Genomic DNA, 57,671 nt, shown 5'->3' on the forward strand with positions numbered 1-57,671 from the left:
ACTCAGTGCTTGGCGACGCTCACAGCGAGCTTCTCCCCCGCCTCGACCGACACGGACAACGCCAGAGTCTCGGAAGCAATCATGTCCTTCCAGGTCTCGACATCGCTCACATGCTCAGCCGGAACCGTCAGCGACAGGTCGATGCGGTCCGCAATGTGCAGACCGGCGTTCTTACGCTCATCCTGGACGGCGCGCACGACGTCGCGGGCATAGCCCTCGGCCTCGAGCTCAGGAGTCAGCTCCGTATCGAGAACCACAAAGGTCCCCGACGGCAGAACATCTGCAACCTGCCCCTCGGCCGCGTCCACGGAGGTGGATACGGAGAACATGTCGCCCGTGAGCACCAGCGGGGCCCCATCCAGCTCGACGGAGACGAAACGGCACTCGCCGTCCACAACCTCCCACTCACCGGACTTTTGAGCCTTGAACAGCTGGCTGGTCAGCTTACGAACCGAGGGATCGAAAGCACGCGGGTTGAGCGCGAGCTCGGTGCGAACGCTCAGGCCCGAGTCCTGCGGAGAAGCGAAAACGACGGACTTGACGTTAACCTCGGAAGCGATGAGATCCGCGAAGGGTTCCAATTCCTTGTGGTGCTCTGAAACGACCTGCAGGGACGCAAGAGGCTGACGCACGCGAAGCTGGTGAGTCTTACGCAGGGCGTGAGCAGCGGAGACGACGGAACGAACCTCGTCCATGGCTTCGACAAGCGCAGAGTCAGCCACGGCCTCGGAAATCACGGGGAAGTCCACCAAGTGCACGGACTCCCCACCCGTCAGACCGCGCCAGATCTCCTCGGAAAGCAGCGGCAGCAAGGGGGCTGCCAACTCCATGAGGGTCACCAAAGCGGTGTAGAGGGCATCGAATGCTCCGCTGTCCTCATCCCAGAAACGCTGACGCTGAGTACGCACGTACCAGTTCGTTAGAACATCCAGGTAGTCACGGATCGCATCACAGGCACCAGCAACGTCATAGGCGTCCAATGCGCCGCGAGTATCCTCAGCCAAGGAGCGCGTGTGAGCGAGCAGGTAGCGATCCATCTGGGGCAGCGCATCGACAACTGCGTGATCCGATAGGTCAAGGCGCTTGGCCTCGTAACCCGCTCCCCCGTTGCACGCACCGGCGTACAGGGTAAAGAAGTAGTAGGTATTCCAAATCGGCAGGAGCACCTGGCGAACCGTGTCACGGATCGACTCTTCCTTGACCATGAGGTTTCCGCCGCGCACGACCGGGCTGGACATGAGGAACCAACGCATGGCGTCGGAACCGTACTTGTCGAAGACCTCAGCCACATCCGGGTAGTTGCGCAGGGACTTGCTCATCTTCAGACCGTCGTCACCCAGCACGATGCCGTGGGAGACACACGAGCGGAAGGCCGGGCGATCAAAGAGCGCGGTCGCAAGGACGTGCAGCGTGTAGAACCAGCCGCGCGTCTGACCGATGTACTCGACGATGAAGTCGCCCGGGTAGTGGCTCTCAAACCACTCCTGGTTCTCGAAGGGGTAGTGAACCTGGGCGAAGGGCATGGATCCCGACTCAAACCAGCAGTCGAAGACGTCGGAAATACGGCGCATCGTCGACTTGCCCGTCGGATCATCCGGGTTCGGGCGGGTGAGCTGATCAATGAAGGGACGGTGGAAGTCCGTGACCTTCACGCCGAAATCGGCTTCCAGCTCTGCAATCGAGCCGTAAACATCGGTACGCGGGTAGGCCGGATCGTCCGATACCCACACGGGAATCGGCGCACCCCAGAAGCGGTTACGCGAAATCGACCAGTCGCGAGCGCCCTCCAGCCATTTGCCGAAGATACCGTCCTTGATGTGAGCGGGAGTCCACGTGATCTCTTGGTTGAGTTCAACCATGCGGTCACGGATCTCGGTCACGCGCACGAACCACGAGGACACGGCCTTGTACATGAGCGGCTTGCGGCAGCGCCAGCAGTGCGGGTAGGAGTGCACGTAGGACTTTTCACGAACCAGCACGGCGCGAATTTCGGGCGCGCGACGGGCGATCGGTCCCCCCTGCTCGCGCAGATCAGCAACCACGTAACGGTTTGCGTCAAAAATCTGCATACCCTCGTAATCGGGGACCTCCGAGGTGAAAACACCACCCTCGTCGATGGGCAGAACCACGCCGATACCGTATTCCATGCAGGTCCACATATCGTCTTCACCGAATGCGGGAGCCTGGTGGACGAGGCCGGTACCATCCGTGGTCGTCACATAGTCAGCGGCGATGATCGACCAGCCGTTGGGGCCGGGGGCACCACCCTCAGCGCGGCGCTCAGGGGTATCAAAGAAATCGTAGATCGGGTGGTAGTGAAGACCCACCAGCTCATGTCCCTTGTAGGTGGCGACGACCTGCGGATCCTCACCAAGCTCCTTGGCGTAAGCGCTGATCAGGTCCGAGGCGATCAGGACACGCTCGCCAGCAAGAACGCCCTCATGATCTGGCGCAACCTGAACCAAGGCGTAGTCGATCTGCGGCCCCACAGCGATCGCCGAGTTCGAAGGAAGAGTCCACGGCGTGGTTGTCCAGATCAGTGCCAGTTCGGGACGCTCAGAATCCTCGCGCAGCTTCTTTTCCAAGCGCAGACCGACCGTCACGGTGTTATCAGTACGATCCTGATACACATCGTCGTCCATCTTGAGCTCGTGGTTGCTCAAAGGAGTGCGGTCATGCCAACAATACGGCAGAACGCGGTAGCCCTGGTAGGCAAGGCCCTTGTCATAAAGCTGCTTGAATGCCCACAAGACCGATTCCGTGTAAGACATATCCAAGGTCTTGTAGTCGTTATCGAAATCGACCCAACGGGCCTGACGAGTAACGTACTCTTCCCATTCCTTGGTGTAGCGAAGCACAGAGGAGCGGCAGGCAGCATTGAAGGCCTCGATGCCAATTCCGCCGGGACGCGTGATCTCCGTGACGTCCTCGATTCCCAGCTGACGCTGTGCTTCAAGCTCTGCGGGCAGACCGTGGGTATCCCAGCCGAAACGGCGCTCAACATGGTGTCCGAGCATCGTCTGGTAACGACCGACAACGTCCTTGATGTAGCCGGTCAGAAGGTGACCGTAGTGCGGAAGGCCGTTTGCAAAAGGCGGACCGTCGTAGAACACGAATTCGTTCTGACCGCCTTTGCCGGCGGGACGGCGGGCAATGGATTTACGGAAGGTGTCATCAGCGGCCCAGAAAGCCAGGGTCTGTCCTTCCATCTGAGGGAAGGACGGGCTTGGATCCACTTGCTCATCTCGATGGCGAGGGTAGAAGCCGTGCTTCGTCATGTTTCGTCCTTGTGTCGCAGGTCCACAGGGACGAGGATCAGCGTTGCCGATTCCCGCGGTACCACCCCGCTTGCTACGCGTTGCGTAGCCGCTCATTAACAGCTGTGACGGGCTTACCCGTTCGGTTCTACTAGAGCTTTCGCCCGTTCTTCCGAATGCTCCCCGGTGATTCCTACAGACGTAGCCGGATCAACACCTGTCCCAGTCTACGCAAAGCGCGCTCCCAAGGCACTTCCATCTCGCTACAAGCACAAAAATGAGATCAGCATCGCGATAGAGTTAAGGGTGCACACTGCCACCCAACAAGGAAGAAGGCACATGGACATTTCCCGTCCCTCGACTGCCGCCGCAGCACTCATGTGCCTTGCTTTGGTGTGCGCCTACCGCTTTCAAGAGGCATTGACTGCTGCGGGTATCCCAATTTCCCGGATGATTGCAATCTTTTCGGGGATTACCCTCCAGTCTCTACCTTTCTTGGCAATCAGTTCCCTCATCGCTGCTGCGATTGAGGTGTTTGTGTCCCCTCGCCAGCTTGCACGTTTCTTCCCACGAGGCCGCGTTGCGGGTTGCGTCCTTGCTTTTGTCTACTCCGCGCTTCTTCCCGTTTGCGATTGCTCAACCGTTCCTCTTGTACGTACCCTGCTGCGCAGAGGTATTCCCCCGCGAACTGTTTTCATCATTCTTTTTGCGGCGCCTTCCATCAACCCACTTGTCTTATTTTCAACGTGGTATGCCTTTGGCCCATCGTTGAAAGTGGTATCGCTCCGCGTGGTGGCAGCCATTATCTGCACCATGGCAATTGCTCTTTTGCTCAGCATCCGTATGCCGTCTCTGACGGCGGTTCTGCGCCAGAGCGAGTCGGATGACTCCTGCGAGTGTTCACATGAATGCGGTGCTCACGCGGCGCACGCTACGCGAGGACGCTTTTCTTCGTTTTCTTCCGCGTCTGCCTCGGCCTTCCTGCGCGTCACTCCCTATATGTTGGTCGGAGCCGCACTCTCCAGCATCATCCAGGGCCTTCTTCCTGCTGGGTTTATGACGGGACATACTTCCTCATATGTGTCCATTGCCGTCGCAATGGTGATGGCTTTTGTTCTCTCTCAGTGTTCATCATCTGATGCGATCGTGGCGAGGAGCATGACAAGTTTGCTTCCCCCCGGCGCGCTCATGACCTTCATGCTCATGGGCCCCATGCTTGATGTGAAGAACGTCTTCATGTTGTCTGCCGTTTTCTCGGCGCGCTTTACTCTTCGCATCTGCGCAACCATCACCGCGGTCGTTGCGCTGGCAGGTCTTGTCTTGACCTGGTGGGGCTTGGGAGGTGCATTGTGAGGGCACGTGCTTTGGTCTTTGCGCTCGCTGCAGTGAGCTTAGGGTTCCTCTTCCTTTCGAGGCGTTGGGTCTATTTCTTCCCGCCTCGTTTCCTTCCGCTCATCATTTTCCTGTGCGTCATCTTCACCGTGTGGGCCGCCGTTGATCTTCTTGTACGCAACAGGGAAGAGCACTCTCACCGCACACGCGCGAATGCGGTATATCTTCTCATTCCGGTAGTCGCATGGTCCCTACCTTTTTCTCTGTCCCCCTCGAGTTTCCTTGGGCTATCGAGCTCAGCGACCGTTATCTCACCGACTCCCACCCCTTCATCCTCAGATTCTTCATCCTCAGATTCTTCTTCCTCAGCACACTTCCACATCGACTATGTCATCGACACAAACAATTACTACGACAGCGTCATCGATATGGTGACTCACCCCGATCAGTGGGACGGCAAAACAATCGAGGTGACCGGCTTCGTTTTACCCAAAGACAAGGCCTCCTCAGAGGCAGGGATGCCGCCATTCGGTCCGGATGACAGCTTCGGCTTATCCCGAATGACCATGTGGTGCTGTGCAGCCGACGCATACGCATTGGGTTTTGCGGTAAATAACACAAGCTCATTCACCCCACAGGCTGATCAATGGGTTCGCATCCAAGGAACCTTGGAAGTTCGCGATTCAAAAGCTCTCTATCTGAAGGCAACAAATATTACGCCGATTAATCCGCCCGACACCCCCTTCGTCTATGAAAAGAAGTAGGGGTGCCCAGACGCCCTGACGGCGTTGAGCACCCCTACCGGGAGTTCCTCATTAATTAGACGAGGAATCAGATTGAGAGTCGGAGTTTTGAGAGGAATTCTCTGCAGCCTTCCTCTTTGCAGTTGAGTCCTCAGATCCCTTCTTGGAGGATCCGCTCTGTGCTCCCGAACCACCCTGGCCTTGCTGACCACCGGGACCACCCTGACCACCGGGCATACCCTGCTGGCCGCCCTGTCCCTGCTGTCCACCAGGCATACCTTGTCCGCCAGGGCCTCCCTGACCTCCAGGCATACCCTGCTGGCCGCCCTGTCCCTGCTGACCGCCAGGCATACCTTGTCCACCGGGGCCACCCTGGCCTTGCTGTCCTCCCGAAACGCCCTGACCCGACTGTCCGGGCACCGCCTGCGATTGCTGTGCGGGAGCGGGAGAGGCAACCGAGCTCGTTGCCCAACCTGCGCCAAAACCTGTAACCAAGAGAGCTGCTGCGGCTCCGGCGGCGGCTGCCTTCTTCTTCCAGGAAGGCTTTGCTGCGGCCTCGTGAGAGACAACCTCATCAGCGGGAAGCCATGCGCCTTCATAGGTTCCGTCTTCCTTCTGGTAGGCAACGTTCACATACGTTGTCTTGTCAGCATGCGCATCTCGAGCTTGCGAGTCTTGAACCTGAGCATCGATCACTCGAGTCTCGTCCAGGTGGTCCTTGTTCGTATCTTCTGCAGTCATTGTTTTCCTTTCGAATGGGGCGCCTGCCCGTGCTTCTTGGTCTTTAAGGTATGAACCACCTCTATGTCTGTTTTATGTCGTACCTGAGGTTTTCCTGTGAGGAAAGAAATATTTTCTATGGCACAGCTAACAGAAACTAATTTTGTCCACGTCAACGCCCAAAATTCACTCGGCGATAGCGTGTCAGTACCTCAAAGATGAGGCATCACGGATCAATCCGATGAGTTCATTCCTCTCCCCTTTTAGGACGGACTTCATGTCAACCTCACGTACGGCAATTCCGCTGACCGAAGCCCAACGTCGGGCGCGGAAATACGCCACTTTCCTTGCACTCATTGCAACCTTGGGCCCTTTCTTCTACGGATTTGAAGGAATGGTCCTCAACGCCGCAATTAAAGCGGTCGGCACCACTTTCCACCTCGGCCCATTCCTCCAGGGAGTTGCCGGCGCAGCGGGCGTTATCGGCGGCCTCATCGGCGCACTTGGAGCAGGGCGCATTTCCGACAAGATCGGCCGCAAGACAACCCTGATGTGGGTTGGTCCCTTCTTTCTCTTCGAAGCGCTCCTTGGGCCCCTCTCACCGTTCCTGGGCAGCTTCGGATACCCCTTCCTTCTCCTCACCCGCATTGTCGGCGGCATTGGTTTTGGCGCAGCAACCACCGTTGCCCCCGGATACGTTGCGGAAATTGCACCCGCTGACATCCGAGGCCGACTGATCGGCTTCCGTCAGTTGGCCATCATCCTCGGTCTTTTCTTCGCTGGCCTCATCAACATGGGCGTCGTGCGCATGACCGGTGGCGCGGCAAAGCCTGCGTTCTGGGGACTGCAGACCTGGCAAGTTCTTTTCGCATGCCTCATCATCCCCGCTCTTCTCTTCGTGATCTTTACGGCTCGAATCCCCGAGTCGCCTCGTCACCTGGTGTCGGTCGGAAAGACCGCAGAAGCTGAGGCTATCCTTGCGAAGGTCAGTGGCGAAGACGATCCTGCAGCACGTATCAAGGCAATCGCCGCTTCAATGGAAGAAACCGGCGGACGCAAGCTCAGCATTGGAGAAATCCTCTCCTCGAAGTGGCGCGGACTGGTCCTAGTTGGCATGATGATCGCCGCATTCCAGCAGCTCACAGGCATCAACGGCGTCTTCTTCTACTCGAACTCGCTCTTCGCAGCAGTAGGATTCAACGAATCAATGGCGCTACAGCAGACCCTGCTTATCACGGGCTTCAAGATCGTCGGCGTCGTGTCCGGCATTCTTCTTGTCGACCATGTGGGGCGTAAGAGGATGCTCATCTACGGAGGCACCCTGATCTTTGTCTCCCTAGGCGTCGTTGCAACCGTCTTCACCCTGGCACCCGTTGTCGATGGGAAGCCCAACGTTGCAGACAACCCGGTCTTGGCATTCCTCGCCGTCGCAGCTCTGTGCACCTTCCTGCTGGGCTTCACTTCCTCGTGGGGACCGATCTTCTCAATCGTCATGGGCGAAATGTTCCCCAATTCGATTCGCGGTGGCGCAATGTCCATGGCCTCGGGAGCAGACTTCTTCGTCAACTTCCTTGTCGTTTTGCTCTTCCCCTTCCTCATCTCGTGGTCGCCGGCAGGCACCTACTGGATCTACTGCGCGTTTGGTGTCCTGGCAGTCATCTTCACCGCAAAGTATCTGAAGGAAACCACGGGTACCGAACTCGAAGACATGGACAAACTCGCTGCTTCGGAGAAGTGAAAGGACCATCATGTCTGACACATACGAACGCTCCAGCGACATCCCGGACAATGTCCGCAATGTCCTGGTGATCATGACCGACCAACATCGCACGGATACGATCGGCTGCCTCGGCAACCCTCACGCCCAAACTCCCGTCATTGACGAGATGGGACGCAACGGTTTCGCCTTCACCAACTGCTTTACTCCCACTGCGATCTGCACACCTGCACGCGCCTCACTTCTAACGGGAAAGCGCCCCGGAAAGCACCTGGTGCTGGCCAACCCCGAATGGAACATCGCCTACCAGACGATGATTCCCCTGGGGACCTGGACCTACACTCAAGCACTTCGCGATGCGGGCTACAACGTAGGCATCGTCGGAAAGTACCACTGCGGGGCGAACCTCCCCGACAAGTTCGGTGCAGATGACGATACCTACTGGGGCGCCGAAAACCCTGTTGCCAACGAGAAATACGTCGCGTGGCTCAACGAGCACGGGCTTCCGCCAGTTCGCGCACATGACTTTTGGCGAGGAAAGCTCCCCGGTGGCCGCGATGGACACATCATTGCGGCGCGCCTCGACCAACCTGAAGAGGCAACCTTCGAGCGTTTCTTGGCCGATCGCGCCATCGAGAAGCTTCGCGAATATGCAGCCGATTGGAAGGAAAACGGACAGCCTTTCAGCTTGGACGTCCACTTCTTTGGCCCGCATCTTCCCTACTTCCTCCCCGATGAATGGTTCGACTTGATCGATCCAAACGATGTCACCTTGCCCGAAAACTTCGGTGACTCGCTCATCGGTAAGCCGCAGATCCAGCAGAACTACGCGACCTACTGGTCAACGTCCTCCTTCGACAACGATCAGTGGAAGAAGCTCATCGCGGTCTACTGGGGATACGTGGCCATGATCGACTTCGAAATTGGTCGAATCATGGATGTGGCGCGTGAACTGGGAATTCTCGATGACACCGCGGTCTTCTTCTGCGCAGACCACGGAGAATTCACCGGCTCCCACCGCCTCAACGACAAGGGACCGATGATGTACGACGATATCTACAACGTCCCCTTCATCGCACACATCCCCGGTGTTTCTGCGGTCGGCCAGTCCGATGCCTTCGTGTCTTTGATCGATCTTCCCGCAACCGTCCTCGACATTGCTGGACTCGACCCAGCATTGGTTGAAGACGGACGCTCGATCGTTGACCTGACGCGAGGCGAAGACGTGCCTGGGTGGCGTGAAGATATTGTCTGCGAATTCCACGGACATCACTTCCCGCTGCAACAGCGAATGCTGCGCACAAAGGAATTCAAACTTGTCATCTCACCGGAGTCAATCAATGAGCTCTACGATTTGAGAGTTGATCCCGCAGAGATGAACAATGTATACACGGTGCCCGTCTACGACGACATTCGCCGTGAACTCGCAACGAACCTATACCTCCAACTCCGCGAGCGCGGAGACCACTCCTTCGCAAAGTGGATGGCGGCCATGACGGACTTCGATATTCCGCTGGTCAACACTGCTCGAAGCGATCTCGACGAGGTCATGGGTAAGTAACACACTATCGGTGTGGGCCTTCCGGGGCGTGCGGGAGGCCCACACCACACTGCATCAAAGGAGAGGACATGGACTACGATCTTCACGCCGCCGCGCCCTCTCTAGAAGACCAGATCACCAGTTATCTTGGCGAAAATCCCCCCGCGTCACGTGCAGAACTTTGCCAGGCCCTTGGGGTTTCAAGAACAACGCTGGGGCGTGCGATCACAAAGCTCATCGATGCTCACGCTGTTCTTCCCCTCAAAGAAGATGAAAAGACTGGAGCAGGCCGACCTTCAACTCTGTTCACATCGGCGCGTTTGTGCGCCTACTCGGTCGGCATTGTGATCAGCCGAGCGTCTTTCGCCGGGGTTTTACTCAATCGAGGCGGCGATGTCCTCATTGCACAATCAGTACCCGCCTCACGCCCCATCAATTATCTTGAAGCACTCGATGCCATGGGAGCGATGCTCCTCGAGCGCGCACAAGCGCGCGGTATCATCACCGACTATGTACGCACCATAGGGATCGGTCTCCCCATCCCCATGGGTTCGAATATTTCCCACTCGCCCCGTTCTCCCTACCCCAGCCGCGAAAGCGTGATCGATGTGATTTCACGCCGCTGGAAAGGGAATATCCTGATTGACACAACTGCCCGCATGTCTGCCCTGAGCGAGGCACTATGGGGAGCGGGTCAGGGATACCCATCAATCCTTTACGTTCGACTTTCCAACGGCATTGGTGCCAGCCTGGTGATTTCCTATCGTCTATCCGGCGGAGAACTCGGGTTCACAGGGGAACTGGGACATATGCGTGTTCCTGACGTTCACACCCCATGCGCATGCGGAAAAGAGGGATGCCTGGAAACACTTGCATCCATCCCCGCGCTCTGCGCTCAGTGTGATGTCTCTTCTTTGAGCGAATTGGCAGCGAAAGTCAGCAATCAAGATTCCAGGACTCTATCAATTCTCGAGCACGCGATGGATGCAGTAGGTGCCTGTTGCGCAAATGCTGCTCTTCTCATCAACCCCCGTGCGATCATTGTGGCCGGGGAACTTCCCGAGGCGATCCCTCAGGTCTCCAATATGATTGCCCACGGCCTCGAGAGCGAATTAATTCCCGCAATGAAGTGGCACATCGATGTCATCCGCGCCGAGCTTGGCCCGCTTGCTGCTGCCCAGGCCGCGGCCTACGCATCCCAAACCACGGCCTCGTCGATTAAGAAGGAAAGCGACGGAACCCGATGACGCACTCCCCCGCCCACGCTCTCCCCTTCTCGGTTGTTGCCAAACCAACGGGAGCCGCCTGCAACCTTGACTGTCAGTACTGTTTCTTCCTGTCGAAAGAACTGCTTTACGACCAAAAACGCCAGTCGATGAGCGAAGAAACCCTAGAGACCTACGTCAAGAACTTCCTGGCGGCAAGCCCCGATGGGGATGTAACGATGCTCTGGCAGGGCGGCGAACCAACCTTGCGAGGGCTCCCCTTCTTTGAACGCCTCATTGAACTATGTGAGAAGTATCGACGCCCCACGCAAGTGGTCCACCAGGCTATCCAAACCAACGGCACCTTGATCACCGAGCAGTGGGCGCGCTTCTTCAAAGACAATGATGTGCTGGTCGGCATCTCCATCGATGGCCCGAAAGAACTCCATGACGCCTATCGCCTGAACCGCGGCGGGCATGGAACTCACTCGATGGTGATTCGCGGGTGGGAACACCTGCGTAACGCCGATGTTGACACCAATATTTTGTGCACGGTCCACGCTGCTAACGAAGACCACGGCCTTGAGGTCTATCGCTATTTCCGTGATGAACTCGGGGCGCAGTACATGCAATTTATCCCCATCGTCGAGCGCGTTCCCCGCGAACATCTGCGCCAGGCCGAACTTGGGTGGAGAAGTGGAAGCTCGGCACTCCTCTATCGCCAAGACGGAGACTGCGTGACCTCACGTTCCACTTCACCGGAGGGGTACGGAAACTTCCTGTGCTCAATTTTTGATGAGTGGGTCTGCTCAGACGTCGGCTCAGTCTTTGTGCAAGATTTTGATTCTTCCATCGCTGCGCTCTTTGGTTCAGCAAGCGTATGTGTCCATGCGCCATCATGTGGGGCGAATATGGCAATGGAGTTTAACGGAGATGTCTACGCCTGCGATCACTGGGTTGAGCCCGAGTGGCTTGTGGGAAACATTGCGCAAAGCGATTTCCCGACCCTTGCAACTTCGGAAAAGATGCGTGCTTTTGATACGAAGAAGCAAGATCTGGATGATGAATGTTGGAGCTGCCCTTTCCTGCGTGTGTGCTGGGGTGGATGCCCAAAGGACCGTTTCATTGCGACCGATTCGGGGCCTTCGCACAATTACCTCTGCCAGGGATACCGGCATTTCTATTCCCACGCTCTCCCCTACTTCAAAGCGATGGCCTTCCTGATTTCTCGCGGCGCAAGCGCTGATCAAATCATGGATCCAGCCGTTGCTCATTCACTGGGACTCACGCCCCCGATCAAGGAGGATCACGGTGCTCATTGAGGCGGCAATTGTCGGCATCGGCATTGGCATTGTTGTTGGAGCGCTGGGAGCTGGTGGCGGAATTCTTTCTGTTCCCGTCTTGGTGTATCTCTTGGGGCAAAATCCGCATCAGGCTGCGACATTGTCGCTCATCATCGTCGGCGCGACTGCATGCGTTTCGCTGGTCACCCGCGCGCCCAGCGGCCACGTTGATTGGAAGCATGGAAGCCTTTTTGCCTTCGCGGGGATTGTTGGCACCTGGGGCGGTTCTGCCCTTAATCCTTTGGTTTCAGCGCGCACGCTCATGCTGGAGTTTTGTATTCTTCTAGCGTTTGTCGCAGTATTCATGGTGCACAAACAGTTGCGTGCCCGCACTGATACTTCCCCTTCGTCGATTGACGAGGCCGCACTTGAGTATTCCCCACGCTCGCTTGCGTCGACACTCAAGAAGGCAGCCTTAGTGGTTCTTTTAGCGAGCGTGACCGGTTTTCTCACCGGTTTCTTTGGCGTCGGTGGGGGTTTCGCTATCGTTCCCGCGCTTCATCTTGTTCTGCGCTACCCAATGAAAAAAGCATCAGCAACATCCCTGTTGATCATGCTCATTACAGCCCTGTTTGGCTTGGCTTCGCGTGCACTGGGGGGAACCTTGGATATCAGTGCCGAGGCCGGGGTCATGGTTGCATGCTTTGCTGCGGCCTCGATGTGCGGAGGCGTTGTTGGAGCACGCCTTACTCGAAGGGTAAGCTCGAGCGCACTAACCTGGGCATTCATTGTTCTCTTGATCGGAGTTGCAAGCGTGAGCGCTTATGCCACGCTACGCGCATAACTGAGCAAATTTAGGCAGAACGATCATCGCGACTTGCGGCGTTTGTCCTAGGCCTCGGGCGCACTTCTAGCCACAAGAGTATTCGTCGCCTGAGCAAGCGGGCGAACGATCATCGAATCAATATTCACGTGACGTGGCCTCTCCAGGGTCCACACGATCGCCTCGGCGATGTCCTCGGCAATAAGCGGCTGGGCCACCCCCTCATACACGCGGTCGGCGGCTTCTTGGGAGCCCAGTCGGTTAAGCGAAAACTCTTCAGTCCGCACCATACCCGGGGCAATTTCGATCACGCGTACGGGTTCACCCACCAGTTCCTGGCGCAGGGTATTGGCAATAACGCGTTCAGCGTGCTTAGCTGCAACGTAGCCACCGCCTCCCGGATAGGTATCGTGGGCGGCGGTCGAGGTCAGGAAGACAAGGTCCCCTCCCCGCTCGCGCATAGCCGGCGCAAAAGCACGCGTACAGTGAAGTGCGGTCAGTGCGTTGCGCTCAAACATTGCGCTCCACCTTGCAGGATCTGCATCGACGACCCGATCGACTCCGATAGCTCCGCCGGCGTTATTCACCAGAGCATCAACGGGGCCGCCCTCCAAGACGCGCGCAGCCATCTCTTCTACCTGCGCGCGATCGGTAAGATCGGCTGCCCAATATTCGCAACCAATTTCATCGGCAAGAGTCTCCAGGCGCTCGCGGCGTCGGGCTACGGCAACGACCTGCCATCCATGTTCAGCCAGAAGACGGGCGGTTGCTTCCCCGATTCCACTGGAAGCTCCTGTGACAACGACACGACGAGAGGTACTCATGGGGTAAACAGTAATATCCTCCGGCGGCGCATCGTCTGCGCACCGCCCGGGGATACTCTTTAATTCTCAGCCTTCGGGAAGACCGTAGGCCTTGTGAAGCAGCCAAATTGGGTGAACAACATTCGCACCCGTTGCAGTACGGATCTGCCAACGGCAGGTTTCGGTATCGCACGCTGCAAGCTCGACATTGACCTGCTTGACGAAGTCAAAGACGGGCTTTCCAACCGCCTGAGCGATCGCGTACTTTTCTTTCTTCATTCCGTAGGTTCCCGCGATGCCACAGCAGGGCTGCTGGGATTCCTTCACCGTCACACCGGGGATCAGGCTCATAAGCTCGACGGCAGGCATACCCAGTCCTTGGGACTTGAGCTGGCAGGGTGCGTGGTACGGAATGGTGACATCGATGCGCTGCATATCCATGTCAAGCTCCCCGCGATCGTAAAGATCAATAAGGAACTCGCAGATATCCCAGGTACGCGAGGCAACATCGCGAAGCTCAGGGGTATCCATTCCCAAAATATCGTGAGCTTCGTGACGGAGCATGCCGCCACAGGAACCTGAAGAGGAAATGATCGGCGCATCGCGGTTAGCCTTGCGCAAATCGTTCGTCAGGCGAGAGACATACTTTCGTGACTCGTCGTAAAGGCCATTGGACTGAAGAGCCAAACCACAGCAGCCGTGGTGCGGGACCAGAACTTCGTAGCCCAAGTGCTCCAAAACCAAGACGGAGTGGATAGAGGTTTCGACCTCAAAGTATTGGCCGGCGCATCCGTGGAAGAAGATGACCTGCCCCTTTGTGCCTGACTCAGGAAGCGGGGTGTGCTTCTTAAACCAGCTTTCAAAAGTACGCCCATATGCGCGAGGCATGGGAGCGTTGCGGTCAACACCAATGACCTTTTCCATCGCGACACGAATCGGCTTCACGTCCAGTGCCCAGTTTGCAATGGGGGCAAAAGGAGTCATGACGGAGCCGATCAGGCCTGTACGACCAATGAGCTGGTCACGAAGCGGGATTCCCTGCTTCTTCTTCATGTCGCTACGCGCATGGTGGATCATCTCAGTGACCTTCACTCCCTGCGGGCATACCAGCGAGCAGGTACCGCATGAGGAGCAGTAGTCAATCGAGTGGTCGACAATGTGGCCATCTTTGCGATAGCGCTCAGATTGCGGTCCAGAGTACTTGGGGCCAGCGAAAAGATCTGTCACGCGCATGACCGGGCATTGCGTTTCGCAGATCGTGCACTTCACGCAGGCATCCAGGGTCGATCGAAGGCCAAATTCGCCTCCGTTAATCCCCAGAACGTCACTTTCTTCGACGCTGGGTGCCATTTCCAGGCTCATTGAAGTTCCTCCACAATCGAATCCGCTGCGCGCAGCGCGCTTGCCAGTGCAATTCCGTCACCGGACTTTTCCTTCCAACGGGTTGCACCGCTCAGGTTGCCGCCGGCCGCATACACATTGGTGTACACGGGGCCTGCGCCCGGGGTGCACACACGCATGTGCTCATCAACATCAAAGCCAACCTTGAAAAGAGGCTGTTCGCTTCCCCAAAAATCACCATTCAACAAGGTGGTATCAACACCGGTCAACGGAAGGCTCATCACGGTATCGCTGACGTTACCGTAAGAATCAATCTCCAGAGCGCCGGACTCAAAACCACCGGCTGCAAGGATCAGAGTCTTTGTTTCAATGGTGCGTGGGTGTCCCGCGGTTGAAATGGTCACGCTGCGCAGTCGGTCACCATCGGCCTCGTAAGAAACTAACGATGATCCCAGCATGACGCGGCAGTTTGCCTTCGCAATCTCGGTGAGCTCCTGATTGAGGCGCATTCCGGGAACCGAGGGCGGCTGCAGAATGATCTCAAAGACAGGGTGACCGAGCATCTCCTGGATGTCTTTCCAAGCGGTCGGATCATTGAGACCTAGTACGGCAGGAAGACCAACCGTTTCACCGGGGCGAACAATCTGCTTGAGCAGTTCAACCAAGCGAACACGGTTTTCTTTCAGATCGAGCGCTCGGGCGAAGTTGGTTCCCGTCGTATCGCGTTCTTCACCGCGGACATCCAAATCGACGTACGCAGATCGCGCCGAAATCGGATTACCGTTTGCGTCCTTTTGCAAGCGCAGATTCTCTGCTGCCAGCGCCGGGTAGAAGTCCTTGAGTCGGTTGAAACCGACGATCAGGAATTCCTGGCCGACTGGAATTCCGGCCTCCATCGAAGGCTGATACAACGCAGTAGGACGCAGAGCGCCCAGTGCAGTTGGGATGCGAACGTTGTGCTCAAGCGATCCGACAAGGCGTTCAGGGCCGAGAAGTTCACGGATCCATTCGAAGGATTGTGCGACCGAATCCACACCAAGTCGTCCGTAGGGGTGCTCCGGACGTTCATTGGCCAGGTTCTCAATGGCCTCGAGGGGATGCTGAACGAACTCCGGGGCATATCCAAGGGCGTCAATTGTTCCCTGTCCCAATTGAAGTCCGCCGATTCCCTTAGTGACAAGAGTGACCTTCGCTCCGCGTTGTGCCAGTCGGATGCTGGCAGCAAGACCGGCAAGGCCCGCTCCGATAACGACTGCGTCACGCATGAGTATGACCTTCCTTCTCTTCCCCAGCGGTGGGGTTTTCTTCCTCGCCTTCAAGGGCATCCCAGTATTCACATTCGCGCGGAACCGCATCGGGAGCGGTCGGCAAATGTTCGATGTCAAGGGTTCCTTCGTGGATCCAGTTGTCCAAGGCCGCCTGGCGCGCCTGCTTTCCGAAGAGGATCGGCCACAAACCAATCCAGCGGTTCTTCAGGAACAAACGAAGCAACTCGTTGGCGCGAGGAGCATCAATATCGCCGCGTTCATGCGCAATTCCTGCGCTGCGCTGCGAGCAGAAGCCACCTTGGCAGGGTCCCATTCCCAAGCGAATCTGACGACGGACGTCATCAAGCTGGCCGCCGGGAAGTGCATCCATGGTGCGTTCAAGCATTTCGCGGGTGACCAATTCACACTCACAGATAATCTCTTCGCTAGAAGGTGACTTTCCGCGGTGTTCGATTTCGTCGAGGCGGTGGCCGATGTAGTAGTTCGACTTTCCTTCTGCCTCGGGAACAGCTTCTTCCGCTGTGCGACAGGGGCGATCCTCGCCCATCTGCTGACACATGATGTCAACGATGCGTTCTGCCATGAGGCGGTAGGTCGTGAGCTTACCGCCGGCAATCGTCAGGATGCCATCAACGCCGTCGCGGCTCAGGTGGTCGACAACATGCATTCCACGTGCCATGTGGCGGGTATCCGACTCGGAGACACGGCTGTCCTTAATCAGCGGCCGCGCACCTGCCCATGCGTGAAGAGCACGCGATTGGCGGAAGCCAGGAATCAATGCTTCACCAGCATCAAGCATTTGCTGAACTTGGTCGGCAAGAATCGGAAGTTTATCCGGATCTTCAGCCTTAAGATCCGTCGTACCAATAATGCACACCGGGTGAACCGGAACCAAGATGTCGCCATCTGCGGGCCAGATACAACGGTTAATGACCGTCTGAGAGAGGCGGTGATTCATTGCAATCATGATGCCGGCACCGGGAACAACCTCAACGCCATGGCAGTCAGCAAGAGCAGCGATCTGTCCCGCCCAGGGACCGCCGCAGTTCAAAACGAAGGAGCAATCGATACGAATGTCTTCACCGCTTCGTTCATCGCGAGCAAAAACCGCTTCAATGCGATCCTCCGATCGCTGAATTCCGGTTGCCCGCGTGTAGGTGAGGATCTGAGCACCGTAGGCAATAGCGGAGCGAGCTGCACCCCATGTCATACGCCAACCATCAACGGTTCCATCTTCAACAGCGAAGGCCCTCTTGAGGTGGGGGTCCAGTCGAGGTTCACGGCGCAGGGCCTCGGCGGGGGAAATCTCTTCGGCGGGAACGTGAGCCGCTCGCGCGCGCTCAAGAAAGAGGTCGGCGTATTCCTCGTCATCTGCGGATGTCGTGACGAAAAGGCCGCCTGTCCTTTCAACGGCATCGGCATTAATACGCGAGACAATTGCGTTCTCTTCAGCGCATTCAGTCGCAGATTCCGGGTCGGATGCGATGTAGCGTCCACCGGAGTGGAGTAGGCCATGGTAACGGCCTGAGGTTCCTTGAGCCATATCGGCTCGATCAAGAAGTATTGCGCGGAATCCGCGCATTGCAACATCGCGGACAACGCCGGCGCCGGTTGAGCCGCCGCCAATGACTACGACATCGGTCTCCATCGTCCTCATAGCGTTCGCTGTTCCTTAGTTCTGGTTGAGCTTATGTACCACTTAAATCATTACTCTTTTCGAGTCTTTGCACATCCGCCCACACCGTTTTGCACATACGTGCAGACGGGGGTGCTTGCCATGTAATCATTCGCAGGAAACTTAGGTATCCCTAAACATTAGGGGGTGCAATCACGCGCCCGAGCAACGTACAGTGTCCCTATGACTGAGACCCTAAGCTACCGTCCTCAAGACGATTTCTACCGCTTCATCAACGGCCATTGGCTTGCCACCCACAAGATTCCTGCAGATCGCCCGATGGACGGTATCTTCAACCAGCTCCACGATCAATCCGAACTGTGGGAAAAAGAGATTGCTGAGGATGCGAGCTCCGGTAAGATTCCAGGACACAACGCTGAATTAATCGCCCATCTCTACGCCACCTTCATGGACGAAGAAGCTGTCGAGACCGCAGGCTACTCCCCTATTGCGGGAAAGCTTGAGCGCCTGCGCAGCGTAAGCACTCACCTCGAACTCGCACGCTTGATGGGGACTTTCCGCTACGAAGGCATTGGGGGCCTCTTCGGGAGCTATGTCGGCACCGATGCCCACAACTCCAGCAGGCACCAATTGGATATTTACCAAAGCGGCATTTCACTTCCCGACGAGGCCTACTACCGCGAGGAGCAGCATCGCCCGATCCTCGAGGCCTGGGAGGCCTACGTTGCCACCCTCTTCACCCTTGTCGGAATTGATCAGGAGCAGGCAGCTGGACATGCACACGCGGTGAAAGAACTGGAAACGCAGATTGCATCCTTCCATCGCGACGCAGTCTCAAACCGCGACCCGCTTTTGGCTGATCACCCCATGACGTGGAAGGAACTGTGCAGCTCTTATCCCTCATTCCCCTGGGAAGAATGGGCCACATCCGCGCATCTTCCCATCGATAAGGTCGATACTCTCAACGTCTCCCAGCCAGAATTCCTTGAACATGCAACCGCGCTCTGGTCTCAAACGGATCTTGAAACACTGAAGCTGTGGATGGAACATTCACTCATCGATGAATACGCGATGCTGTTGTCGAGCGAGTTTATTGAGGCATCTTTCAACTTCCACGGTCGAGCTCTTTCAGGAACCGAGGAACTTCGCCCCCGCTGGAAGCGTGGACTTTCCCTGGTATCTTCACTCCTTGGCGAGGCCATGGGTGAAGTTTGGGTGTCGCGCCACTTCCCTCCCGAAAACAAGGCCATCATGGACGAGCTTGTTCATTCTCTTCTTGAGGCCTATCACCAGGCCCTGTCCACATGCGACTGGATGGGCGAAGAAACGCGAGCAGCAGCTCTCAAGAAGCTCTCAACTTTCACCCCGAAGATTGGCTACCCCGACCGTTGGATCGATTATTCTCCACTGAGCGTGGAGTCGCTTTCCCTTGTTGATACTGTCGAGGCCGCGACGAGGTTCCACGTTCAACGCCGCTGGGATAAGTTGGGAGGCCCCGTCGATCGCACTGAATGGCACATGACGCCTCAAACGGTCAATGCCTACTACGACCCAACGATGAACGAAATTGTTTTCCCCGCGGCCATTCTTCAAGCGCCCTTCTTTGATCCAAAGGCCGACGATGCATCGAATTTCGGTGCAATCGGTGCGATTATCGGTCATGAGATTGGACATGGATTCGATGACCAAGGTTCGCGTTTCGATGCAGAGGGAAATCTGGAGAACTGGTGGAGCGAGGAGGACCGTGCTCGTTTCGAAGAACGCACAAAGCGCCTGATCGAACAATACGATGCTCTGACCCCACGTGATCTTGAGGGCGAGGAGCCTGCGCTCCACGTCAATGGAGCATTAACCCTGGGTGAAAACATTGGGGATCTCGCCGGTCTTTCTATTGCTTGGCAGGCCTACGTCTCTCGTTTGAATAAAAAGGGACAAACACCAGAAACTGCCCCTGTGATCGACGGATTAACTGCGGCGCAGCGTTTCTTCACTTCCTGGGCACGCGGCTGGAGGACCGCTATCCGACGCGAATTCGCCAAACAGCTCCTGAGTATTGACCCGCACTCCCCCGCAGAATTCCGTTGCAATCAAGTTGTCGCAAACATGGATTCCTTTGCTGAGGCTTACGATCTGGGACCCGATGACGCCTTGTGGATTGCCCCCGACGAACGCGTTCATATTTGGTAGCCAGGACAACTGAGTTTTCATTTCGTCACAACAATGCAACAGATGGCGCGGCAAGGTTCGCACCATTGGCGTAAACATGCAAAAATAAACACGTTTACGCGCAGCATGCGCGTGTGAATCATCAACACAATTGGAAGGTACGCAATGCCTGGCCTGAACCTGACGCGCGAAGAAGCACAGCAGCGCGCAGCAGTGATCTCAGTTGATCACTACGACGTCGAACTCGACCTCACTCGCGGAGACAGGGACTTCCTTTCTCGCACCACCGTTACCTTCAGTGCTACTGAGGGCGAGGCGACCTTCGCTGATCTAGTTTCGAATAACGTTCATTCGATCGTCCTCAACGGCGAAACTTTGGACCCGGTGATTCACCAGGACAACCGTATTGCCCTTCCGCCCCTCGCGGCCAACAACACCTTGACTGTTGAGGCTGACTGCCAGTACATGCACACCGGCGAAGGCCTTCACCGCTTCGTGGACCCCGCGGATTCACAGGCCTACTGCTACTCGCAGTTCGAGGTTCCCGATGCTCGCCGTGTTTTTACAACTTTCGAGCAGCCCGACCTCAAGGCAACCTTTACTTTCACGGTCACCGTTCCTGCAGGCTGGAAGGTCTTCTCGAACTCGGCTACCCCCGAGCCTGAGGTTCACGAGGATCGCTGGACGTATCGTTTCGAAGAAACCGAGCGCATCTCAACCTATATCACTGCGATTATCGCTGGCCCCTACCAGGGCGTTACCGATTCCCTAGTCTCCAGTGATGGCCGCACAATTCCCCTCGGCGTGTGGTGCCGTGCATCCCTTATCGACTTCTTGGATTCTGATCGCATCCTCGAAATCACCCGCCAGGGATTCTCTTTCTTCGAGGCCGCTTACGGAATTCCGTACCCCTTCAAGACTTACGACCAGATCTTCGTCCCCGAATACAACGCGGGTGCGATGGAGAACGCCGGCTGTGTCACTTTCCGTGACCAGTACATTTTCCGTACCCGCCCCACGACCGCTGACTTGGAAGCTCGTGCCAATACGATCCTCCACGAGCTGGCACACATGTGGTTTGGCGATCTGGTCACCATGAAGTGGTGGAACGATCTGTGGCTCAATGAGTCTTTCGCTGAATTTATGAGCCACTTGGCTCTGGCTGAGGCAACCGAATACACAGAAGGTTGGACCGGCTTCATGCTCCGTAAGGACTGGGGCATGAACCAGGATCAGCTTCCTACCACTCACCCCATTACCGCTGAGATCCGCGATCTTGCCGATGTTGAGGTGAATTTCGACGGCATTACCTATGCAAAGGGGGCATCGGTTCTCCGCCAGCTGGTCAGCTATGTCGGCCGCGAGCACTTCTTCGCAGGCCTGCATGAATACCTGACGAAACACTCCTACCAGAACGCCACCTTGGCAGATCTTCTTGACGAACTTGAAAAGGCCTCGGGTCGCGACCTCAAGCAGTGGTCGCAAGTCTGGCTGGAAGAAGCAGGCATCACTCTGCTTCGCCCCGAAATTGAGGTTGACGATAACGGGACGATCACCAAGCTTGCTGTGCTTCAGGAGTCTTTCTCTGAGGGCTCTTCTCTGCGTCCTCACCGCTTGATTGTTTCCGGTTACAGCGCAAACGAAGAGGGAACAATCTCTCGCGTGTTCAGCCAGGAACTTGATGTTGATGGCGCCTCGACCATTGTCGAGGAAGCTCAGGGGATCGCACGCCCTGATCTCATCCTCATTAACGACCAAGATCTGGCCTACGCAAAGGTTCGCTTGGATCCGCAGTCTCTTGACTTCGCAATCCGCAATATCTCACGCTTCGAGGATTCCTTGACTCGCGGCGTCATCATGGCCTCGGCTTGGGACATGACCCGCGATGGTGAGATGCCCGCACACGACTACCTCACGCTGTTGCTCACCGCTCTACCTGTTGAGCGCAATGCGACCATGCTGCGTCTCTACCTGCGTCACCTTGACCAGGCACTGGAGACCTACGTCGCGCCCTCGAAGCGTGCTGCTCTGCAAGAGCGCGTTGCTTCAGCTTTGCTCATCCTTGCGCGCACCGCTGCTGCTCACTCCGACGAACAACAGCTTTTTGTGCGCGAGCTTGCACACTGCGCTGTTCTCCCCGAGCACTTCGAGGCCATTCAGGGACTCTACGATGGAACCCAGACCCTGATGGGCTTGGATCTGGACGTTGACCTGCGCTGGGCTCTCCTCATTGCTCTGGTACGCGGAGGCGTTGCTGGCGAGGCCGAGATCGCAGCCCTTGAGACCGAGGACGACACGATGACGGGTCACCAGAAGGCCGCCGCTGCGCGAGCCGCCGTGCCCGATCAGGGCATCAAGCAGCAGACATGGGATGCTGTTCTTCGCGATCTGTCCATTCCCAATGACACCCGTTGGGCAATGGTTTCGGGTTTCTGGGCCCAGGCGCGAACGAACCCCGACATGTATGTCCCGGTGGTTGCCGACTACTTCGATTCTCTTGAGCAGATCTGGAGGGATCACACCTTCCACATCGCTGAAGATATTGTGACCTTGATGTTCCCCAAGGCCATTGCGGGATACGCCCAGGGTATCGATCCGATCGCCAAGGGAAACGAGTGGATCTCCAAGCACCCGGCGGCATCAGCTGCATTGGTTCGCCTGCTCCGCGAGCAGATTTCGACCACTGAACGCATGCTGAATGCTCAGGCTGCAGACCTGAACTGATATAAGCGATATAAGTGGGGGTTGGTTCACGCAGAACCAACCCCCACTTTGTTTTATACGAATTTAGACTTCAAGCTCATCGTCGACCATTCCCGTTCCGGCACCAACAAAGGTCGCTACGCCCATGAGTAAACCGGTTACGGACATGGCAATCAATGGAATGGTTTGATTCCCAAGCGACTGAAGCAAAAGACCAAAAGCAATCGGTCCAACTGCAGCAATGACGTAGCCGATAGGCTGAACCAAGGCTGAGAGATCCGCAGTCACTGCGGCATCGCGAGAGCGTGCGGGAATGAGCGCCAAAATCAGTGGGAAGGTAAAACCACCAATTGCTAAGAGTGATACCCAGATCAGTGCGTAGCTCCCGGGAAACGCTGCAAGTCCAAGCCAACCGCAGAAGGCAAGAAGACCCAAGAATGCAGCGAGCCACGGAATATGCGTTCCAACGGTATCAATCATGAAGGGAATCACCAGTCCGCCAACAACCGCCCATAAATTCACCAGTGCCGCCATGAGAGAAGCAAAGGATGCAGAGTACCCGGAATTCATAAGAATTTGAGGAAGGAAGGCAAACTGTACATAGGCATTGAGTGATTGCAGCCCAAATCCAAGAACCAGTGCAATAGCTGTTCGCGAGCGGTAGATTGGCAATCTCGAGGTCGAAACTCGCACGGAATCTTCCTGATTTTGAGGTTTATCATCCGAGGGCGATTCACGCACTACCCGCGCCGCTACGCCATCAGGGCGATCCTTGCCTGCACGCACTGTAATCCTGATCCACACAAGACCTGCCACGAAGGCAAAGACAACCCAAGCCGCCAGAGAATACTGCCAATACCGACCATCCCTGCCAGCAAGAGGAACAGCAAGAGCTGAGCCAAAGGCACCGCCGATCAAAAGGAGCGTCCCATAGGCAGTAACAAGCAGGGTCCCCCTCCCGGCCTCGTGGTACTTAATCCACGCGGGAACCAAGACATTAGCCAGCGCGGGACCAACGAGAGCAACAACACTGAGGACACAGAAGAGAGTAAAGTTCCCAGCCCAGGGACGAAGAAGCAAACCAAGCCCGCTGATGAATGTCCCAAGCGTGAGGATCATACTCATTCCCCATCGCCTCGACATGGGGACAGCCATCAGGCCAACACCCGCAAATACCAAACAGGGAAGAGCAGAAAGAACTCCCAGTGCACCCGCACCCGCGTGATAGGCCTGCGAAATATTTCCAAGCAACGGTCCAATTGATGTTGCCCCGGAACGCATGGTCATACTCATGACGACGATGCCAAGGAAGGCAAGAGACGTCGAGACTGCGGCTCTGGAATACGATTTTCGCTGATCCGTCATCATCGCTGTGTGTTCTTCATTTCATTATCCCCAGTATTTACAAAATTTTCCCAAATTGTGACCATACATTGAACTTAATTTTCATAAGGAGATTAGACTTGCAATCACTAGTCTGACCGATAGATGGTTGCATGAGCGACCACACCGTCAGCACACGGAAAGGATTCACGTGTCTACGCCTACTAGGAGCACTCGCTCGTCACTGAAGGAATTAACCTTCCGCGGCATTATTATTGGTGGAATTATCACCCTGTTGTTTACCGCGGCAAACGTTTACCTCGGATTGAAAGTCGGATTAACCTTCGCAACCTCGATCCCTGCAGCCGTCATCTCGATGGCAATTCTACGGTTTTTTGCCGATCACACCATCCAAGAAAACAACATTGTCCAAACGATTGCATCTGCTGCAGGAACTCTTTCCGCAGTGATCTTCATCCTCCCCGGCTTGGTCATCGTCGGCTGGTGGAGCGGCTTCCCCTATTGGACGACAATGGCGGTCTGCGCAGTCGGTGGCCTTCTAGGCGTTATGTACTCGATCCCGCTGCGTCGCGCGCTGGTGACCGGATCTGATCTTCCCTACCCCGAAGGCGTCGCAGGAGCCGAAATCCTCAAAGTCGGCGATGCCCACGAAAAGTCAGACGATAACACTCTTGGCCTACACGCAATTATCTGGGGCGCGATTTGCTCAGCAGCAATGTCTTTGCTGTCCTACATGAAGGTTGCAAGCTCGTCGCTTTCCGCAACGTTTAAGCTCGGAGCTGGAGCAACCTCGATCGGAACTTCCCTGTCGCTTGCCCTGATCGGTGTTGGCCACCTTGTTGGATTGACTGTTGGCATCGCGATGCTCATCGGCATGTTCGTTTCCTACTTCATCCTGATTCCCTACTTCAGCGCCGGCCAGCTTGATGGATCGGCATTGTCTGATGTCGTCGGTACTGTCTTTTCCAGCCAAGTGCGTTACATCGGCGCAGGCGTCATGGCTGTTGCCGCAATCTGGACCCTCGTCAAGATCATTTCCCCAATCATCAAGGGAATCCGCGACGCAATGCGCTCCTCACACACCCGTCACGATGGTGGTGAGGTTCCTCAGACCGAACGAGACATCCCGATCACGATTGTCGCACTGGTGATTGTGCTGTCAATGATCCCCGTGGGCGGCCTGCTCTGGCTGTTTACAAACGGCACGGAAATCGCACACAACACAGCAATGCTCATCGCTGTTTCGGTGATCTTCACCCTTCTTGCAGGCCTCCTGGTCGCAGCGGTCTGTGGTTACATGGCAGGCCTCATCGGTTCATCCAATAGCCCCGTATCCGGCGTGGGCATTTTGGTCGTCGTCCTCACCGCGCTGGCGATTGTTGCGGTTCACGGTCACGGCTCCTCTCCTGCAGAGACAACAGCTCTGATTGCCTACACGCTCTTTACCGCAGCAATTGTCTTCTGTATTGCGACGATCTCGAATGATAACCTGCAGGACCTCAAGACCGGTCAGCTGGTAAACGCAACTCCGTGGAAGCAGCAGGTGGCTTTGATCATCGGCGTTGTTTTTGGCGCGCTTATCATTCCTCCGGTTTTGAACCTTATGCAAAATGCCTTCGGTTTCCAGGGAGCTCCCAACGCCGGCGCTGACGCGCTTGCTGCTCCTCAGGCCTCGTTGATTTCCGCCCTCGCAAAGGGCGTCATCGGTGGAACTCAGAATTGGAGCCTTCTGGGTCTGGGAGCCATCATCGGCATTGTTATCGTCATCATTGACGAGGTTTTGAACCTCACGACGAAGCGTCGTTTTGCTCTGCCGCCTTTGGCAGTGGGCATGGGCATGTATCTACCCGCCTCGCTGACGATTCTGATTCCCGTCGGTGGCATCATCGGCTTCTTCTACGATCGTTGGTCTGCAACTCGCAAGGATCCCGAGCGTGCTCGCCGTATGGGTACACTCCTAGCAACCGGCTTGATCGTCGGCGAGAGCCTCTTTGGCGTGATCTACGCGGGCATTGTTGGCGCGACAGGAAGTGAAGAACCTCTTGCTGTCGTGGGCGATTCCTTCGCAACGCCCGCAACCTTCATCGGTGCGATCTTCTTCGTCGGAAGCATTGCCCTCCTCTACCGCTGGATTCGTGGAGTGGTTGCGCGCACGGATAGTGAGCCTACCCTTCCCGAGGCGGGAGCTGAGGAAGCGATCGACGTGCACTAAGCATCGCTAGCCTAGCGCGGGAGGGGAGCCGGATTTGATCCGACTCCCCTCCTTCTCTATTCGAAGTACTCCCTGAGATCACTTCTTAGCATTTCCCGCGCACGTTAAGTTCTTTTCTTATACAAAAATCCGCTGGATGATCACACATCCAGCGGTCTTTTTGTGGAGCTAAGGGGATTCGAACCCCTGACCTCTTCCATGCCATGGAAGCGCGCTACCAACTGCGCCATAGCCCCGTAGGTTCCGGCGATCTCTCACTCGGACCTGTTAAGAATAGCGGACGATACCCGCCAAGGCAAAATTAAGGAGCTGTGCGAGGAAACACACCTGCGCTCCCCTACGCGCCAAAGACCTCCGGGCGAGCCCCAACATTGTGTGAAGCCAGACGCCAACGGGCGGCACCCGAGGCACCAGAACCACCGCCACCGGCAAGGACGAGTTCTGACCAGTGAACATTGTCAACGCCGCGGATGCAATCAAAATGACGCGGATCCAAGCCAATCGTGGACATCACACCGCGCGCGATAGCAGCGCCATGCGAAACGGCAACCAAAGTACCACCTTCGGGAACCTCTGCGGCATGCTCAAGCACGGCCTCGCGAACGCGATCGCCCACTACACCTCCGGGCTCAACACCAGCTCCCGCACTTTCGCCCGTCTGACGCCACTCAAGCAACCACTCGGGGTATTGCTCGGCAATCTGATCGAAATCCAGACCTTCAAAAACGCCGTAGGAACGCTCGAGAAGGCGCTTATCGACCGCGATCTCCCCTACTTCAACGCCTAAGGTCTTCAGCTCCTCAGCCAATGCCTGAGCGGTATTCAAGGCACGTTCCAAAGGTGAGGAGACAAGACGAACAGCCGTTGCTGAAACATAATCGGCGTTCAGACCGCCAATTCGACCTCCACCGGCAAGCCGGCGAGCCAGAACCTTACCGCCTTCGACGGCCTGCTCACGACCCACCGAGTTCAAAGGAATATCAATAATCCCCTGGAAACGATGCTGGACGTTGTAGTCGGTCTGTCCATGACGAAGAAAAACAATCCGCCGCGCGCCAGCGATCTGGGAATACCCAGCCACGGCCTCGGCAGAAACGGAAGAAGTATCGACACTCATTCGCTCATCTCCTCAATAACCTGCGAAGGAGTCATAAACGGACGCACACCCGCACCGGGCGCTACATCAGGAAGTTCAAGGCGGGTAATTGTCTGATCTGACCACAAACGCTCAAGAGCGTAAAACTCGCGGTCTTCCTGGCTCATCACATGAATAACAACATCGCCGTAGTCGGCCAGCACCCACGTGCCTTCGCTGCGGCCCTCGATGCGCTGAGGAACGATGTGGTAATCGCGCCCGATCTCATCCATGATTTCCTCAGCGATTGCGCGCACCTGACGCGACGAAGGGGCAGAGACCAGAAGGAAAGACTCCGCGATCCCCAGACGCTGTGAAACGTCAATCAACACTGGATCTTGCGCGAGTTTATTGGCCGCGCCCCGCAGGGCACTGCTAATCAGGTCTTTGCTTTGAACGTCCACATTTTTCCTTTCGCCGTTTTCAGTCTGCCATTTTCTGGGCCATGCGGCTACCGAAGAACACGATGGTCCAGCAACTGAACCACTGCGTGAGGCTACTGATACAGCCTGTATTTGTTGATGTATTGGACAACCCCATCGGGCACCAGGTACCACACCGGCTTTCCGCGTTCGACACGCTTGCGGCAGTCGGTTGAAGAAATTGCCATTGCGGGTACCTCCAGTAAGGACACCGACGAAGCCGGAAGTTTCTTCGCATCAAGCACGTGTCCCGGGCGTGTCACCCCAATGAAGTGCGCAATTTCGAAGAGAAGATCAGCGTCTTTCCACTGGACAATCTGTGTCAGCGCATCCGCACCAGTGATGAAGTAGAAATCCGCATCCGGATAGATTTTTCGCAAATCGTGAAGAGTATCGATCGTATAGGTTGTCCCGCCTCGGTCAATATCGACTCGCGAAACTGAGAATCGGGGGTTCGAGGCCGTCGCGATTACCGTCATCAAATACCGGTGTTCCGCAGGAGTCACTTTGCGACCCGCTTTGAAGGGCTGCATAGCCGTGGGAACGAAAATCACCTGGTCAAGCTGGAAGACATCCATGACTTCAGATGCCGCCACCAAGTGACCGTGGTGGATCGGATCAAAGGTTCCACCCATAATACCGATCGAGCGACGTAGTTTTCCCGAGGCCGGGTCCAAAGTTTGCATGCTTCCCTTCCCTACTTTCGAACTGCTCCGTCACCTTCAATAACCCACTGGCTGGTTGTCAGCTCAGCCAATCCCATTGGACCACGGGCATGCAATTTCTGCGTGGATATACCGATTTCCGCACCCAATCCAAGTTGTCCACCATCAGTGAAGCGTGTCGAGGCGTTGACGGCAATAGCTGCGCTATCAATATTTGAGCGGAAATAGTTCGCCGCACTGATTGAAACCGTACAAATCGCTTCTGTGTGGCCTGAGGAATAGCGACGAATATGTTCAACCGCTTCCTCAATGGAGTCGACGACCTTCACTGCCAGATCCATTGACAAATATTCGGTACGCCAGTCATCCTCTGTCGCCTCGCTGATCAAGCTCTGATCAACGCTACTCACATGTGCGGCACATTCACGCGCTGCAGCATCGGCATGAATGCGTACTCCAAGACGAGTAAGCTCCGCCAAAGCTTGAGGGAGGAAGCTGTGGACCATATCGCGGTGGACAAGAAGGGTTTCAGCAGCGTTACAAACCCCAACCCTTTGAGTTTTCGCGTTGACAATGATTCGTAACGCCGCGTCAATGTCTGCTCCCGAATCAACATAGACATGGCAGTTTCCCGTTCCCGTCTCGATAACAGGAACGGTCGATTCTTCCACCACTGCACGGATCAGGCCTTCGCCGCCGCGCGGAATCAAAACATCAATGCCTCCGCGTGCGCGCATCATGGCACGTGCGCCGTCTCTCCCCCAGGGATCAACTGTTTGGACAAGATCAGCTGAAAAACCAAGGGAATCAATGGCCGCACGAATAACCTCAACAAGAGTCTCGTTGGTATTCTGCGCTGCACTTCCACCACGAAGGATCACTGCATTTCCGGCCTTCAAGCACAGGATCGAGGCGTCGACTGTGACATTCGGACGAGCCTCATAAATCATCCCAATGACACCCATGGGAACTCGAAGCTGAGTAACACGAAGACCATCGTCTGTACGGCCGCCGCGGATCACGGTACCAACAGGGTCCTCAAGAGCAATAACGTCGAGAACCGCGCTGGAAATCGCGCGAATACGGGATTCATCAAGTCGGAGGCGGTCAACAAGCCCAGCAGCCATACCGCGTTCTTTGGCGCGCTGGCAGTCCTGCGCATTTGCATGAAGGATCTGCTCACAGTGGTCGACGAGTGCGCGAGAAATCGCCAGAAGAATACCGTTGCGCTGCGCGGTAGTCGAAGTTGCCAGCGCTCGCTGCGCCCGCTTCGCGCGGTCAGTCAACTCAAAAATATCCAGATCATTACTCATGTTCTACTCCCGAACCAGAAGTGCAAGATCATCGCGGTGAACCGCTGGGCGCATGTGCTTATTCGTTTCTGAGCCCTCGTGTGAATCAATGATGTGTGCGAGTGTATCTGAGTCATAGCGCGAAATTCCGCGCGCGATCAGTCCATTATCGTCTGCAATGTCGACAACATCGCCCGCTGAAAAAACACCCAGGACCTCTTTAATCCCCGCGGGAAGAAGGGATTTCTTACCATGGGTGATTGCCCTTCGCGCACCGGCATCGATCAGGAATTGGCCATTAGAGGTGGCGACATGGGCAATCCAAAGCGTGCGAGAAGCTGGGCGATGACGCGTGGGTTCAAACCACGTACCAACTGCTTCGCCACTCAGGGCCTCGCTCAAACGGTCAGCACTGGTAAGAACAACCCCGATGCCGGCGTGTTGCGCCATGCTAGCAGCATGTAGCTTCGTTGCCATGCCTCCAGTGCCCACCGACGAGCCCGCTCCCCTGACGTCAACGTTGCTGAGCTCATCGGTCGCGTTAACTTCAGAAATTAAACGAGCATCGGGCTGCGAAGGAGGAGCTGTGTAGAGCCCATCGACATCGGTGAGCAGAATCAAGATATCCGCACCTACCATTTGCGCGACATAAGAGGCCAGTCGGTCATTATCACCGAAACGCACCTCACGGGTTGTAACTGCATCATTTTCATTAATGATCGGCACAACACCGTAGGCAAGAAGTTTATCCAGCGCAGACATCGCGTTCGTGTAGTGTTCACGCTGCATCACATCCGCGGCGGTCAGCAGCACCTGCGCAACGTGTAGATGGTGAGCCTGGAAAGCTGAGGACCAGCGAGCCATCAGGTATCCCTGTCCCATCGCCGCAGCAGCCTGCACACTTGCGAGGTCCTTCGGGCGTGCGCTCAGTCCAAGGGGCTCCAAACCGGCAGCGACAGCTCCCGAAGAAACAATGAGAATCTCGCATCCTCGCCTTGCCTTCGCTGAAACCAGCCTGGCAACGGAATCAATGCGATTCAGGTCAAGCCCTCCATCCTCACGCGTGAGCGATGAGGAGCCGATTTTCACAACGATGCGACGCGCCTGTTGCACCGCACTACCCCTTGGGGACATTTAGCGTTCATCCTCCGGATCGGTCCAGACACCACTGGACCTTTCGGTCCAAAGTTCTTCACGAGCCGCTGACTTCGCATCCATCATGTCGCGATAGCGTTCGCGACGTTCACTTGTTGTACGCCGCTCGTTTCGGTCCAGACGAAGGTCAGTTCCTCGCTGTCCAAGCAGCTCAGGACCGGTAGTCAAGGTAGGCTCCCAATCAAAAATGACGCCGTCGTGAAGAGTTCCAATAACGACGGTATCGCCAGCGTGAGCTCCCGCCTTCATCAGTTCTTCTTCCACGCCGGCACCGGCAAGGCGATCGGCAAGGTAACCCACGGCCTCGTCGTTGGAGAAGTCGGTCTGGAGCACCCAGCGCTCGGGTTTGCGCCCACGCACCTGGTAGACGGTCTCCCCTGCGTGTTCGACAACGCGGACAGTAATCTCGTCCTTGCTTCCCACCGGTCGAGGCCGAAGAACCGTACGTGCCGCTTCGAGCGCGGGCAGTTGTGCTCGGTGTTCATCGACAAGACGCGCAAGCGCAAATGAAAATTCCTTCAGGCCTTCGTGGCTTACTGCTGAGACCTCAAAAATTGGCCAACCGAAGACCTCAAGCTCAGGCTTGGTAATCTCCGCCAAGTCCTTGCCGTCAGGAATATCGATCTTGTTCAGCGCGATCACACGAGGACGCTGCATCAGGGGAACATAGCCCTCAATCTCGCCTAGATCACCTTCATATGCAGCTAGCTCTGCCTCAATCGTCCGCAGGTCGGAAACCGGATCTCGATCAACCTCAAAAGTCGCAGTATCCAAGACGTGCACAATAACTGCGCAACGCTCGATATGGCGCAGAAAATCTAGACCGAGTCCCCTACCTGCAGAAGCACCGGGAATGAGACCGGGAACATCGGCAACAGTAAAGCGTGCTTCTCCAGCTTGGACAACACCCAAGTTTGGAACGAGGGTCGTGAAGGGATAGTCAGCAATCTTTGGACGCGCTGCAGACATCGCAGCGATTAAGGATGACTTTCCAGCCGAGGGATACCCAACAAGCGCAACATCTGCAACAGACTTCAACTCCAGAACAACATTGTGTTCTTCACCGGGTTCACCCAGAAGAGCAAAACCGGGCGCCTTACGCTTCTTCGAGGCCAGGGCAGCATTTCCCAGACCACCGCGACCACCTTCGGCTACGACAAATTGAGCACCAACCCCCGTAAGGTCAGCAAGGAGCTCACCGCGAGTCGACTTCACAACGGTGCCATCGGGGACAGGAAGAATTGTATCCGCACCATTTTTTCCCTGGCGGAAGTCACCCATGCCCTGGGTTCCATTTTCTGCGCGCTGGTGCGGGTTCCGGTGATAGGTCAGCAGAGTCGTGACCTGGGGGTCGACTTCAAGGATGACAGAGCCACCATTGCCGCCGTTTCCACCGTCGGGTCCTCCCAGCGGCTTAAACTTTTCGCGTTTCACCGAGGCAACGCCATGGCCGCCGTTGCCTCCCTGGGCGAAAATCGTTACTCGATCGACAAAGCTTGCCACTGTGGTCTCCAGTCTTGGCCAGTGCGCGCCAGCGCGAATCAGGATAGTGAAAAGGGGCATCCGGCCTTGTGCCGGACGCCCCCAATCAGCGGTCGGTCTCAGGCAGAGACCGGTTCAACGATGTTGACAACCCTACGGTCACGACGGGTTGCGAACTCAACCGCACCCGCGCGCAGCGCGAAGAGGGTGTCGTCCTTGCCACGACCAACGCCCTCACCGGGGTGGAAGTGGGTGCCGCGCTGACGAACGATAATTTCGCCGGCGTTTACCAGCTGGCCGCCGTAGCGCTTGACGCCCAGTCGCTGGGCGTTCGAGTCGCGGCCGTTGCGGGAGGAGCCAAGGCCCTTCTTATGTGCCATCTCGACGTCTACTTTCTATATCGAACGGTTCAGGCGATCTCAGTGATCTTGACAACCGAGAGCTTCTGGCGATGACCCTGACGCTTACGGTAACCGGTCTTGTTCTTGTACTTGATAATGGAGATCTTCGGGCCCTTCGCAGAGTCAACAACCTCTGCCTTGACCGTGACCTTCTCCAGTGCGCTGGGCTCGACGGTGATTGCATCGCCATCGACCAGCATCAAAGGCTGGAGTTCGATGCTGGCACCAATTTCTTCTGCCAGCTTGTCGACGACGACGACGTCACCGACGGACACCTTTTCCTGCCGGCCGCCGGCCTTGACGATCGCGTAGACCACGTTGAAGCTCATCTCTTCTCGAAACTTGGACGGGCTAGGCTTCCACGTTCGAACAACGTTCCTCATCAAGAAACACTAAGCCCGTTGGCGCTCGTTGCGCCGACGATCAAATTTAGCTGAAAACCCCGCCTGAAGCAAACCGCTAGAGGGATTTTTTTCGTTTTTTGGGTGTGTGCTTGGGCACTGTCACCCTTCAACCGGGGGTGCTGCGGGTTCACTCACGGCAACCCTGCGCCGACGAGAGCGCTTTACAGGAGTTGTTTCTTCGCTCCGCGCAGGAACGTTGATAACAATCTCTTGCGTCGTATGGGTTGCAGCAACAGGTGCAGCTGGCTCCGGAAGATCAATATGGACCCGAGTGGGTTCACTCGCCTCACTCACCGCGCGACGTCGACGTGAACGCGCAGGACGCGACGGCTTAGCAGCCTTCTCGGGGCTCGAGGCTTCGTCACGAGCCGCTGCAGATTGCAGCTGGGTTTGTGCGGGCGCAACCGTGGGAGCATCCTGAGGCTCGGGAGCAGCTTCTCCCCGACTGACAGCAGGTCCGTCTTCCTGGGGACGCGTTATCCCGCGTGAACGACGCTGGCGCTTCGCCTCTGCTGAGGCTTCGCGCACAGTCTTTCGCTGCTGCGACACATCCTGCTGTGCAGATTCGGACTTCTCATCCGAAACTTGCGCTTCACCGTCTTGATGAGCGGATTGAGCTGAGTCCTCACGGTTGCTCGCAGCTGCAATTGCAGTCATCGCCTCACGAGCGCGCTCGTGCTCAGGGCTATCTTCAACGCGCGCACGATTTTGAGACTTCTTCGAGCGCTTCGGGGCTTCCTCAGCCGCACCCTGAATCTCTACCGGGTGGTGATGGACAATGAATCCGCGACCCTCGCAAGCTTCACAGGTGGTAGAGAAGGCCTCAACCAGCCCCTCACCTACACGCTTACGGGTCATCTGAACCAGACCCAGTGAGGTGATTTCAGTGACTTGATGACGTGTGCGATCTCGACCCAAGCACTCAACTAGACGACGAAGAACAAGATCGCGGTTCGACTCCAAAACCATGTCGACGAAGTCGATAATGACAATTCCGCCGATATCGCGCAGACGAAGCTGACGGACAATCTCTTCGGCGGCCTCGAGATTATTTCGAGTGACCGTCTCTTCCAAAGTTCCGCCCGCACCGATGAACTTACCGGTGTTCACATCGATCACGGTCATGGCTTCAGTGCGATCGATAATGAGCGTGCCACCACTAGGCAACCAGACCTTGCGGTCCATTCCCTTGGCAAGCTGCTCATCCACGCGGTAGGCGTGGAAAACATCTTCTGTTCCAACCCACTTGGTCACGCGATCAGAAAGCTCAGGAGAGAGCTCGTCAACGTATGCCTTGACCGTTTCATAGGTCTCGCTTCCTTCAATGATGAGCTCTGCAAAGTCTTCATTGAAGATGTCGCGGACAACACGAACCGCAAGTTCAGGCTCACCGCGCAGCAAAACCGGGGCGTTCTTCGTTGTAGCAAGCTTGGATTCAATATCGTCCCACTGCTTACTCAGACGGCGAACATCATCGCGAATTTGCTCTTCCGTTGCCCCTTCAGCAGCGGTACGTACAATTACGCCGGCAGAATCAGGGACAACCTGCTTGAGGATCTTCTTCAAGCGGATACGCTCACGCTCAGGAAGCTTTCGCGAAATGCCCATCATGGAGCCACCGGGGATCAGAACAAGGTAGCGTCCAGCCAAAGTAATCTGGCTGGTCAGGCGCGCACCCTTGTGGCCGATCGGATCCTTTGTGACCTGAACGAGGACCGGGTCACCGGATTTCAAGGCAGATTCGATGCGGCGAGGCTTTCCTTCAAGACCGACAGCGTCCCAATTCACTTCACCGGCATAGAGCACAGCATTGCGCCCCTTACCAATGTCAACGAAGGCAGCTTCCATCGAGGGCAGAACGTTTTGAACGCGCCCCATATAAATATTGCCAACCGCCGTCTTTTGAGTACGGCGCGCAACATAGTGCTCGACCAGAAGATCGTCTTCGATGATTGCAATCTGATCCAGACCATCCTGGCCACGAATCACCATCTTACGATTCACAGACTCGCGTCGAGCCAGGAATTCAGATTCGGTAATGCGGTGGTGACGACGTCCCTCACGGCGCCCTTCCTTGCGGCGCTGCTTTTTGGCCTCAAGGCGGGTTGAGCCTTTGAGTGCTTGAACTTCGTCAGTTCCCTCTTGAGCTTCAGAGGCGCGAACGCGACGACGGCGACGGCGACGAGTCGTCTCTTCACCATTTTCAGAGTTATCCGAGCTGTCGGCAGCCTCACTAGCAGGTGCTACCTGCTCCTTCTCGGCCTTCTCGGCGACCTCGGACGCTTCTTCATCCTGGTCCTTACGCCGAGAGCGCCGACGCTTTGGCTGGGCCGCCTCTGAGGAGGCATCGTCGTCTGCTGTCTTCTTTCGCGAACGCGCACGCTTCTTCGTCGTTGTTTCTTCGGTCGTTTCCTCCGCCTTCACTTCGCGGGTACGCGAGCGACGACGAGGCTTTTCTTCCGTCTCACTCTGCGAAGCATTTGCGGGGGCAGAAAAAGTCGGTTCCTGGAATGTCGGAGCCTGGAAAAGCAGAGTTGCTGCTGGAGTTTCAGGCATGGCCTCTTCTTTCACAATGTCAGTATGTTGACCGAGCTCGCACTACTAGGTCTGTATTACACGCAATGAAGCGGAAGTCTTATCGAAGTTGCAACTGGCAACCACAGGCGTCCATCTGTTGCTAGCAGGCCGCCCTGTGATGAGCAGAGAGTGCGCTCCACCCATTTCGTATTTCCCATTCTCTCATAGGGATTGCGGGCATGCCCGGGCACCTTCGCGGCGGTTCTTCCAATGTTCACCGCGTCACTATAGAATCACTTTAAATATAACGACACGGCCGCGGTTTTATTCAGAAAAGCGGCATTAAACACGGCGGGGAACTATATTTATTGACACAACGTCGTCAAAGTTTTGCCACAGCTGTGACGAACTTATGACACACCCTGAACACAATTTCCCTGAGACAGGACTATGACCATGACCTTTGCTCCAGCAGCACTTGATGCGCTGACACTGGGACGATGGCAATTCGGCATCCTGACCGTTTACCACTTCGTCTTGGTTCCTCTCACCATCGGTCTGTCGCTCTTGGTCGCGATTATGCAAACCGTGTGGCACAAGACCGGTAAAGAGGAGTGGCTCCAGGCAACTCGATTCTTTGGCAAGTTGCTCTTGATCAACTTCGCCCTTGGCGTTGCCACCGGTATCGTGCAGGAATTCCAATTCGGCATGAACTGGTCGGAGTACTCGCGTTACGTCGGCGATATCTTCGGCGCTCCGCTCGCAATCGAAGCCCTTCTGGCCTTCTTCCTTGAATCAACCTTCCTTGGCCTGTGGATCTTTGGATGGGGCCGCCTTTCCAAGGGATGGCACCTTGCCTGCATCTGGCTCGTTTCCTTTGGCACGATGTTCTCGGCACTGTGGATCCTGAGCGCGAACTCTTGGATGCAGCACCCCGTCGGCGCACGTTTCAACCCCGAAACGGGCCGTGCAGAGCTCGACGGAGTAGCTGGCTTCCTCGAGGTCGTCACCAACCCGGTCCTCGTGTGGGAGTACTCCCACGTCATCACCTCTGCTTGGCTTGTTGCCGGTACTTTCGTTGCAGGCATCGCGTTCTGGTGGATGATCCGCGCCAAGCGCCTCGGTGGTGAAGAGGGAGCAAAGGAAGCCTCGTCTATGTGGCGTCCTATCGCCCGCTTCGGCCTGCTGGTTATCCTCATCGGTGGGCTTGGAACCGCGGCAAGCGGCCACTTCCAGGGCCAAGAGCTGGTCAAGATTCAGCCCATGAAGATGGCAGCTGCGGAAGGTGTCTGTGTTGATACTCAAGGCGCAGCATTTACCGTCGCTCAATTCGGCGACTGTCCCTTGGGCGATGACGGCAAGCAGCCGACCAAGTTCATTCAGGTTCCCGGCGTCGCTGCTTTCATGTCTCACAACTCCTTCTCTGCAGACGTTAAGGGTGTTGCAGATGAGCAGCAGCGCCTGGTTGAGCTCCTCAACTCCAATGAGGATTTTGTCAAGACCTACGGCGATGCGAAGCAATACGATTTCCGTCCCCCGCAGATGGTGACCTTCTGGACATTCCGCTTGATGATCGGTACTGCAGCATTCTCCGCGGCGCTCGCGCTGTGGGGACTGTGGGCAACACGTAAGGGACGGACTCCCGCATCGAAGGCCTTGGGGATCTTCGCACTCGTTTCAATCCCCATGCCCTTCCTCGGTGCTTCTTTCGGTTGGATCTTCACCGAAATGGGCCGTCAACCCTGGGTCGTTGTTCCCAACATCGCAGGCCTTGAAAGCGGCGATCCCGTCGGATCGGTCATGATGATGACATCTGCCGGTATCTCCAGCGCTGTTCCCGCCTGGCAGGTCCTGGTGTCGATGAGCGTCTTCTCCATCCTCTACGCAATCCTCGGTGTCGTGTGGTTCATCCTCATGAAGCGCTACGCCATCGAGGGACTCCACCCCCGCCCCAAGGACGCTACCGATAAGGAAGCAGTCTCTGGCGCACTCTCATTCGGCTACTGAGGAAAGGAAAAACCATGACTTTGAGTATTTTGTGGTTCATCCTCATCGCTATCTTGTGGACCATGTACCTGGTCCTCGAGGGCTTCGACTACGGAGTGGGAATGCTCCAGGGCTTCCTCGCACGCGATGATCGCGAGCGCACCCAAGCGCTACACACAATCGGCCCTCACTGGGACGGTAACGAGGTCTGGCTGCTGACCGCCGGTGGCGCGACCTTCGCAGCATTCCCCGAATGGTACGCAACCATGTTCTCGGGAATGTACCTAGCACTCTTCCTCATTCTGCTGGCGCTCATCGTTCGCGTCTGCGCGATTGAATGGCGCCCGAAGCTCAACTCTGAGCAATGGCGCACTGTCTGGGATCGCGTTCACGCCGTCTCCGCGCTGCTTGTTCCTCTTCTCTTCGGTGTGGCATTCGCCAACCTGGTTCAGGGAATGAAGATCGAGGTCGTCACTCTCGGAACGAACGCGGTCGTTGCACCTGCGGATGTCCCCTCCTCCCTCAATACAGCTGTTCACCAGCTGACAGGTGGTTTCTTCTCACTGCTCACCCCCTACACTCTCTTGGGTGGTCTTGTCCTGGTTGCCCTGTGCCTTGCTCACGGCGCTCAGTTCTTGGCCCTCAAGACCGAAGGCGACCTGAAGGAACGCGCGAATGGTTTCGCAGCTCCCGCGACAGTGGTTGCCACTGCTCTGGCCGCAGTGTGGGTAATCTGGGGACAGCTCGCGTACTCAACGAATGTCTTGGCATGGATCCCGTTGCTCATCGCAGCACTGTGCCTCATCGCCTCGACTGTCTTCTCGCAGACTGTCTTGCGTAACGAAGGCCTGTCCTTCCTCTTCTCCTGCCTCGCGATGGCCGGAGCAGTTGCATGGATCTTCGCAGCTATGGCGCCCAACGTCATGAAGTCGAGCATCGATCCCGCTTATTCGCTGACCATCGCGCAGGCCTCGTCGACTACGGGAACTCTCACCGTGATGTCGATCGTTGCCCTCTGCTTGGTCCCCGTGGTTCTTGTCTACACTGCGTGGTCCTACTGGAAGTTCCGCTCTCGCGTTTCTTCCGCGGATGTCTCAACAAGAGCCGGTTTGATCTTGAACAAGATCCGACTGGATCAGAATTTCCTCGCGGGCTGATCGTCCGCACTGCTGGTGGCCTCGGGAAACCGGGGCCACCAGTTTTTTCACCGAGCACGACCTTGCCCAAGGACAGAAAATAGAAGAATGCGCCCACTGGACCCCCGTCTTCTCAAGTACGCTTCGAGCGCGCGTCGTCATATCCTCCTCATCTCAATTTTGGGGATTGTGACGGCAGTCTTGGTGATTGCTCAGACTCTTGCTCTTTCTGCTACTCTCTCCCCCGCAGTCACATCTGGTGCCTCACTTACCCAGGTACGCACGCCGCTTCTTCTCTTGGTCGCTATCGTTATCGCGCGCGCGGCAGTCATCGGAGTTCGCGAGGCCTTGGGACACCGAGCAGCAGACCGGACAATCCGAGAGTTGCGTGGACGCGTCCTCACACACATCTCTAACCTGGGGCCGCGCTGGCGCGCCACTCACGGTTCCGAGGCCTCGACGCTCCTTTCCCGAGGCCTGACGGACCTTTCCCCTTACTTCGTCGACTACCTTCCCCAGCTGGTCCTCACAGCAACTGTGACTCCCCTAGCCCTGGCGACAATCCTTTTCCTCGATTTCTGGTCGGCCTTCATTGCCGCAATCGTTGTTCCGCTGATCCCAATTTTTATGGCCTTAATTGGCCGTTTCACTCAGAGCGCTTCCTCAGAAAAACTGGAAACAATGCAGACCTTGGGCGCGCAAATGCTGGATTTGATTGCAGGACTGCCGACCCTTCGCGCCTTGGGCCGAGAAAGTGCTCCTCGTGCGCATTTAGAATCTCTCTCGCGATCCAATACGCGCGCAACAATGTCGACGCTGCGCATTGCTTTTCTCTCTGGCGCTGTATTGGAATTTCTCTCCACGCTCTGCGTCGCCTTGGTGGCCGTCGAAGTCGGCTTCCGAATGGTCTTTGGTCATGTTTCTTTATTCACCGGCCTAGCCGTCATCATGCTCGCGCCGGAAGTTTTCGAGCCGCTACGTCAGGTCGGAGCTCAATTTCATGCCTCTGCAAATGGTGTTGCCGCGGCCGAGCGAGCCTTCGAGATTTTAGAAACCCCCATTCCCTCAATGGGTGAAGACTTAGAGGACGAAGACTCTGTTCAGGGGGATCACGGTATCGATTGGTCTTCAACTGTCTTCTCATTGCGTAATCTTTCGATTGAGGCACGGGGCACTTGGGCACCTGCAGGGTTGAACGCGGATATCCTGCCAGGAAAGTTGAGTGTTCTTGTAGGCCCCTCAGGTTCAGGAAAAACCAGTACGATTTACGCGCTGATGCGGCTGCTTCCCATTCAGAGTGGACACCTGATGGTCCGGACCGTTGAAGGAGAAGAAATTCCCCTTCAGGACATTCCCAAAGAAAAACTATGGAAAGCCATAACCTGGGTACCGCAGCACCCTTCTTTGCTTCCCGGAAGCTTACGCGAGCAGCTTCCACCTTCAACAGACGAAGAACTCGAGGCTGCCGCAGCACTTTGTGGATTCACCGAAGTTCTGGATACGCTTCCTCAGCGTTGGGATACGCTCATTGGTCAAGATGGGGCGGGCCTTTCCGTTGGACAACGACAACGTTTCGCTCTTACTCGTGCTTTGCTAGCGCGCACTCCCATTGTCATTTTGGATGAACCGACGGCCCACTTGGATGCTGTGAGTGAAGAGATCGTTTTGAAGGCAATGGAGGCTCTTCGTCAGAAAGGTCGAACGGTCATTGCGATCGCGCATCGCCAAGCTCTCATCGATGCAGCAGACCAAGTGATCAGCGTTCATTCACGGGTGAAGGATCAGGCCGAATTGGCAGAAGTTGGAGGAGAGCAATGAAAAAGCAGATTCTCACTTCTGAGGAAGCTTCCTCCTTGCGATGGGCGTTGTCCCTACTCCGAGTCGACAAGTGGCGTTTTATCGGCGCACTCCTTCTGGCAAGCCTAGGAATTGGCTCATCGATCGCTCTGGGTGCAACATCTGCTTGGCTCATCGCGAGAGCGTCACAGATGCCTCCTGTCTTAGTACTTTCTGTCGCTGCGACATCCGTACGTCTTTTCGGTGTCTCGCGTGCCCTTTTGCGTTATGTTCAACGCCTGATTTCTCACCGCGTTGCACTCGAGGGCATGGACCATCTGCGACTGAGCCTTTACGATTCCTTAGCATCTTCAGATCTCGGCAAAGTGATCTCACTTCGCCGAGGTGATCTGCTGGCACGTATGGGATCCGATGTCGACGAAGTCGGCGATTTTATTGTGAAGTCTGTCCTTCCTGCAGGTGTTGCAGCGATTGTTGGGGCCGCGACCGTGGGCGCTCTGGCACTTCTTTCTCCGGGCGCTGCAGTCATTTTGGCGCTTTGCTTAATCCTTTCTGGGATCGTTGCCCCCGTTATCACCGCTCGAGCACAACGCGCAGCTCAAGTCGAGGGAATCCAGGCACGTGCTGCCTTGAGCAGCTCACTGGTGACCTTGATTGATGGCTACGATGAACTGGCAATTAACGGACTCATTGACCGTGCGCACAGCGAATTCGAGCGCAGTGAGGACCACATTGAGTCATCTCGACGGGGAGCCGCCCGTGCCTCCGCTTGGGCTCAATTCATCGATCGCGCATCTATGGGACTTGCAGTCGTTGGAGCGCTCCTCATTGGAGTTCCATCCGTTCAGGCTCAGATCCTCAGCGCCGTCGCTCTCGCGGTCATTACCCTTACTCCCCTGTCTTCTTTCGAGGCCTCTGCTCAGATGAACTCTGCGATGGCACAACTCGTCCGTAGCGCTCAGGCTGCACTACGAATTCGCGAACTTATCGGTTCGAACGCACCGATCACTGCGGCCTCGAATATCGAGCAGACTCCGCTCCCCGAAGACGCGACGCACCACCCCGATCTTCAGGCAAGTGACCTAGCGATCGGGTGGCCCGATGGCCCGCTCTTGGTTGAAAACCTGAATCTTGATGTTGTCCCCGGTCGCTGCGTCGCAATCGTTGGTCCTTCAGGAATCGGTAAAACAACACTCCTGAATTCTCTGGCTGGATTGATCCCCGCACGCGATGGGCAACTCACTCTCAACGGGGTTCCTCTTCGGGACATTCCCCATGAAGAAAGTGCTACCGTCATTCAGGTAACCGCTGAAGATGCCCATATCTTCGCAACCAGCATCTACGAAAACCTTCGCGTCGCGCGCGCTGATCTGTCGAAGGAAGAAGCTCAGGATTTTCTGAACACCGTTGGGCTCAAGGACTGGTGTGCTTCTCTTCCTCAGGGAATCGATACCGTAATTGGTGCTGGGGCAACTGGAGTATCCGGTGGTGAACGTCGCAGACTTCTTGCCGCCCGAGCGCTTGCATCACGCGCACCCATCATGCTTTTGGATGAAGCCAGTGAACACCTAGATCCCCACAGCGCAGATACTCTGATGAGAACCATCCGAGCACACGCAGTCAATAAGGGCTTGGTCATTGTCACGCACCGCCTGAGCGCTCTCGACATTGCAGATGAGATTATCCTGATGGGGTATCCTCACAATGATCCTCGCCTGCGTCCCGCACGCATCACTGAACGGGGAACACGTGATGAACTCATTGCCAGGAGCGAAGCTTTCCGTTGGGCACTCAAGCAGGAGGAAGAATGAGCCCCGAAAGGACCGATTCACGACTTCTTGAAGCTGCTCTTGACGTCACCTCAAGCCTAGATCTTCAACGAGTCCTCGAAAATTTCGTCGAGCGTGCATGCGCATTAACCGGTGCGCGCTATGCAGGACTATCGGTTCTTGATACCTGGGGCGATACAACGATGTTCGTCGAATACGGCGATGCTCCAGCCGGCGTGGCCTCAAAACTTCCCGACGAGTTGGTCCAGCGCATTACCGATGAGGGATATGCGATTCTCAATGATCCTGCCTCTCTTGACAATGCTGAAGGGATTGAAAACTTCCTGGGAGTTTCTGTCACTTTCAAGGGACAAATCTATGCGCGCCTCTACCTGGTCAACCGCTTGGGTGGCTTCGGACTCAGCGCACTTCGCATTGTGCAGACTTTGGCAGCAGCAGCCGGTATTGCCGTTGAAAATGCTCACCTCTATGCAGATGCTCGAAGGCGTGCACGCTGGATTCGAGCCTCGCAGCAGCTGACTACGTCAATGCTCGAAGGAGCAGACGAGGAAGAAGGCTTGACCCTGATCGCTCAAACCGTTCGCGATGTCTCGCAGGCGGATACGGCAATTATCGTCTTGCCCTCAGTGAAAGATACCTGGGCTGCGGAAATCACCGACGGCCACCACGCAGATCGCTTGTTGGGAATTGTCTTCCCCCACGAAGGCCGTGCGATGTCGGTACTCAACGAAGGAACCGGTATGATCGTTGATTCCCTCGCGCGCGCCCAAACCATGCGTATCCCCGAATTTTCCGAATTCGGTCCGGCGCTCTATGCGCCTCTTCGTGGAAGAGGAAAGCCCGCCGGAGTCCTCATCCTGCTCCGTCTTCCCGGAAAACCAGAATTTGACTATTCCGAGCTGGCTTTAGCGGAATCTCTGGCCGCTCAAGCTGCGCTTGCACTGGAGCTCGCCTCGGCTCGTCATGCTGAAGATGTTGCTTCCCTCCTCGACGAACGTGATCGAATTGGCCGCGATTTGCATGATTTTGCGATCCAGCAGCTCTTTGCGGCGGGTATGCAATTAGATTCGACCAAGCAAAAGATCAGCGAAAAACAGGTGGGCGTCGATGAGGTAATCCATGCTCTTGACCTGTCTCTAGCGTCCATTGACGAGGCCGTGCGTCAAATCCGCGCAATCGTCCATAATCTGCGTGAACCCGATTCTGACGTTGGCTTGGTAGAGCGTATCCGCCGAGAGTCCTCCCTCTCGCGTTCATTTTTAGGCTTTGCACCCTCGCTCCTCATTTCTGTCGACGGCCAATCGGTTAACGAACAGAAAGAATGCGAAGATGACCGCGTAGAACTGCTCAATTCTCGCGTTGATGAGTCGCGAAGCGATGATGCGGTTGCAATCGTGAGAGAGGGCCTGTCCAATATTGCCCGTCACGCACACGCGACCGCAGGTGCGGTCAATGTTGAACTTCAGGGAAGCGGGAAAACAGGTAGCCTGACGGTTTCCGTTTCCGATGACGGAGTCGGGATCGATCCTTCGCATACACGCAATTCAGGCCTTGCAAACATGGCGGAACGTGCACGACTCAACGGCGGAACCTTCACCATTGGTACCGGTCTTGAAGGAAAAGGAACCAAGATTACCTGGAGCGTTCCCCTGGCTTAGCTCAGTTACGCCAAGCGGCAGCGCGTTGTCCGGCTACCCATGCAGCAACCTGGGTGCGTCGTTGAAGCCCCATCTTCGACAGTAAGGACGTGATGTGGTTCTTCACGGTCTTTTCTGCAACGCCCAGTTTTGCGCCAATTTCGCGGTTCGATAGGCCGTCGCCGATCAACTCCAAGACCTTACGCTCTGAAGGAGTCAGGTCTGCGGTCGGATCATCATGATCTGCTCGCCTGCGAGTCAGTGTTCGCTCATCAAGAAGGATGCGTCCCTGTGCGACTGCCTTAATGACATCGGTAATTTCTGCACCGCGAACGGTCTTGAGCACGTAGGCACGTGCACCCTTTGCAAGGGACTCTGCCAAGGCCTCGTCATCATCAAAAGAAGTCAGGACGATCGGGCGAATCTCGGGATTTGTCTGCCCCAAAGATTCCATGATGTCGATGCCCGTTCCATCGGGAAGCTGGAGGTCCACCAAAATCACATCGGGGCTGACCAATTGAGCACGACGCAAAGCATCTTGAACTGTCCCGGCCTCGGCAACCACTTCAAGATCATCTGCACGATCGACAATCTCTGCAATCCCGCGACGAACAATCTCATGATCATCAACGATCATGACTCGGATCGGGGTCTGCAAAGGGGTGTCGTTTTCAGTCACGTTTTTCTCCTTGTTCATCGACGCGCTTCTCACCGCTGAGGCGGGCAACTGCATCTGCTGCTGCCGCGTTTTCTGCGTGTTTCTTTGAAGTACCAACGCCTTGGCCAACTTGGGTATCCCTCGAGGCAACGAAGGCGTGAGCGGTAAAGACCCTCTGGTGATCTGGGCCTTCGCCCTCAACCTCGTAGGTCACTGCCCCCATATCGTGGTTGAAGGCAAACTCGGTCAGTGTTGTCTTCCAGTCCTGTTCGGCCGCACGTTCGACTGCGTGAACCAGCAAGAAACCTAGATGATGCAAAATAGTTGCACGCGCGCCTTCCATGCCCACGCTCAGATAGGTTGCACCGACCAGGGCCTCGAAAGTATCAGACAAGATCGAGTCTTTATCTCGACCACCGTGAGTACTTTCCCCACGCCCCAAGTAGATATACTCCCCCAGGTCAATGTGCCGAGCTGCCTGCGCTAAGGGCTCTTGAGACACAGTTGCTGCCCGCATCCGCGACAATTCAGATTCGGGGACGTCGCCATGACGGTGATACAGCTCGTCGGCCACGACAATCGAAAGGACAGAGTCACCCAGGAACTCAAGGCGTTCATTATGGGCAATTCCACCGGCTTCATTTGCATACGAACGGTGAATGAGCGCCAGTTCCAATAGATCCTGGCGCACAGGAGTTCCCCATGCTTCAAGCAAGGTATCAGTATTGGGACGCGGGGGTACAGGAAGCTTTGAACGACGAGCCATTAGTTCTCGTCTCGCGCGGTGAGCTGATCAAGAAGACCCGAAAGGCCCGCAAGACGCGGATCGATCACCACATGCTCATGATCTTCGGGAAGATCTTCCCATTTTTCGCCGCATCCTGGGCAAAGCCCCTGACAATCAGGCTTACACAGAGGACGGTCTTCCATCAGCGTCACGATGCCGTCACGCACAATTCCTTCAATGTCGACGGTGTCGCGCGCCGAGATCGTCGGGAAGTCCTCTGCGTCCTCATCTTGCTCATTACGCAGGCGCTGCGCAGCCTTCGGCTCGAAGAAAAGTTCATCAACATCGACCGAATAGTGACGCGTAAGTTCATCAAGACAACGTACGCATTCTCCGTCAATATCAACATCGGTATGCTCACGAACCAGAACTCCGTCGTCAACCGAAGTAATAGTCACGTCGATGGGCAATTCGGTTCCTGGAACCACTCGCATAACCGAGGTTCCCAGGTCGTCAGGGACCTGCCAAGTCAGGTGATATTCGCGCGTCGAACCAGGCGAGCGCGAAAGATCACGAAGAGAAATCTCTAAAGGTTCACTCATGTTCTAAAGTCACATTCGTAATATCGCGGCCATTGCGTTCGGCAATGGCACGCCGGCCGGCATCGGTACGGCGTTGAAGTTCTTGAAGAAGTGCAGATAGTTCTGCGAGTGACGAGGCAGCGTATTCATCGGCACCGGTACGCATCTGCTTTTCCGCTGCACGCGCTTGCGCAACAATCTCTCGCGCGCGCTCCTCAGCCATCTGCTTGATGTTTTCTCCGGATACAAGGCGTTCTGCCTGTGCATTGGCATCGGCAAGAGTGTTCTCCGCATCCGCCTCAGCCTGTTCACGCACACGCTTCGCATCTTCTTCGGCCTTTTCACGGGTCTTCTGGGCGTGTTCCTCGGCCTCGGCGACCAACTGATCGGCCTTTTCGCGGGCCTCGTCGATGGTCGAACGGGCGCGGGCATTAGCCTCGGCAATGGTCGTCTCTGCGGCCGAGTCGGCGCGCACAAGCACTGCGTCCGCGTCGGCGACAACCGCATCTGCGGCCTTGAGGTCATCAGGAAGAGCTTCACGAGCCTGATCGAGGAGATCAAGAAGCTCCGCTCGGTTCACCATTACCGAAGCAGAGAGCGGAACTGCGCGCGCAGCCTCAAGGAGGTCTTCAATTCGGTCCAAAGCCGCAATCACAGTCGAGGGACCGTACACGGTCTGGTCCTCCCACTGCTGCGAGGATTCCGCGTGCTCATCATGGTTTTCAGCCATTGTCTCCTCCAATTGGGTTCTGCGCGTACACTGCTTCTCTATTTTCTCCCCACACGGCCAAAACTGGGGCTGGAACATACCGAGAGACATCCATTCCCCACGCAAAAAGTTCGCGGACAAGGGATGACGACACGTGTCCCAACGCGGGATCGGTGGGGATCCACAGTGTTTCCACTCCCCCGATCTCTCGATTTGTCACGGCCTGAGCCATCTCTGACTCCAAGTCACCGTTTCCACGCACCCCTTTGATCACCAGATCCGCATCATGCGCGCGACAAAAATCAACCAAGGGCGTGTTCATGGGGAGGACTTCTACCTTCGGCAGGTGAGCCAGCCCCGCGCGGGCGCTTTCCACACGGCATCGGATATCACTGGCCGAGGCCTTGGCTGAGTTCACCCCAACTGCAACAATCAGCTGGTCAACAAGACGTGACGCCCGAGTAATAAAGTCCAGATGCCCGACGGTGAGTGGATCAAAGCTTCCCGGAATGACGGCTTTCATGCACTCTCCTTATCAGTTTGTGGAAGTGGGGGCGCAAGAAAAAGAACGCGAGTCTCCCCCCAATCGCGCTGGTCCTCACAGATGAGTCCTTCAGGTAGCTCGATACCTGTCGAGCGAGTTGATCGCTCAACGACAACCGAGGCATCTGGACTCAAATGTGCGCACAGTGCTCTAAGGATCTCGGTGATAGTTGCGCTCTCACACTCATAGGGAGGATCAATAAAAACTAGGTCATATTGGCCGCTCAGCCGTCCAGAAACTGCCGCGAGCGCATCCGCGCCAATAACTATGCTTCCCGGAGCAATCAAGGCGGCATTCTTTTTGAGAGTTCGCAGCGCACCCTGCGAGGAATCAACCAGGGTTAATTGATCTGCACCGCGCGAAAGCGCCTCAAAACCCAGAGCTCCACTTCCCGCATACAGATCAAGAACGCGAGCTCCTTCGATAACGTCCATGTGTTCAAGGCGCGAAAACATTGCCTCACGTACGCGCTCAGATGTTGGGCGTGTCCCTGAAGGCGGGACATGTAGGGTCCGACCTTTCAAAGTGCCGGCAATAATTCGTGTCATGCTTTAAGACTACGTTAGCTGCGTTCCATCCACACCAGCTCTTCGCTGGAAGCGTCATTGAGACTCGCCGCTAATTCCGGATACGAGGCCAAAGAGGGATCTGCTGCAATGAGTTCGCCAGCGCTTTCTCGGGCTTCTTCAATGATCGAACCATCACGGACAACGCTCAGAAAGCGCAGTCTCGATGTTTTCCCTGACTGGGCCGACCCTAGTACGTCACCTTCTCGACGCAAGGCGAGATCTGCCTCGGCAAGGACAAAACCATCGGTTGATGAAGCGAAGGCTTCCAAGCGTTGCGCCGAAGTATCGCTGATGACCGAAGGATGAACAGCCATACAGATGCTTTGCCTCGAGGAGCGTCCCACGCGACCACGGAGCTGATGGAGCTGTGAAAGCCCAAATTGCTGTGCATCCAAGATGATCATCATGGTCGCCTCAGGAACATCGACGCCGACTTCAATGACAGTTGTCGCAACAAGAATTGGAGCCTGCCCGCTGGAGAAAGCTTCCATTGCGGCGCTTTTTTCTTCGCTGCTATCTCTGCCGGTGACGCTCACTGCTTTCACACCCGATAGCGAAGGAACCCCGGCGAGCATCTCCATAGTTGCTGTCACCGATGCGAGAGGGGCTGCGCTTTCTTCAAGCAAGGCATCGGGATGATCGTCTTCATCGATCCGCGGACAGACGACATAAACTCGCCCGCCGCCGTCAATTTCTTCACGTGCCCGTTGCCACATGCGTTCCATCCACACGGCGTTTCCCGCATCGACAACGAAAGTTGTCACGGGTTTTCGCCCCGAGGGCAAGCCTTTCATCACTGTGACATCCAAATCTCCAAAAATCGTCATCGCGACGCTTCGAGGGATTGGAGTAGCAGTCATCACCAGTTGATGGACGAGCAAGTCATCATTGCGGCTTTCACGAAGAGCATCTCGCTGCTGGACGCCAAAACGATGCTGCTCATCGATCACAGCCAAGGCAAGGTCAGCAAAGAGATTGCGCGCGTAGAGCAAGGCATGCGTCCCGATCACGATGATCGGCATTCCCGAGGCCAATAGACGCTCGATTTCTCTCCTAGCTGGGGCAGGTGTCGAGGAAGTGAGCAGACGCAGATCCACTGGGAAACCCGCAGATTCAAGGGGTTTGAGCAGTGCTCGAATTGAATCTGCATGTTGCCGTGCTAAGACTTCGGTGGGAGCAAGTAGTGCACCTTGATGGCCAGCGGCAATTACCTGTATCAAGGCGGCGCACGCAACCACAGTTTTTCCCGATCCCACATCCCCTTCAAGGAGGCGCTGCATGGGATGCGACGAGGCAATATCAGCACCGATGGCACTGATGGCACTGCGCTGCGACTGCGTCAAAGTAAAAGGAAGTCCGTCAAGGAAGGCTTGAAGCTCCGGAGGATTTTCTGGACAGCTTTGCGCACGCAAAGCATTATTTCCCAGTCGACGTTTTGCCAAGAACGCTTGCAAGACAAAAGCTTCTCTCCAGCGCATGCTACGTCTTGCACGTGCAACGTCCTGATCCGTACTGCCCTGGTGAAGAAGACGTAGGGCATTTCCCAGAGGTTCGATGTCGAAACGCGATCGGATCTGCATAGGAACAGGATCTGGAAGAGCGTCCAGGTCCAAAGAATCCAGCACAACGGCAATTGCTCGTGCAATCACCCACGAGGTGACACCACCCCGTGTGGAATAAATGGGAATGGGACGGTTCGAGCGTTTTTCAATATCGGGGGCCGCCTGTTCGTCATCAACGCCTTCAAACTCGGGATGCACCAATTGCAAATTCCCTCGGTATTCCCCGACTTTTCCAGCAAAAAGAAAACTCTCTCCCGGTTGAAGAAGGCGTTCGTGCACGCTGAGCTTATAGGGACTACTGGCGAAGAAAGTCGCGGTCATTTCCGAGGAACCATCGGTTAGACGAACTTCGAATCGAACCCCTGCGCGCGAACGATTAGGGATCAGCCGAGCACTGACGACTTCGGCCAAAATCGTGACGTCTTCTCCGGGACGCAGAACGTGCATGGGTGTGAGGGCGCCCCAATGGTAGTAGCGACGAGGTGCATCGTAGAGCAGGTCGCCAATGGTCAGGATGCCCGCTTTTTCGAGCTTCTTTGCCAGCTTGGTAGGAAGGCGAAGGTTCAGAGGGGTTTCAAGTGGATTCACGCGAGCGCCTGAAGAAGAGAATGAGTCTGAGGAGCGGCATCAATGACTTCAAGATCCACGCTGGTTGATTCAGGGGTGAAACTATCGAGAAGCTGACGCAGAACCGCAATCAAAGTTGCCGCATCTTCATTTCCAGCAAGTAAGACCCAGCGCGTCGGCGCGTAGGATGCGAGATCTTGAAGGGCACGAGAAACGTCCTCAACCTGCCACTCTGTGTCGATCTCCGTTGTGTGTTGAGCAAGAAGCGCACTGTGGGCGTTTTCGTCGATAAGCGCGCGGAGTTGAGTGGCAACGGTACGTCCTCCAGGTTGAGGCACAAAGAGCGGCGCACAGGTCCGGCTGATTGCCAGTGCTTCTAGTTCATTCGTTGAGGAAGCGATGGAAATATCGAGCTCTTCCTCCCCCATTCTCACATAAGAGGCACTAATCCTTTGAGCAAGAGCAAGGCACTCCCTATCACTGGGAACGATGAGTTCCACCCGAGTCGACGCACAGCGCGCAGGAATAACAAGAGCTTCGAGATCTTCAAGCTGAGGATCGAGAAAAACTTGGGCACCGCTAAGAGCAAGATCTTCAACCATTCCCGCAACCCGAGTGCAGACAACGACTGCGGCACGTTCCACCCTGCGAATGGGCTGACGTTCCAAGAGTCTGATACCTCGGTGTGTCACGCCGTCAGCAAGGGTATCGATTCCAATTGTTTCATCAGGACGTGCATCAGCGACGTGGAAGCGGAGTGTCCGACCGCGTTTGGGATGGACAGATAAAGGTGCGGCGGTATCAATGTGGAAACGCCACTCGCCCAATCCAAAAAGATCGGCATGCCCGGCCCAGGAATAACGTGCTCCCAGGGCGTCGAGCTGGCGGCGCTGAGCATCGACATCATCAAGGGTTCCTTGAAGAATGACATCGACTGTGAAAGCGCGATCAGGCGTCGGCGCATGTGGACGGACCCGAGTGCTTCCATGCCCCGCTAATTCTGCGAGCATTGCAGCAAGAGATTCAAGCATCCCCAGATCATCGCGGCAGGCAGCATCGAGAGCACTGAACATCAACGCAACAACCGCTGCACCGGCGTCGATGGCGGTACCGGAAGATCCCGTGGCCTCGACGAGGCCGAATTGCGCGGCGGCGCAGAACGCGGAGAGTTCTTGGGGGACCTCGGGGAGCTTATCGCCAAGACCTTCAAGTTCTGAACATGCCTCGCGCAGCATCGCATCCGTAGCACTTCCCTGGGCATGTGCAGCCTTCAGAGCGGAAGGTGTCGCCAAGAGCATGCGGCGAAGAACAACCGGACTGATGGCGGCATCATCAAGCGCTGAATGCCAAGAGGAGAAAATCGACACCAGGAGCACGCCGCAATGTCCCAGCGCTCCGCGGATTCCCGACTGGATCGCACAATCAAGGCCCACGGAAAGTGGATCACTGTCGGAAAGTTGTGCACATCCGTGAGCAAGAGTTTGGAAGGTGACACGCGCATTTGTTCCGGTATCGCAGTCCCCCCCACCTACTCCGTCGAGGTCATCGATAAAAGGGGCGAGCTTTGTCATTTCATCAGCCGCTATCTGGAAGCTACGCGCCAAAACTCCAGAATCTAGTGCCACAACTTGTCCTTATAACGATGTCTTAACCTGACGGTGCTGCGATGTGGGATACCTTCCACATTGTTCCGCCTTCAGGCACATGTGTGCCACCTGACACGCATATTTCCCTCTGTGGACTTGGTTATTTGGGGCGAAATCAGTTAAGGTGTCATAGTTGCCTGCGGTGAGCTGTCACCAATGGCCTCTTGATCGTCATGATCAAGACAACTAATCGTGTAAGAAAAACCGAGGAGAACATCGTGGCTGCCGTTTGTGACGTGTGCGGTAAGGGACCCGGCTTCGGCAAGAGCGTGTCGCACTCGCACGTTCGTACCAACCGCCGGTGGAATCCGAACATTCAGCGCGTTCGCGCCCTGGTCGATGGGACGCCCAAGCGCCTGAACGTGTGCACCAAGTGCCTGAAGTCTGATCGAGTCGTTCGCGCTGCCTGATTCAGACATAGATAGGCCGGGCTCGCTTTGCGAGTTCGGCCTTTTCTTTTTCCCTTAAGCACCCTTTAGTCCTATGTGGCATCGAAGCAATCAAAGCAATAAAACTAAGAAAACCACAGGTCAGAACACCTTTACCCCCTAACACCCGCCTCATTCAGGTTATTTTCAGCAAATATCCACCTATTTGGTTGACTCAATATCTGTATCCAACAGAACATTTTATTTTTCCACACGTTATTCTGAATTCACGCATATCCAATTTGCGAAATCTCGCACCTCGATTGGGGAGACCATTGCAGAATAAGGTTCAACTCATCACCTATGCCGATCGTTTCGGTGGCAGCACTATTTCCGCCTTGACCGCCACGCTCCGCCAGCATTTTTCAGGCGTCTACGAAGGCGTTCACATCCTTCCCTTCTTCACCCCTTTCGATGGTGCAGATGCAGGTTTTGACCCAGTTGACCACACAAAGGTCGATCCGCGTCTTGGCTCTTGGGATGACGTAGCCGAGCTCTCAAGAACCCACGAAATCATGGTTGACACCATCGTCAATCACGTTTCATGGGAATCTGAGCAGTTCCAAGACGTCATGAAGAATGGCGAAGACAGCCCCTTCGCCCCAATGTTCCTGACCTTGTCTAGTGTTTTCCCCGAAGGGGTGACCGAAGAAGAACTCGCTGGCATCTATCGTCCTCGCCCAGGTCTTCCCCTCACCCACTACACATGGGGCAACAAGACACGACTCGTCTGGACGACCTTCACCCCACAGCAGGTTGACATCGATACCGATTCTGACCAGGGCTGGGGATACCTGATGTCAATCCTTGACCAGCTGGGAGCAAGCCATGTTTCCTCGATCCGCCTTGATGCCGTTGGATACGGAGCAAAGGAAGCTCGCACATCCTGCTTCATGATCCCGAAGACCTTCCGCTTGATTGAACGCATTAAAGAAGAGGGCGCAAAGCGTGGTCTAGAAACACTGATCGAGGTTCACTCCTACTACAAGAAGCAGATCGACATCGCCAGCAAGGTCGACCGCGTCTATGACTTCGCTCTCCCCCCTCTCTTGCTCCACTCGATTTTCTCGGGCAGCGTCGATGCTCTTGAGCACTGGATCAACGTACGTCCCAACAATGCTGTGACCGTACTGGACACCCACGATGGAATCGGCGTCATCGACATCGGTTCAGACCAGCTGGATCGCTCCCTCAAGGGCTTGGTTGCAGATCCCGACGTCGATCGCCTCGTCGAGACAATCCACGCAAACACCCACGGGGAATCGCGCGAAGCTACCGGTGCCGCGGCCTCGAACCTGGATCTCTACCAGGTCAACTCCACGTATTACTCCGCATTGGGATGCAACGACCAACACTACCTCGCCACGCGAGCAGTTCAGTTCTTCCTTCCCGGGATCCCTCAGGTCTACTACGTGGGTGCTCTCGCGGGCGCAAATGACATGGAGCTACTCAAGCGCACCAACGTCGGTCGCGACATTAACCGTCACTACTACTCGACACAAGAAGTTGAAGAGAACCTAAAGCGCCCGGTTGTTCAGGCCCTCAACGCTCTGTGCGCATTCCGCAATACTCTTCCGGCATTTGACGGCGACTTCTCTTACCAGCGAGATGGTGAAGTACTGACGCTGGCATGGGAAGGCGCAGGCACGAGCACGCGACTCACCTTCACTCCGGCCGCCCCGTCTGAAACCGGTTCCATCGCTTCACTGTCATGGACTGATGCTCAGGGCGAGCACACGACAGACGACCTTCTTGCCCAGCCACCAGTTGCACACGTCTGACTAGCCATAAGGAGCCAAGATGAACAAGGTTTCTAGACAACCAAGAGAAACGCGAATCAACCTCATCCGCCTCAGTGTCGGTTTCACCGTCAGCGCGGTCGCCTGTGCAATCCCCTGGGTCGCTTTGACCTCCGTCATTTTGCCGGCAGTGCTTGAAGACATTAACGCGGCCGGAAAAGAATCAATGCTGGGTACCATCAACGCGGTTGGTTCGGTAGTTGCGCTTCTTGCAAACGTTATTTTCGGAACTCTCTCCGACCTGACGCGTTCGCGTTTCGGTAAGCGCACTCCCTGGATCATCATCGGTGGGCTCATTGCTGGTGGCGCGATGGCACTGCTTGCACTGAACCAAAATTCATTCCCGATGATCCTCCTGCTGTGGTGCACAGCCCAGCTGGGATACAACGTCATGCTTGCGCCCTTTGTGGCAACAATGTCTGACCGCATTCCCGACGAGGTCCGCGGAACGGTTTCGGGCTTCTATGGGGCAGGAATCGCGGCAGGCCAAACCATCGGCAATCTGGTTGGAGCCCGCCTTCTCAAGACGGACAATGGACTGACTCACGGCTGGCTCCTGGGCGCCGCAGTCTTTGCCTCTATCGGTATCATCACCGTGATCATCTGGCCACGCGAAGGAGACAATCGGGGTGAATCTGATGAGAGCTTCTCAGCAAAGCGCATCCTTGAATCCTTCCGCCCGCCGAAGAATGCACCTGATTTCTACTACGCACTTGTTGGCCGCACCTTGATGATGGGCGGCTACTGGATGATCAACACCTATCTGCTCTACATCGCTCAGGACTACATCTTCGCAGGTAATGCCAATGCAACCACGCTAGCAGCGGAGCTCATCGCCTCGATGGCAGTCATTACTCTGGCCGTCTCACTGGTTGCTGCACTGAGCGCTGGACCGATCACTGATTTCATCGGTCGCCGCAAGCTCCCGGTTGCCCTAGCCAGCGTCATGTTTGCGATTGGCTCCGCAATGCCGCTGATCTTCCACTCTGCGCTAGGTATGTACCTCTTTGCGGGGATCGCCGGCCTTGGGTACGGCGTGTACAACGCGATCGATCAGGCGCTCAATGTTTCGGTCCTCCCCAACCCCGACGAGGCCGGGAAAGACCTGGGAATCTTGAACTTGGCAAACACACTCTCGATGGTTGTTGGTTCTTTGATGACCTCTGCAATCGTTGTGATTGTCAAGAACATGACCCATTCATCGACAACGCCGACTTTGGCCTACACGATCGTATTTGTTGTTGCAATCATTATCGTGCTGATTGCCGCATGGCTCATCATGCGCATCAAGAAGGTGAAGTAAGCCTCACACACAATTGCCCGGTGCGTCAGTTGCCTATTGAGCAACCGATGCGCCGGGCTTTTTTATCGAGGTAGTACTGAAGAACTCCTACTCCCCGACGCGCGCGTTCTGCGAGGCAAAGAGGCACATAGCAGCGGCGCTTGCAACATTGAGGGACTCTGCCTGGCCGCTCATCGGGATCATCACCAGAGCATCACATGCGGCCATTTCTTCATCGCTCATTCCCTGAGCTTCATTTCCAAAGACCCAGGCATGTGATTGGACAAGCCAGCCGCGCCCCTCAAGAACTGCCTGAGACATCAGTTCACTCAAACTGTAGGCGCCTTGTGCGCCAGAGGTCCCCAGGATTACGCAATGCTGATCGCGGAGGCACTGACAGGCCTCGTCAAAAGAGGAGAGGGGAACGATAGGAAGGTGGAAAACTGAGCCGGCGGAAGAACGAATAACCTTGGGGTTCGAGGCATCGACGCTCCCCTTCACGGCGATAATCGCACGCGCGCCCATTGCATCAGCGGTGCGCATGATTGTTCCCGCATTGCCAGGGTCCCTGCCCTGAGCAAGAACAACAACGCAGTCTCCTGCATGGATTTCGGGGAGGTCACTCTGAATTGCGCCGCTGCGAGCAACCGCGCAAATTCCTTGGCTATCGCGGCTCAGTACCTCACAGACTTCATCGGTGACCTCATGGACCCAACGACACGCTCTACGAGCATCTTCAATAATGTCGGGGTGCGTCTGAGCGGCTAGTGCCGTGTAATAGATGTCTTCAACGAAAGAGGAACGGTATCGGAGCAGTTCGCGAACTGCCTGGGGTCCCTCAACAAGGATCTTTCCTTGCTTTGAGCGCGCCGAACGCCCGGCCAATGCCGCGACTTTCTTCACGCGATCAGCGCGAGGATTATCGAGGATGGACGGGCGTTCGGAAAAGTTACTCACCAAAAGCTCAGGCCTTGGGCGCGTTCACGTCGGCGGGCAGAGCCTTCTTGGCCACCTCAACAAGAGCGTTGAAGGTGGCGATATCGTTGACGGCCAGCTCGGCGAGCATGCGGCGATCGACCTCAACACCGGCCAGGTTCAGGCCCTGGATGAAACGGTTGTAGGTCATGCCCTGTGCGCGGGAGGCAGCGTTGATGCGCTGGATCCACAGGCGACGGAAATCGCCCTTCTTCGCCTTGCGGTCACGGTAGGAGTACACGAATGAGTGCGTGACCTGTTCCTTGGCCTTACGGTACATGCGCGAACGCTGACCACGGTAGCCGGATGCCTGCTCGAGTACGGTGCGACGCTTCTTCTTGGCGTTAACAGAACGCTTAACACGTGCCATTTTCTAAATCTCCTTGTCGAAGGTGCCGGTCACTTGCCCAGCAGGGTACGGACGCGCTTGACGTCGGCGGTGGCCAGAACCTGGTCCGAGGCCAGACGACGGGTCTTGCGGGAGGACTTGTGCTCGAGGAGGTGGCGTGCACCAGCCTGCTCGCGCATGATCTTGCCCTTTCCGGTGAGGCGGAAACGCTTCTTGGAACCGGAATGCGTCTTATTCTTCGGCATTATTTTGATCCTTCTTCTTCCGGACGGGGTTTAACCCCAACCTTCACTTCTTCTGTGCATCTGCCTCTTGCGAGGCCACACGAGCTTGATCCTTACTGGCGCGTTCTGCGCGCTTACCGCGACGTTCTTCACGTTCAGCTTCGCGACGCTTGCGCTGCTCGTTGACCGCATCGGACTTGCGCTTCGTAGGCGCAAGAACCATGGTCATGTTGCGGCCGTCTTGGCGAGGCATCGATTCGACAGTGGCGAGTTCTCCAACTTCCTCAGCAAGACGCTGCAGGAGTCGGACGCCCGCTTCAGGTCGTGACTGTTCACGACCGCGGAACATAATCATGACCTTGACTTTGTCACCGGCGGAAAGGAAACGCTCAACGTGCCCCTTCTTCACCGAGAAGTCATGGTCATCAATCTTCAGGCGGAAGCGAATCTCCTTGAGCTGCGTGTTCGCCTGATTACGGCGAGCATCGCGAGCCTTTTGGGCCGCTTCATACTTGTATTTTCCGTAGTCCATGAGTTTTGCAACCGGCGGCTTAGCGTCGGGTGCAACCTCAACCAGGTCGAGGCCCGCTTCCTCGGCAAGACGCAGTGCGTCTTCCACGCGGACAACACCAACCTGTTCTCCTCCGGGTCCCACGAGACGTACCTCGGGAACTCGAATCCGCTCATTGATGCGAGGCTCGCTAATGAGTGGCTCCTTCCACAGTCGTATCCGTGACACGAAAAAGGCCTTCGTGCCACTGTGCGCACGAAGGCTTATCCCGGCAACAACATCCGTCCGGATGCTACCGTTTAACCCGATCCCCTGGCTCTACGTGGGCAACCCGAAAACTCGGGCGGGAATCAAGGTGGGAGAAACTCCGCTTGCACGATCGGGGCGAAATCCCCGATTGGTCGCTAATATCTTAGCAAATTCATGCCTCAAGGGCGATATTCGATTGATGGCAATGCGATGGAATGACTCACATCCCCACCCATCGAGGAACCCATTGAATCTGGTCGGTAACGGCGCGCAGCCGAGGAAGAGCACTGAGCCCTTCAATGACACCCTGGACTTTTTCTCGCAGCTCAGAGCGCTTTAGGTCGCCCTCATTCCTACGAACCTCCGCCGCATCAATTTC

Annotated in this window: 47 protein-coding genes and 1 tRNA gene (1 of these 48 running past the window's edge); 18 read left to right on the forward strand and 30 right to left on the reverse strand. The window is 56.1% G+C overall.

Annotated features, from left to right (window positions below; translation table 11 throughout):
- Positions 1-2 precede the first annotated feature (2 nt).
- Complete coding sequence (ileS, locus tag RW023_RS02060) at positions 3-3,278, reverse strand: isoleucine--tRNA ligase (RefSeq protein ID WP_315579663.1); 3,276 nt, start codon at positions 3,276-3,278, stop codon at positions 3-5.
- A gap of 318 nt (positions 3,279-3,596) precedes the next feature.
- Between ileS and RW023_RS02065 the strand changes: the two genes are divergently transcribed.
- Together RW023_RS02065 and RW023_RS02070 are read left to right on the forward strand one after the other, a co-directional pair.
- Complete coding sequence (locus RW023_RS02065) at positions 3,597-4,610, forward strand: permease (RefSeq protein ID WP_315579664.1); 1,014 nt, start codon at positions 3,597-3,599, stop codon at positions 4,608-4,610.
- Positions 4,607-5,353 (forward strand): TIGR03943 family putative permease subunit, encoded by a 747-nt coding sequence (locus tag RW023_RS02070; protein ID WP_315579665.1) that lies wholly within the window; start codon positions 4,607-4,609, stop codon positions 5,351-5,353. The genes RW023_RS02065 and RW023_RS02070 overlap by 4 nt, the downstream gene beginning before the upstream one ends.
- 51 nt (positions 5,354-5,404) lie before the next feature.
- Here RW023_RS02070 and RW023_RS02075 read toward each other — a convergent pair whose 3' ends face one another.
- Positions 5,405-6,073 (reverse strand): hypothetical protein, encoded by a 669-nt coding sequence (locus RW023_RS02075; protein ID WP_315579666.1) that lies wholly within the window; start codon positions 6,071-6,073, stop codon positions 5,405-5,407.
- Between the two features lie 256 nt (positions 6,074-6,329).
- Here RW023_RS02075 and RW023_RS02080 point away from each other — a divergent pair, with 256 nt between their 5' ends.
- The 5 genes from RW023_RS02080 to RW023_RS02100 all read left to right on the forward strand — a co-directional run bounded on the left by RW023_RS02080 (position 6,330) and on the right by RW023_RS02100 (position 12,641).
- Entirely contained in the window at positions 6,330-7,790 is a 1,461-nt protein-coding gene (locus tag RW023_RS02080) for a sugar porter family MFS transporter (protein WP_315579667.1), read from the forward strand.
- Positions 7,791-7,800: 10 nt separating this feature from the next.
- Positions 7,801-9,330, forward strand: coding sequence for a sulfatase-like hydrolase/transferase (locus tag RW023_RS02085; protein WP_291458628.1), 1,530 nt, complete (start codon positions 7,801-7,803; stop codon positions 9,328-9,330).
- A 68-nt stretch (positions 9,331-9,398) separates the two neighbouring features.
- Entirely contained in the window at positions 9,399-10,556 is a 1,158-nt protein-coding gene (locus tag RW023_RS02090; protein WP_315579668.1) for an ROK family transcriptional regulator, read from the forward strand.
- Positions 10,553-11,836: an anaerobic sulfatase maturase gene (locus RW023_RS02095; RefSeq protein ID WP_315579669.1), complete on the forward strand. Its 1,284-nt coding sequence runs from the start codon at positions 10,553-10,555 to the stop codon at positions 11,834-11,836. The genes RW023_RS02090 and RW023_RS02095 overlap by 4 nt, the downstream gene beginning before the upstream one ends.
- Positions 11,826-12,641 carry a sulfite exporter TauE/SafE family protein gene (locus RW023_RS02100; protein WP_315579670.1) on the forward strand — a complete coding sequence of 272 codons (816 nt, stop codon included), beginning with the start codon at positions 11,826-11,828 and terminating at the stop codon, positions 12,639-12,641. The genes RW023_RS02095 and RW023_RS02100 overlap by 11 nt, the downstream gene beginning before the upstream one ends.
- A 47-nt stretch (positions 12,642-12,688) precedes the next feature.
- Here the strand turns inward: RW023_RS02100 and RW023_RS02105 are convergent, their stop codons facing one another.
- The 4 genes from RW023_RS02105 to glpA all read right to left on the reverse strand — a co-directional run bounded on the left by RW023_RS02105 (position 12,689) and on the right by glpA (position 17,689).
- Positions 12,689-13,444 carry an SDR family oxidoreductase gene (locus RW023_RS02105; protein WP_315579671.1) on the reverse strand — a complete coding sequence of 252 codons (756 nt, stop codon included), beginning with the start codon at positions 13,442-13,444 and terminating at the stop codon, positions 12,689-12,691.
- A gap of 66 nt (positions 13,445-13,510) precedes the next feature.
- Entirely contained in the window at positions 13,511-14,785 is a 1,275-nt protein-coding gene (locus tag RW023_RS02110) for an anaerobic glycerol-3-phosphate dehydrogenase subunit C (RefSeq protein WP_315579672.1), read from the reverse strand.
- The gene (gene glpB, locus RW023_RS02115; protein WP_315579673.1) at positions 14,782-16,029 is read right to left on the reverse strand and encodes a glycerol-3-phosphate dehydrogenase subunit GlpB; all 1,248 of its coding nucleotides are present in this window, start codon (positions 16,027-16,029) and stop codon (positions 14,782-14,784) included. The genes RW023_RS02110 and glpB overlap by 4 nt, the downstream gene beginning before the upstream one ends.
- Complete coding sequence (gene glpA, locus RW023_RS02120; RefSeq protein WP_315579674.1) at positions 16,022-17,689, reverse strand: anaerobic glycerol-3-phosphate dehydrogenase subunit GlpA; 1,668 nt, start codon at positions 17,687-17,689, stop codon at positions 16,022-16,024. Before glpA ends, glpB begins: the two co-directional genes overlap by 8 nt.
- Before the next feature lie 201 nt (positions 17,690-17,890).
- Here glpA and RW023_RS02125 point away from each other — a divergent pair, with 201 nt between their 5' ends.
- Positions 17,891-19,855, forward strand: a complete 1,965-nt coding sequence (locus tag RW023_RS02125) for a M13-type metalloendopeptidase (protein WP_315579675.1) — start codon at positions 17,891-17,893, stop codon at positions 19,853-19,855.
- A 144-nt stretch (positions 19,856-19,999) separates the two neighbouring features.
- Positions 20,000-22,558 (forward strand): aminopeptidase N, encoded by a 2,559-nt coding sequence (pepN, locus tag RW023_RS02130; RefSeq protein WP_315579676.1) that lies wholly within the window; start codon positions 20,000-20,002, stop codon positions 22,556-22,558.
- A gap of 63 nt (positions 22,559-22,621) precedes the next feature.
- On the opposite strand, the gene RW023_RS02135 is transcribed toward pepN, so the two are convergent.
- Positions 22,622-23,905: an MFS transporter gene (locus tag RW023_RS02135; protein WP_315579677.1), complete on the reverse strand. Its 1,284-nt coding sequence runs from the start codon at positions 23,903-23,905 to the stop codon at positions 22,622-22,624.
- Positions 23,906-24,071: 166 nt separating this feature from the next.
- Here RW023_RS02135 and RW023_RS02140 point away from each other — a divergent pair, with 166 nt between their 5' ends.
- Positions 24,072-26,093 (forward strand): OPT family oligopeptide transporter, encoded by a 2,022-nt coding sequence (locus RW023_RS02140; protein WP_315579678.1) that lies wholly within the window; start codon positions 24,072-24,074, stop codon positions 26,091-26,093.
- Between the two features lie 163 nt (positions 26,094-26,256).
- Here RW023_RS02140 and RW023_RS02145 read toward each other — a convergent pair.
- The 10 genes from RW023_RS02145 to RW023_RS02190 form a co-directional block, all read right to left on the reverse strand.
- Positions 26,257-26,329: transfer RNA gene (locus RW023_RS02145), tRNA-Ala, on the reverse strand.
- 101 nt (positions 26,330-26,430) lie between these two features.
- The gene (locus RW023_RS02150) at positions 26,431-27,210 is read right to left on the reverse strand and encodes a histidine phosphatase family protein (protein ID WP_315579679.1); all 780 of its coding nucleotides are present in this window, start codon (positions 27,208-27,210) and stop codon (positions 26,431-26,433) included.
- Positions 27,207-27,632, reverse strand: a complete 426-nt coding sequence (gene rsfS / locus RW023_RS02155) for a ribosome silencing factor (protein WP_315579680.1) — start codon at positions 27,630-27,632, stop codon at positions 27,207-27,209. The genes RW023_RS02150 and rsfS overlap by 4 nt, the downstream gene beginning before the upstream one ends.
- Before the next feature lie 92 nt (positions 27,633-27,724).
- Positions 27,725-28,336: a nicotinate-nucleotide adenylyltransferase gene (nadD, locus tag RW023_RS02160; protein ID WP_315579681.1), complete on the reverse strand. Its 612-nt coding sequence runs from the start codon at positions 28,334-28,336 to the stop codon at positions 27,725-27,727.
- Between the two features lie 11 nt (positions 28,337-28,347).
- The gene (locus RW023_RS02165; protein WP_315579682.1) at positions 28,348-29,628 is read right to left on the reverse strand and encodes a glutamate-5-semialdehyde dehydrogenase; all 1,281 of its coding nucleotides are present in this window, start codon (positions 29,626-29,628) and stop codon (positions 28,348-28,350) included.
- Positions 29,629-29,631: 3 nt separating this feature from the next.
- Positions 29,632-30,741: a glutamate 5-kinase gene (proB, locus tag RW023_RS02170; RefSeq protein ID WP_315579683.1), complete on the reverse strand. Its 1,110-nt coding sequence runs from the start codon at positions 30,739-30,741 to the stop codon at positions 29,632-29,634.
- Positions 30,742-32,265, reverse strand: coding sequence for a GTPase ObgE (gene obgE, locus RW023_RS02175; RefSeq protein ID WP_315579684.1), 1,524 nt, complete (start codon positions 32,263-32,265; stop codon positions 30,742-30,744).
- Positions 32,266-32,363: 98 nt separating this feature from the next.
- A complete protein-coding gene (gene rpmA / locus RW023_RS02180; protein ID WP_009748005.1) occupies positions 32,364-32,624 on the reverse strand; it encodes a 50S ribosomal protein L27 in 261 nt (86 codons plus the stop codon).
- Positions 32,625-32,653: 29 nt separating this feature from the next.
- Positions 32,654-32,974 carry a 50S ribosomal protein L21 gene (gene rplU, locus RW023_RS02185; RefSeq protein WP_034251010.1) on the reverse strand — a complete coding sequence of 107 codons (321 nt, stop codon included), beginning with the start codon at positions 32,972-32,974 and terminating at the stop codon, positions 32,654-32,656.
- Positions 32,975-33,148: 174 nt separating this feature from the next.
- On the reverse strand, positions 33,149-35,605 hold the full coding sequence (locus RW023_RS02190) for an Rne/Rng family ribonuclease (protein ID WP_315579685.1): 2,457 nt from the start codon (positions 35,603-35,605) through the stop codon (positions 33,149-33,151).
- A gap of 417 nt (positions 35,606-36,022) precedes the next feature.
- Between RW023_RS02190 and RW023_RS02195 the strand changes: the two genes are divergently transcribed.
- From RW023_RS02195 to RW023_RS02215, 5 genes are all read left to right on the forward strand, one after another.
- On the forward strand, positions 36,023-37,573 hold the full coding sequence (locus tag RW023_RS02195; RefSeq protein ID WP_315579686.1) for a cytochrome ubiquinol oxidase subunit I: 1,551 nt from the start codon (positions 36,023-36,025) through the stop codon (positions 37,571-37,573).
- A 14-nt stretch (positions 37,574-37,587) separates the two neighbouring features.
- Entirely contained in the window at positions 37,588-38,709 is a 1,122-nt protein-coding gene (gene cydB / locus RW023_RS02200; protein ID WP_315579687.1) for a cytochrome d ubiquinol oxidase subunit II, read from the forward strand.
- An 87-nt stretch (positions 38,710-38,796) separates the two neighbouring features.
- Positions 38,797-40,506, forward strand: coding sequence for a thiol reductant ABC exporter subunit CydD (cydD, locus tag RW023_RS02205; RefSeq protein WP_315579688.1), 1,710 nt, complete (start codon positions 38,797-38,799; stop codon positions 40,504-40,506).
- A complete protein-coding gene (cydC, locus tag RW023_RS02210) occupies positions 40,503-42,296 on the forward strand; it encodes a thiol reductant ABC exporter subunit CydC (RefSeq protein WP_315579689.1) in 1,794 nt (597 codons plus the stop codon). Before cydD ends, cydC begins: the two co-directional genes overlap by 4 nt.
- Positions 42,293-43,933, forward strand: coding sequence for a GAF domain-containing protein (locus RW023_RS02215; protein ID WP_315579690.1), 1,641 nt, complete (start codon positions 42,293-42,295; stop codon positions 43,931-43,933). Before cydC ends, RW023_RS02215 begins: the two co-directional genes overlap by 4 nt.
- A 1-nt stretch (position 43,934) precedes the next feature.
- On the opposite strand, the gene RW023_RS02220 is transcribed toward RW023_RS02215, so the two are convergent.
- The 8 genes from RW023_RS02220 to RW023_RS02255 are packed head-to-tail and all read right to left on the reverse strand — an operon-like array spanning position 43,935 to position 51,454.
- Entirely contained in the window at positions 43,935-44,549 is a 615-nt protein-coding gene (locus RW023_RS02220) for a response regulator transcription factor (RefSeq protein WP_034234131.1), read from the reverse strand.
- 34 nt (positions 44,550-44,583) lie between these two features.
- Entirely contained in the window at positions 44,584-45,336 is a 753-nt protein-coding gene (gene rnc / locus RW023_RS02225) for a ribonuclease III (protein WP_315579691.1), read from the reverse strand.
- On the reverse strand, positions 45,336-45,899 hold the full coding sequence (locus tag RW023_RS02230; RefSeq protein ID WP_315579692.1) for a YceD family protein: 564 nt from the start codon (positions 45,897-45,899) through the stop codon (positions 45,336-45,338). Before RW023_RS02230 ends, rnc begins: the two co-directional genes overlap by 1 nt.
- On the reverse strand, positions 45,892-46,608 hold the full coding sequence (locus RW023_RS02235; RefSeq protein ID WP_315579693.1) for a hypothetical protein: 717 nt from the start codon (positions 46,606-46,608) through the stop codon (positions 45,892-45,894). The genes RW023_RS02230 and RW023_RS02235 overlap by 8 nt, the downstream gene beginning before the upstream one ends.
- The gene (gene coaD, locus RW023_RS02240; RefSeq protein ID WP_315579694.1) at positions 46,601-47,110 is read right to left on the reverse strand and encodes a pantetheine-phosphate adenylyltransferase; all 510 of its coding nucleotides are present in this window, start codon (positions 47,108-47,110) and stop codon (positions 46,601-46,603) included. The genes RW023_RS02235 and coaD overlap by 8 nt, the downstream gene beginning before the upstream one ends.
- Positions 47,107-47,679, reverse strand: coding sequence for a 16S rRNA (guanine(966)-N(2))-methyltransferase RsmD (gene rsmD, locus RW023_RS02245; protein WP_315579695.1), 573 nt, complete (start codon positions 47,677-47,679; stop codon positions 47,107-47,109). Before rsmD ends, coaD begins: the two co-directional genes overlap by 4 nt.
- Positions 47,680-47,693: 14 nt before the next feature.
- On the reverse strand, positions 47,694-49,850 hold the full coding sequence (locus RW023_RS02250) for an ATP-dependent DNA helicase RecG (RefSeq protein WP_315579696.1): 2,157 nt from the start codon (positions 49,848-49,850) through the stop codon (positions 47,694-47,696).
- Positions 49,847-51,454, reverse strand: coding sequence for a hypothetical protein (locus RW023_RS02255; RefSeq protein WP_315579697.1), 1,608 nt, complete (start codon positions 51,452-51,454; stop codon positions 49,847-49,849). Before RW023_RS02255 ends, RW023_RS02250 begins: the two co-directional genes overlap by 4 nt.
- Before the next feature lie 239 nt (positions 51,455-51,693).
- On the opposite strand from RW023_RS02255, the gene rpmB reads away from it, so the two are divergent.
- The 3 genes from rpmB to RW023_RS02270 all read left to right on the forward strand — a co-directional run bounded on the left by rpmB (position 51,694) and on the right by RW023_RS02270 (position 55,005).
- Positions 51,694-51,885 (forward strand): 50S ribosomal protein L28, encoded by a 192-nt coding sequence (gene rpmB, locus RW023_RS02260; RefSeq protein ID WP_019127135.1) that lies wholly within the window; start codon positions 51,694-51,696, stop codon positions 51,883-51,885.
- A gap of 293 nt (positions 51,886-52,178) precedes the next feature.
- Positions 52,179-53,684: a sucrose phosphorylase gene (gene gtfA, locus RW023_RS02265; protein WP_315579698.1), complete on the forward strand. Its 1,506-nt coding sequence runs from the start codon at positions 52,179-52,181 to the stop codon at positions 53,682-53,684.
- 19 nt (positions 53,685-53,703) lie between these two features.
- Positions 53,704-55,005 carry an MFS transporter gene (locus tag RW023_RS02270; protein WP_315579699.1) on the forward strand — a complete coding sequence of 434 codons (1,302 nt, stop codon included), beginning with the start codon at positions 53,704-53,706 and terminating at the stop codon, positions 55,003-55,005.
- 87 nt (positions 55,006-55,092) lie between these two features.
- On the opposite strand, the gene RW023_RS02275 is transcribed toward RW023_RS02270, so the two are convergent.
- From RW023_RS02275 to RW023_RS02295, 5 genes are all read right to left on the reverse strand, one after another.
- Complete coding sequence (locus tag RW023_RS02275; protein ID WP_315579700.1) at positions 55,093-55,941, reverse strand: RNA methyltransferase; 849 nt, start codon at positions 55,939-55,941, stop codon at positions 55,093-55,095.
- 7 nt (positions 55,942-55,948) lie between these two features.
- Positions 55,949-56,329: a 50S ribosomal protein L20 gene (rplT, locus tag RW023_RS02280; RefSeq protein WP_009747984.1), complete on the reverse strand. Its 381-nt coding sequence runs from the start codon at positions 56,327-56,329 to the stop codon at positions 55,949-55,951.
- A gap of 29 nt (positions 56,330-56,358) precedes the next feature.
- A complete protein-coding gene (gene rpmI, locus RW023_RS02285; protein ID WP_009747983.1) occupies positions 56,359-56,553 on the reverse strand; it encodes a 50S ribosomal protein L35 in 195 nt (64 codons plus the stop codon).
- 43 nt (positions 56,554-56,596) lie between these two features.
- A complete protein-coding gene (gene infC / locus RW023_RS02290; RefSeq protein WP_009747982.1) occupies positions 56,597-57,271 on the reverse strand; it encodes a translation initiation factor IF-3 in 675 nt (224 codons plus the stop codon).
- A 241-nt stretch (positions 57,272-57,512) separates the two neighbouring features.
- Positions 57,513-57,671 carry the final stretch of an SseB family protein gene (locus RW023_RS02295; protein WP_315579701.1) on the reverse strand. It continues 606 nt past the right edge of the window, so 159 of the gene's 765 nt are visible here — the last part of the coding sequence; its start codon lies off the right edge, out of view; it ends in the stop codon at positions 57,513-57,515.

Source organism: uncultured Actinomyces sp., from assembly GCF_963542285.1.
In the GTDB taxonomy this organism is placed as follows: Bacteria; Actinomycetota; Actinomycetes; order Actinomycetales; family Actinomycetaceae; genus Pauljensenia.

Excerpts from the sequence above, each read along its gene's own strand:
- RW023_RS02195 (WP_315579686.1), top strand. The coding sequence starts at position 36,023 with ATGACCTTTGCTCCAGCAGCACTTGATGCGCTGACACTGGGACGATGG.
- RW023_RS02165 (WP_315579682.1), bottom strand. The coding sequence starts at position 29,628 with ATGAGTAATGATCTGGATATTTTTGAGTTGACTGACCGCGCGAAGCGG.
- RW023_RS02150 (WP_315579679.1), bottom strand. The coding sequence starts at position 27,210 with ATGAGTGTCGATACTTCTTCCGTTTCTGCCGAGGCCGTGGCTGGGTAT.
- rpmA (WP_009748005.1), bottom strand. The coding sequence starts at position 32,624 with ATGGCACATAAGAAGGGCCTTGGCTCCTCCCGCAACGGCCGCGACTCG.
- RW023_RS02215 (WP_315579690.1), top strand. The coding sequence starts at position 42,293 with ATGAGCCCCGAAAGGACCGATTCACGACTTCTTGAAGCTGCTCTTGAC.
- RW023_RS02125 (WP_315579675.1), top strand. The coding sequence starts at position 17,891 with ATGACTGAGACCCTAAGCTACCGTCCTCAAGACGATTTCTACCGCTTC.
- cydD (WP_315579688.1), top strand. The coding sequence starts at position 38,797 with ATGCGCCCACTGGACCCCCGTCTTCTCAAGTACGCTTCGAGCGCGCGT.
- cydB (WP_315579687.1), top strand. The coding sequence starts at position 37,588 with ATGACTTTGAGTATTTTGTGGTTCATCCTCATCGCTATCTTGTGGACC.
- RW023_RS02270 (WP_315579699.1), top strand. The coding sequence starts at position 53,704 with ATGAACAAGGTTTCTAGACAACCAAGAGAAACGCGAATCAACCTCATC.
- RW023_RS02110 (WP_315579672.1), bottom strand. The coding sequence starts at position 14,785 with ATGAGCCTGGAAATGGCACCCAGCGTCGAAGAAAGTGACGTTCTGGGG.
- glpB (WP_315579673.1), bottom strand. The coding sequence starts at position 16,029 with ATGCGTGACGCAGTCGTTATCGGAGCGGGCCTTGCCGGTCTTGCTGCC.
- RW023_RS02105 (WP_315579671.1), bottom strand. The coding sequence starts at position 13,444 with ATGAGTACCTCTCGTCGTGTCGTTGTCACAGGAGCTTCCAGTGGAATC.
- RW023_RS02235 (WP_315579693.1), bottom strand. The coding sequence starts at position 46,608 with ATGGCTGAAAACCATGATGAGCACGCGGAATCCTCGCAGCAGTGGGAG.
- RW023_RS02135 (WP_315579677.1), bottom strand. The coding sequence starts at position 23,905 with ATGATGACGGATCAGCGAAAATCGTATTCCAGAGCCGCAGTCTCGACG.
- RW023_RS02230 (WP_315579692.1), bottom strand. The coding sequence starts at position 45,899 with ATGAGTGAACCTTTAGAGATTTCTCTTCGTGATCTTTCGCGCTCGCCT.
- cydC (WP_315579689.1), top strand. The coding sequence starts at position 40,503 with ATGAAAAAGCAGATTCTCACTTCTGAGGAAGCTTCCTCCTTGCGATGG.
- proB (WP_315579683.1), bottom strand. The coding sequence starts at position 30,741 with ATGTCCCCAAGGGGTAGTGCGGTGCAACAGGCGCGTCGCATCGTTGTG.
- RW023_RS02080 (WP_315579667.1), top strand. The coding sequence starts at position 6,330 with ATGTCAACCTCACGTACGGCAATTCCGCTGACCGAAGCCCAACGTCGG.
- RW023_RS02065 (WP_315579664.1), top strand. The coding sequence starts at position 3,597 with ATGGACATTTCCCGTCCCTCGACTGCCGCCGCAGCACTCATGTGCCTT.
- RW023_RS02075 (WP_315579666.1), bottom strand. The coding sequence starts at position 6,073 with ATGACTGCAGAAGATACGAACAAGGACCACCTGGACGAGACTCGAGTG.
- ileS (WP_315579663.1), bottom strand. The coding sequence starts at position 3,278 with ATGACGAAGCACGGCTTCTACCCTCGCCATCGAGATGAGCAAGTGGAT.
- coaD (WP_315579694.1), bottom strand. The coding sequence starts at position 47,110 with ATGAAAGCCGTCATTCCGGGAAGCTTTGATCCACTCACCGTCGGGCAT.
- RW023_RS02090 (WP_315579668.1), top strand. The coding sequence starts at position 9,399 with ATGGACTACGATCTTCACGCCGCCGCGCCCTCTCTAGAAGACCAGATC.
- rpmI (WP_009747983.1), bottom strand. The coding sequence starts at position 56,553 with ATGCCGAAGAATAAGACGCATTCCGGTTCCAAGAAGCGTTTCCGCCTC.
- rplT (WP_009747984.1), bottom strand. The coding sequence starts at position 56,329 with ATGGCACGTGTTAAGCGTTCTGTTAACGCCAAGAAGAAGCGTCGCACC.
- rplU (WP_034251010.1), bottom strand. The coding sequence starts at position 32,974 with ATGAGCTTCAACGTGGTCTACGCGATCGTCAAGGCCGGCGGCCGGCAG.
- nadD (WP_315579681.1), bottom strand. The coding sequence starts at position 28,336 with ATGCAAACTTTGGACCCGGCCTCGGGAAAACTACGTCGCTCGATCGGT.
- pepN (WP_315579676.1), top strand. The coding sequence starts at position 20,000 with ATGCCTGGCCTGAACCTGACGCGCGAAGAAGCACAGCAGCGCGCAGCA.
- rsmD (WP_315579695.1), bottom strand. The coding sequence starts at position 47,679 with ATGACACGAATTATTGCCGGCACTTTGAAAGGTCGGACCCTACATGTC.
- RW023_RS02095 (WP_315579669.1), top strand. The coding sequence starts at position 10,553 with ATGACGCACTCCCCCGCCCACGCTCTCCCCTTCTCGGTTGTTGCCAAA.
- glpA (WP_315579674.1), bottom strand. The coding sequence starts at position 17,689 with ATGAGGACGATGGAGACCGATGTCGTAGTCATTGGCGGCGGCTCAACC.
- RW023_RS02220 (WP_034234131.1), bottom strand. The coding sequence starts at position 44,549 with ATGATCGTTGATGATCATGAGATTGTTCGTCGCGGGATTGCAGAGATT.
- rnc (WP_315579691.1), bottom strand. The coding sequence starts at position 45,336 with ATGGCTCGTCGTTCAAAGCTTCCTGTACCCCCGCGTCCCAATACTGAT.
- RW023_RS02085 (WP_291458628.1), top strand. The coding sequence starts at position 7,801 with ATGTCTGACACATACGAACGCTCCAGCGACATCCCGGACAATGTCCGC.
- RW023_RS02190 (WP_315579685.1), bottom strand. The coding sequence starts at position 35,605 with ATGCCTGAAACTCCAGCAGCAACTCTGCTTTTCCAGGCTCCGACATTC.